The sequence below is a fragment of the Herbaspirillum chlorophenolicum genome (assembly GCF_001189955.1).
Taxonomy (GTDB): Bacteria; Pseudomonadota; Gammaproteobacteria; order Burkholderiales; family Burkholderiaceae_D; genus Herbaspirillum; species Herbaspirillum chlorophenolicum.
In genome coordinates, this window is the sequence record NZ_LFLT01000004.1 from 115,344 (window position 1) to 166,951 (window position 51,608).

Consider the following 51,608-nt stretch of genomic DNA (forward strand, 5'->3'; position numbering starts at 1 on the left):
GACACCAGCCGCATGTTTTACCTGGGCGAACCGTCCATCCTGGCGCGCCGCCTGACCGACATCACCTATGAATGCATGTGGCTGGGCATTTCCAAGATCAAGCCGGGCGCGCATCTGGGCGATATCGGCCACGTCATCCAGCAGCATGCCGAAAAGGCCGGCTACAGCGTGGTGCGCGAATTCTGCGGCCACGGCATCGGCAAGGTGTTCCATGAAGAGCCTCAAGTGCTGCACTATGGCCGCCCCGGTACGCTGGAAAAATTGCAGGCCGGCATGATTTTCACCGTCGAGCCGATGATCAACGCCGGCCGCCGCGAAATCCGCGAAATGGGTGATGGCTGGACCATCAAGACCAAGGATCGCAGCCTGTCGGCGCAGTGGGAACATACCGTGCTGGTCACCGAGACCGGTTTTGAAGTGCTGACTGTTTCGCCCGGCATGCCGGCGCCGCCTGCCTTCATCCAGAACCTGGCAACGGCTCCCGCCTGACCGCATCCCCAAGCTACCACCACCTCCGGCGGAAATGACGATGAGCGACAGTCCGGTCATCGTCATTTCCGCCGAAGCGTTTCAGGATCAACAGCGGCATTTCACACGTCCGCGGGGTATTCGGCATGAAACCTGCTAAGGAAAGCGAGCCGCCTGGGGACGCGGCCGACAGGCCGACAGCAAGCGGGCACCCCTTCGCCAACCACAAATTCAAGCCGATGCCGACACTAGCCGTCACGCTCAAAAAACAGCTCAAGGCCGCGCGCCAGCAAGCTATCGATGCATTCCAGTCCAATCACAAGACGGAACAACTGCTGACCCAGTTGCGCCGCAATGTCGACGAAGCGCTCACGCAGGCCTGGACGGAACTGGGGATGCCTTCCGATGCCGCCCTGGTGGCCGTCGGCGGCTACGGCCGCGGCGAACTGTTCCCGCATTCGGATGTGGACGTGCTGATCCTGCTCTCCAGAACGGCCGAAGGCGAAGAAAAAGAGAAACTGGAGTCGCTGGTCCAACTGTTCTGGGACATCGGCCTGGAAATCGGCCACAGCATCCGCACCATCGACCAATGCATGGACGAGTCGGCTGCCGACATCACGGTGCAGACCAGCCTGCTGGAAGCGCGCCTGGTCACCGGCAGCCGCAAGCTGTTCAAGCAACTGCAGGAGCGCTACCAGGCCGCGCTCGACCCGCTGGCCTTCTTCCAGGCCAAGACGCTGGAAATGCGCCAGCGCCACGTCAAATATGAAGATACCCCCTACAGCCTGGAACCCAATTGCAAGGAAAGCCCCGGCGGCTTGCGCGACCTGCAGGTGATCCTGTGGGTGGCCAAGGCGGCCGGACTGGGCGACTCCTGGGGCAAGCTGGCCGAACACGGCATGCTGACGCCCACCGAAGCGCGCCAACTGCGCCAGAAGGAGCGCGCCTTCAAGGACATCCGCATCCGCCTGCACATCTATACCAACCGCCGCGAAGACCGCCTGGTGTTCGACATCCAGACACCGATTGCCGAAAGTTTCGGCTTCAAGACCACCGACACCCGCCGCGCCAGCGAATACCTGATGCAGCGCTACTACTGGGCCGCCAAAGCGGTGACCCAGCTCAACACCATCCTGCTGCAAAACATCGAGGCCCACCTGTTCCCTCAGCAGGTCGTCCCCAAACGCATCAACGACCGCTTCAACGAGGTCAACGGCTTCGTCGATATTGCGCATGGAGACGTATTCGAAGAGACGCCCTCGGCCATGCTGGAAGTGTTCCTGGTGCTGGCCGAGCATCCGGAACTCAAGGACATGTCGGCGCGCACCATGCGCGCGCTGTGGCACGCCCGCTTCAAGATCGACAACGCCTTCCGCAGCAATCCGGAAAACCACCGGCTCTTCATGCAGATCATCCAGGGCAAGCGCGGCATCATGCACGCGCTGCGCCGCATGAACGCCACCAGCGTGCTGGGGCGTTATTTGCCGAACTTCCGCCACATCGTCGGCCAGATGCAGCACGACCTGTTCCACGTCTACACGGTGGACCAGCATATCCTGATGGTGGTGCGCAACGTGCGCCGCTTCACCATGAGCGAGCACGCCCACGAATACCCTTTCTGCAGCCAACTGATCGCCAACTTCGGCCAGCCCTGGGTACTGTACATAGCGGCGCTGTTCCATGACATCGCCAAGGGCCGCGGCGGCGACCACTCCAAGCTGGGTATGGCCGATGCGCGCCAGTTCTGCGAGCAGCACGGCATTTCCGAAGAAAACACCGAACTGATCGTGTTCCTGGTCGAACAGCACCTGGCCATGTCGCATGTGGCGCAGAAACAGGACCTGTCGGACCCCGACGTGATTTCGCAATTCGCCCAAATGGTCAAGGACGAGCGCCACCTGACTGCGCTCTACCTGCTGACCGTGGCCGACATCCGCGGCACCAGCCCCAAGGTATGGAATGCCTGGAAAGGCAAGCTGCTGGAAGACCTGTACCGCATGACGCTGCGCGTACTGGGCGGCGAAGCGCCATCGGCCGACCGCGAGCTGAAGAACACCCAGCAGGAAGCCATCAAGACGCTGCGCCTGTACGGCCTGCCGGCCGACGCCCATGAGAAGTTCTGGAAACAGCTGGACGTCGCCTACTTCCTGCGCCACGACGCCTCCGACATCGCCTGGCAAACCCGCTGCTTCTACGACAAGATCGACACCGACGTGCCCCTGGTGCGCTGCCGCCTGGCCCCCATCGGCGAAGGCGTGCAGGTCGCGGTCTATACCCCCGACCGCCCCGACCTGTTTGCGCGCATCTGCAGCTATTTCGACCAGAAGAACTTCAGCATCTTCGACGCCAAGATCCACACCACGCAAAGCAACTACGCGCTGGACGCCTTCCTGATCAATGCGCCGGTATTCGCCAAGAACTATCGCGACATCATCAACCTGATCGAGCATGAACTGAGCGAACTGCTGAAGTCGGATGCGCCGCTGCCGGCCCCATCGAAGGCGCGCTTGTCGCGGCTGTCGCGCACCTTCCCGATCAACCCGGCGGTCGACCTGCGCCCCGACGAGCGCGGCCAGTACTACCTGCTGTCGGTCTCGGCCAACGACCGGGCCGGGCTGCTGTATTCGATCTCCAACGTGCTGGCCAAGTACAAGATCAACCTTCACACCGCCAAGGTAATGACCTTGGGCGAGCGCGTCGAAGACGTGTTCCTGATCGACGGCCCGGGACTGAACCAGCCACGCAACCAGATCATGCTGGAAACCGACCTGCTCAAGACCCTGCGCATCTGACCCGCTCCACCATGATCATCGGCCGGCGCCCAGCCTTGGCGCGCCGGCCCCCAAGCCGTACAATCTCATCCTCGCCGCCTGCCGGCATCTTTACGTATTTGCAAGGCCCCTCATGACAGAACCCGTCCGCCTCTCCAAACGCATGTCCGAACTCGGCCTGTGCTCGCGCCGCGAAGCCGACGAGTGGATCGAAAAAGGCTGGGTGCGCGTGGACGGCGTAGTGGTGTCGGTACTCGGCAGCAAGGTGCTGCCGCACCAGAAAGTCACCGTGGAACGCCAGGCCAGTGCCGAACAGTCCCAGCGCGTGACCATCCTGATCAACAAACCCATGGGTTATGTCAGCGGCCAGGCCGAGGACGGCTACAAACCTGCGGTAGTGCTGGTCAACGCCGAGTCGCGCTGGGAAGAAGACACCGCCGAAATGCAGTTCCATCCGAAGCAATTGCGCAGCCTGGTGCCGGCGGGACGGTTGGACATCGATTCGGTAGGCCTGCTGGTGCTGACCCAGGACGGCCGCATTGCCAAACACCTGATCGGCGAGGATTCCGCCGTCGACAAGGAATATCTGGTGCGCGTGAAGTACACGCGCCCCGGCAAGCTGCCCGAGCATGACCTCAAACGGCTGAACCATGGCCTGATCATGGATGGCAAGCCGCTCAAGCCAGCCAAGGTGGAATGGCAAAACGAGGATCAGTTGCGCTTCGTCCTGAACGAAGGCAAGAAGCGCCAGATCCGCCGCATGTGCGACATGGTCGGCCTGAAGGTGATCGGCCTGAAGCGGGTGCGTATCGGCGGCGTCAAGCTGGGCGAACTGCCAACCGGGCAATGGCGTTATTTGCGGCCGGACGAGCAGTTCTGATTGCAACCGGCGTCACGCCGCGTCCCAACTTTCGCCTGGACGGCGGCGGCTAGAGGGTAGCTTAGAGGAAACGATCCAGTATCTTGCGGCTATGCTTGTCCAGCGCCTTCTGGTCGCGCACCAGGAACTGGATGCTGTGGCTGTCGGCAATCAGCAGGGCCGATTGCGGCAGGCGGCGGATATCTTCTTCGCCCTTCAGGGTAAAGGTCGTGATGCCGCGGCTGGTTTCCACCGTCCAATCGCTGGGCGTGGCATAGGTCGAGACGCCGACGATGCGCAGGATCTCCGGCATGAATTCGCGGCTGGCCAGCTCCTCTTCGATCAAGCCGCGCACTTCCGCACTCACCTGCTCCAGGCGTTCAATCCAAGCCAGTTCATGGCCGTCGCTGCTGACGATGGAGATGCCATGGTCCGGCGCGCCGATCGGAAACGCCCGCACCGGAATCACATTTTCGCTCTCGACGCCATCGGCGCCGATGAAGATCAGGCGGCCGAAGCTGTTGCGACGCAAGGCAATGGACGCCAGCGGCGTCGCTGCTGCTGTTGTTGGGATCATGGTCATGTTCACTCTCCTCCCTCGGCCTGGCTGACCGAAACTTCCGCTTCGCCGTCGGGATTGCGCGCCTGCGCCTGGTACAGCTTGTAGTAATGGCCTTCGCGCGCCATCAATTCTTCATGGTTGCCGACCTCCACTACCTGGCCGCGATCCAGCACCACCAGGCGATCGGCCTTGCGCAGCGTCGACAACCGGTGGGCAATGGCGATCGTGGTGCGGCCCTGCACCAGGTTGTCCAGCGCCTTCTGGATTTCCTTCTCGGTAGTGGTGTCGACCGACGAGGTCGCCTCATCCAGGATCAGGATACGCGGATCGATCAGCAATGCGCGCGCGATCGAGATGCGCTGGCGCTCGCCGCCCGACAATGCCTGGCCGCGCTCGCCCACCAGCGAATCGTAGCCTTGCGGCAGGCGCAGGATGAATTCATGCGCATGCGCCGCGCGCGCGGCGGCGACGATCTCTTCGCGCGTAGCCTCGGGCTTGCCGTAAGCGATGTTCTCGGCAATGGTGCCGAAGAACAGGAACGGCTCCTGCAGCACCAGGCCGATATTGCGGCGGTATTCGGAAATCGGCAGCGAGCGGATATCGACGCCATCAATGCGGATCGCCCCCTCCGAGACGTCATAGAAACGGCAGATCAGGTTGACCATCGTGCTCTTGCCGGAGCCGCTATGGCCGACCAGACCGATCATTTCGCCCGGCGCGATGGACAGGCTCATGTTGCGGATCACCGCACGATTGCCGTAGCGGAAACCGATGTTGCGCACCTCGATGGCGCCCTTCACGTTCTCCAGGTGCACCGGGTTGGCCGGCTCGGGCACGCTGGAAACGTGGTCGAGGATGTCGAAGATGCGCTTGGCGCCGGCAGCGGCCTTCTGCGTCACCGACACGATACGGCTCATCGAATCCAGCCGCGTATAGAAGCGGCTGATGTAAGCCAGGAAGGCGGTCAGCACACCCACCGTGATCTGGTTGTTCGATACCTGCCAGATGCCGAACACCCACACCACCAGCAAGCCGACTTCCGTCAGGAAGGTCACGGTCGGGGTAAACAGCGACCAGATCTTGTTGACGCGGTCGTTGACCACCAGGTTGTGGCGGTTGGCCTCGCGGAACCGCGCCACCTCGCGCTTTTCCTGCGCAAAGGCCTTGACCACGCGGATGCCGGGAATGGTATCGGCCAGCACGTTGGTCACCTCCGACCAGATGCGGTCGATCTTTTCGAAGCCGTGGCGCAGGCGGTCGCGCACCACATGGATCATCCAGGCAATGAACGGCAGCGGCAGCAAGGTAACCAGCGCCAGCCACGGGTTGATCGAAATCAGGATGGCCGCCGTCATGATGATCATCAGCACATCGATGGCAAAATCCAGCAGGTGCAGCGACAGGAACACGCAGATGCGGTCGGTCTCGGAGCCGATGCGCGCCATCAGGTCGCCGGTACGCTTGCCGCCGAAGTACTCTTGCGACAGGCGCAGCAGGTGCTCATAGGTGCTGGTGCGCAGGTCGGCGCCGATGCGCTCGGACACCAGCGCGAGGATATAAGTACGCGCCCAGCCCAGTCCCCAGGCCAGCAAAGCCGCGCCCAAAAGGCCGGAGAGATACAGCATGGCGAGATGGGTATTGATCGGCGCACCGTTCTGGAACGGAATCAGCACGTTGTCCATCAGCGGCATGGTCATGTACGGCGGCACCAGCGTGGCGGCCGTCGAGGCCAGCGTCAGCAGGAAGCCCAGCAGCAGCGCTCCCTTGTATGGCTTGGCAAAACGCGACAGGCGAAACAGCGCCCAGGTGGATGGCGGCGCTTCCTTTAACTCCGGGCAGATGGCACAGGTTTCCTGCCCTTCGGGAATCGGCGCCTTGCACTGCGGGCAGATGTCGCCGCCCTCTTCTTCCGGCGCCACGCCGGATGCCACCAGGTCGCGCTGCTGCTCGAACAGCTTGATCAGGCGCAGCGCCTGCGGATTCTGCGCCAGCGTATAGCGCCAGGCGGCCAGGCGGCCATGGTCATCGCACAGCTCCAGCGTGCCGACGCCGGCATGGTCGACATGCTTCAAGGAAAGTTCGGGACGGTAGGCCCACTCCTGCCAGACAGTGCCTTCCGGCGTATTGGCCAGCAGCCGGGTTTCGGTGGCAACCACCAGCGAAGACCGGAATTGCAATTGCGTATCGAGATCCAACTCCAGCCAGGCCACGATCTTTTCGTTGGCGGTCAGGCGGGCTGCGATTTCCGTTCCCCAGCGTTCGGGCAAGCTGGCGATGGCGGAAGGAAGAGAATCAGTAGTCATTTAACGGCAACGTTGGGCCCGATGCGAGCGATTGGCAATCTGCAAAGTACAAAGTCGGAGCGCGGCCGGAAGCGTTATCCGGCCATGAGCAGCGCGCGATTATAGCGCCCACTGGCGTTCATAACGCAAGACACCCCAAAACGGTGGACGCAAAGCGGGATCGCCGGGAACCCTTTCCCACAGGATGCGACAACGGCCGCGGCACGGCGAAATTCACGCCATGGACGGGAAACAGTCTGAGACAATACTCGCCGAGAAGCCCGCGCCACCAGCTTTTTGCCGCGACAGTAAACCAATTGTGCTCCGATGCGTTAGTGGGGGCATGGGTTATTCTGACGAAATACTGACCACAAATTACAAATAAGCAACAAAGCGCTAGCGCAACAGCAATAACAAACAACCGGCACATTACGCGGCACATCATCCAGACATGAAAAATATCGAATTCCTCCGTTTCCTGCCCTTGCAAGGTCCGAACATCTGGACCTACCGTTCGGCCCTCGAAGTATGGATCGACATCGGCGAACTGGAAGATTTTCCGTCCAATATCCTGCCCGGGTTCAACGAGCGCCTGACCACCTGGCTGCCGACCCTGATCGAACACCGCTGCAGCTATGAAGTCCGCGGCGGCTTCGTCAAGCGCCTGGAAGAAGGCACCTGGCCCGGCCACATCCTGGAACACGTCACGCTGGAACTGCAAAACCTGGCCGGCCTGCCGGGCGGCTTCGGCAAGGCGCGCGAAACCAACGTGCGCGGCGTCTACAAGGTAGTCGTGCGCGCCCGCCATGAAACCGTCACCCGCGCCGCCCTCTACGCCGCACGCGACCTGGTCATGGCCGCCATCGAAGACAAGCCCTACGATCTCGACGCCACACTGGCCAAGCTGCGCCGCATGGTCGACAAGCTCTGCCTGGGGCCCAGCACCGCCTGCATCGTGGATGCCGCCGACGAGCGCCGCATCCCCACCATCCGCCTGTCCGAAGGCAACCTGGTCCAGCTCGGCCACGGCTGCAAGCAGCGCCGCATCTGGACGGCCGAGTCCGACCAGACCGGCGCCATCGCCGAAAGCGTCTCGCGCGACAAGGACCTGACCAAGACCCTGCTGGAAAACTGCGGCGTACGGGTCCCAGAAGGCCGCCTGGTCAACAGCCCGGAAGATGCTTGGGACGCCGCCGAAGACATCGGCCTGCCGGTCGTGGTCAAGCCTTGCGACGCCAACCACGGGCGTGGCGTCTTCATCGACCTGAACACCCGCGAAGAAATCGAAACCGCCTACAAGGCCGCCCTGGAAGAAGGCAGCGGCGTGCTGGTCGAGCGCTATGTGCCGGGCCTGGAGCACCGCCTGCTGATCGTCGGCGGCAAGCTGGCCGCGGCTGCGCGCGGTGAACCGATCTTCATCATCGGCGACGGCAAGTCCACGGTGCAGGATCTGCTCGATGAGCTCAACCGCGACCCGCGTCGCGGCCTGCTGGAAGAACACCTGCTCGATCCCGTGCTGCTGGAACGCGAACCGGCCGCCGTACTGGAACTGCAGCGCCAGAACCTGACCACGGAATCGGTGCCGGCCGCCGGCCGCCGTATCCTGCTGCTGCGCAACGGCAACGTCTCGGCCGACGTCACCGACAAGGTTCATCCCAGCGTCGCCGCCGCTGCCTCGCTGGCCGCGCGCATCGTCGGCCTAGATATTGCCGGCGTGGATATCGTCGCCGAAGACATCTCGCGCCCCCTGGCCGACCAGGGCGCCGCCATCGTCGAAGTCAATGCCGGCCCCGGCCTCCTGATGCACTTGAAGCCATCCGAAGGCAAGCCGCGCCCGGTGGGCGAAGCCATCGTCAACAACCTGTTCGGTGAAGACGAAAACGGCCGCATCCCCATCGTCGGCGTCACCGGCACCCACGGCAAGACCACCATCTCGCGCCTGATCGCCCGCATCATCCACCTCTCCGGCAAGCACGTCGGCCTGGCCTGCGGCGATGGCCTGTATTTCGGCGAACGCGTGGTCGAACGCGGCAACCGCGCCAACTGGGGCGCCGCGCACCGCGTACTGCTGAACCGCGCGGTGGAAGCCGCCGTGTTCGAGAATGGCAGCGTCTCCATCCTCTCCGAAGGCCTGGCCTATGACCGCTGCCTGGTCGGCGTGGTCGCCAACATCGACCCCGACGACAGCCTGCCCGAGTACTACATCGAAAATGCCGAACAGATGGCCACCAAGGTCAAGCGTACCCAGGTCGACCTGGTGCTGCCCGACGGCGCGGCCGTGCTCAACGCCGACGATCCGCTGGTGGCCGACATGGCCCAGCTGTGTGACGGCGAAGTGATCTTCTTCGGCGTCCACCCCGAGTCCCCATTGCTGGCTGCCCACCTAAAGGACGGCGGCCGCGCGGTGTTCCTGCGCGGCGGCGACCTGATCCAGGCCGAAGGCGAGCGCGAGTTCAAGGTCAGTTCGGTGGATGCCATCCCGCTGACCGAGAACGGCGCCGTGGCCTACCAGGTCGAGAACGTCCTGGCTGCGGTAGGCGCCGCCTGGGCGCTGGGCATCGGCCCCGAAGTGATCCGTGCCGGCATCGAGCTGTTCGGCACCGAGCAGGCCGAACAGCAAGGGTTCAAGTTCAAGACGCAGGCCGCCTGAACCCGGGACTCCGCACGCAGCACGACACCCGCATAACCAGCAAGCACACCACTCAAGAGACACTCAGGAAAATTGTCCATGGACGTATCACGCATACGCGCACTGCGCGGCCCCAACCTCTGGAGCAGACACACCGCCATTGAAGCCATCGTCTCCTGTCCCGCTGCGGAACAGGTAGTGGACGACATGCCCGGCTTCGAAGTACGCCTGCGTGCGCGCTTCCCGCAGATCGGCTTCCTTGAGCCCGACGGCGGCAAGCAGGTCGTGTCGATGGCCCATGCGCTGGCCTCCGCCGCGCTGGCGCTGCAGTCCCAGGCCGGTTGCCCGGTCACCTTCAGCCGCACCGTCTCCACCATCGAGACCGGCGTCTATCAGGTGGTGGTGGAATACAGCGAAGAGGAAGTCGGCCGCCTGGCCTTCAACCTGGCGCTGGAGCTGTGCCGTGCCGCGCAAGCCGATACGCCGTTCGACCTGACCAACGCGCTGGCGCGCATCCGTGAGCTGGACGAGGACGTGCGCCTGGGCCCCAGCACCGGCTCCATCGTCAATGCCGCCATCAAGCGCGGCATCCCGTTCCGCCGCCTGACCCAGGGCAGCATGGTGCAGTTCGGCTGGGGCAGCCGCCAGAAGCGCATCCAGGCTGCGGAAACCAGCAATACCAGCGCCATCGCCGAATCGATCGCGCAGGACAAGGACCTGACCAAGATGCTGCTGCACGCGGCCGGCGTGCCAGTACCCAACGGCCGCGTAGTCACCACCGCCGAAGACGCCTGGAAGGCCACTGAAGAAATCGGCGCCGCCGTCGTGATCAAGCCGCTGGACGGCAACCAGGGCAAGGGCGTGGCGGTCAACATCAGCAGCCGCGCCGAGATCGAGCAGGCGTTCGCCAATGCCGCGCGCATCAGCGACGAGGTCATCGTCGAGCGCTACCTTCATGGCCATGACTACCGCCTGCTGGTGATCGGCAACAAACTGGTGGCCGCAGCGCGCCGCGACCCGCCCCAAGTCATCGGTGACGGCGTGCACACCATCCGCCAACTGATCGACCAGGTCAATGCCGACCCGCTGCGCGGCGACGGCCACGCTACCTCGCTGACCAAGATCCGCCTGGACGACATCGCCATTTCGGTGCTGGCCAGCCAGCATCTCGACCCTGAAGCCATTCCGGCCCAGGGCGTGCGCGTGGTCTTGCGCAACAACGCCAACCTCTCCACCGGCGGCACCGCCACCGACGTCACCGACGACGTCCACCCCGACATGGCCGCGCGCGCCATCGCTGCGGCACAGATGGTCGGCCTCGACATCTGCGGCGTCGACGTGGTGTGCAACTCGGTGCATGCATCAATGGAAGAACAAGGCGGCGGCATCGTCGAAGTCAACGCCGCGCCCGGCCTGCGCATGCACCTCTCGCCCTCCTACGGCAAGAGCCGCGATGTCGGCGAAGCGATCGTCTCGACCATGTATGAAGACGGCGACGACGGCCGTATCCCAGTAGTGGCCGTAGCCGGCACCAACGGCAAGACCACCACCGTGCGCCTGATCACCCACCTGCTGGCCGAAACCGGCCTGCGCGTGGGCATGACCAATACCGATGGCGTCTACATCGACAAACAGCGCATCGACACCGGCGACTGCAGCGGCCCGCGCAGCGCCCGCAACGTGCTGTTCCACCCGGATGTCGATGCCGCCGTGCTGGAAACCGCGCGTGGCGGCGTGCTGCGCGAAGGCCTGGGCTTCGACCGCTGCCATGTCGCCGTGGTCACCAACATCGGCATGGGCGACCACCTCGGCCTGTCCTACATCAGCACGGTGGAGGACCTGGCCGTGGTCAAGCGCGTCATCGTCGAGAACGTGGCGCCCACCGGCACTGCCGTACTCAACGCGGCCGACCCGATGGTGGCGAAGATGGCCTCGTCCTGCCCGGGTTCGGTCACCTTCTTCGCCCTAGATCCCCAGCATCCGATCATGGCCACGCACCGCGCCCAGGGACACCGCATCGTTTACCGCGACGGCGATGCCATCGTCGCCGCGCAAGGCAGCTTTGAGCAGCGCCTGAAGCTGTCCGGCATCCCGCTCACGCGTAACGGCGGCATCGGCTTCCAGGTCGAGAACGTGATGGCCTCGGTCGGCGCCGCCTGGGCACTGGGCCTGGACTGGGCACACATCGCCGCAGCCCTGAACAGCTTCATCAGCGACAGCGACACTGCCCCCGGCCGCTTCAACCTGTTCGACTACAAGGGCGCCACGCTGATTGCCGACTATGGCCACAACCCGGACGCCATCCAGGCGCTGATCAAGGCCGTCGACAGCATGCCCTCCAAACGCCGTTCGGTGGTCATCAGCGGCGCCGGCGACCGCCGCGACGCCGACATCACCCAGCAGACCGAAATGCTGGGCGATGCCTTCGACGAAGTGGTGCTGTACCAGGACCAGTGCCAGCGCGGCCGCGTCGACGGCGAAGTGATCGCGCTGCTGCGCCAGGGCCTGGAGAAAGCCACTCGCACCAGCGACATCAAGGAGATCTATGGCGAGTTCCTGGCCATCGATACCGCATTGGCATCGCTCAAGGATGGCGACCTGTGCCTGATCCTGATCGACCAGATCGATGAAGCGCTGGCGCACATCAACATGCGCGTAGCCGAAGCCTGAAACGGGTATCAGGTAAGGCCTGAACGGCCGGCAGCGAAGATTTCGCTGCCGGCCGTTGTCTATTCAGGTTTTGACTACGAAGAATTGATACAGGGAAAACGACGGCCGCCGGGATGGCGTGTAACGCGGAAGGCGCTCAGTCGTCCTGCTTGGGATCAAGTTCCGGAAACAGCACTTCGGTAAAGCCGAATTGCGAGAAATCGCGGATGCGCATCGGGTAAAGGATACCTTGCAGATGGTCGCACTCATGCTGCACCACACGCGCATGAAAACCATCGACGGTGCGGTCGATCACCTTGCCGTCCAGGTCGTAGCCCCGATAGCGCAGGCTGCTCCAGCGCGGCACAACTCCGCGCATGCCGGGCACCGACAGGCAGCCCTCCCAGCCGTCTTCGATTTCATCGGACAACGGGGTCAGCACCGGATTGATCAGCACCGTCTCCGGTACCGGCGGCGCATCGGGATAGCGCTGGTTGCTGCCGAAACCGAAGATCACCAGTTGCAGATCGACGCCGATCTGCGGCGCCGCCAAGCCAGCGCCGCTGACTGCACGCATGGTTTCGAACATATCGTCCACCAGTTGCGCCAGTTCTGGCGTGCCGAACTGAGTGACGGGCTGCGCCTGGCGCAGCAGGCTCGGGTCGCCCATTTTGAGGATGTCGCGGATGGCCATCTCTTTGCTGCTCCCAAAAGAATGACGCCCGGCAAAACCGGGCGCCTGCAAGCATTATCGCCGATCCCGCGGGCCGCTGCTTCAGCGGCCGCCGCAGACCTTATCCGGCTTTGCGGCCCAGTTCCTTGAGGTATTCGCTGAACTCGGGGCCGGTTTCCGGGTGCTTCATGCCCATGGCCACCATCGCCTTCAGGTAGCCCAGCTTGGAACCGCAGTCATAGCGCTGGCCCTGGTAGCGGTAAGCCAGCACCGACTCGGCCTGCATCAGCTTGGCGATGCCGTCGGTCAACTGGATCTCGCCGCCGGCGCCGCGGCCGATGTTTTCCAGGCAATGGAAAATGCGGTTGTTCAGCACATAACGGCCGACCACGGCCAGCGTCGAGGGCGCATCTTCCGGCGCCGGCTTTTCGACGATGGCATTGACGCGCTCAAGATCAGGCTGATAAGGCGTGGCGCTGACGATGCCGTACTGCTTGGTCTCGGCCTTGGGCACTTCCTGTACCGCCAGCATGCTCATGCCTTCGCGGGCGTAGATATCGGTCATCTGCGCCAGCACCGGCCTGACGCCGCTGTCGGTATCCATGAAGTCGTCGGCCAGCAGCACCGCGAACGGCTCTTCGCCCACCACCGGACGCGCGCACAGGACGGCATGGCCCAGGCCCAGCGGAGTCGATTGTCGGATGAAGATGCAATTGACGTTCTTGGGAACCACGTTCTGCACGATCTCCAGCAGTTTCTGCTTGCCCGCCGCTTCCAGTTCGCTTTCGAGCTCGTAGGCCTTGTCGAAATGGTCTTCGATGGCGCGCTTGTTGCGGCCGGTGATGAACACCATCTCCGTGATGCCGGCGGCCACTGCCTCTTCAACGGCGTAGTGGATCAGCGGCTTGTCGACGATAGGCAGCATTTCCTTGGGTTGCGCCTTGGTCGCCGGCAGAAAGCGGCTGCCCAGTCCGGCAACCGGGAAAACGGCTTTCTTGATCTTCTTGATCATTATTGCTCCCTGAGGATAGGTAATCTTTTTTCGAGCCCGATCTGCGTCGGTTGACGAGAGTCGGGCGGAGTGTAATACATCTTGAACAACAAATTATGTTCTTTTCATGACATCTCGGCACACAAGGCCTTGAGCTGGTCCTCATCCAGGATGGGAAGGCCCAGTTCCTCGGCCTTGGCCAACTTGCTGCCGGCCTCGGCGCCCGCCACCACATAGCTGGTCTTCTTCGATACCGAACCGGTCACCTTGCCCCCGGCCGCTTCGATCAATTGTGCAGCCTGGTCGCGCGACATGTTGGGCAAGGTGCCGGTCAGCACGAAGGTCTTGCCCTGCAAATGTTTGGAACCACTGTCGGTGCCTTCGGTTTCCGGCCAATGCACGCCCACGGCGCGCAACTGCTCCACCAGCTCGACATTGAGCGCATCGCTGAAGAAGGCGCGGATGGAGCTGGCCACCACCGGGCCGATATCGGCCACTTCCAGCAATTGCTCTTCGCTGGCCGCCAGCAGTTTATCCAGGCCGCCGAAATGGCGCGCCAGCTCCTTGGCCGTGGCCTCGCCCACATGGCGGATCCCCAGGGCATAGATGAAGCGGGCCAGCGTAGTAGCCTTTGACTTTTGCAATGCATCCAGCACGTTCTGCGCCGACTTTTCGGCCATGCGGTCTAACGTGGCCAGCGCCAGCAGCCCGAGACGGTACAAGTCGGCAGGTGTGGTGACAATATTGCTGTCCACCAGTTGCTCCACCAGTTGCTCCCCCAGGCCTTCGATATCCATGGCGCGGCGCGAAGCAAAATGCTGCAAACCTCCCTTGCGCTGCGCCGAGCACTTCAGCCAGCCGCCGGAACAGCGTGCGATGGCTTCGTCTTCCAGCCGCACGATAGGCGAACCGCAGACCGGGCATGCGGTAGGCATGACGAAGGCGCGCGCATCGGCCGGACGTTTTTCCGGCACGAACGCCACTACCTCGGGGATAACGTCGCCGGCGCGGCGCACGATGACGGTATCGCCGATCTGGATATCCTTGCGGCGCACCTCATCTTCATTGTGCAGCGTGGCGTTGGTGACGGTGACGCCGCCCACGAACACCGGATTCAGGCGCGCCACCGGAGTGATGGCGCCGGTGCGGCCGACCTGGACTTCGATCTCCAGCACCTGCGTCAGCGCCTCTTGCGCGGGGAATTTATGCGCCAGCGCAAAACGCGGCGCACGCGAGACGAAACCGAGGTGTTTTTGCTGGTCCAGGCGGTCCACTTTATAGACCACGCCATCGATCTCGTAAGGCAACTGTTCACGCTTTTCACCGATACCACGGAAGAAGGCCAGCAACCCGGCCGCACCGGTCACCACTGCGCGCTCCTTGCACACCGGCAAACCGAGTTCCTGGTACCAGTCCAGCAGCGCGGAATGCGAAGCCGGCATGTCCATGCCTTCCAGCACGCCAATGCCATAGGCGAAAAAGCGCAAGGTGCGCTGCGCCGTGATGCGGGAGTCGAGCTGGCGCAGACTGCCGGCGGCCGCATTGCGCGGGTTGGCGAACTCCTTCTGGCCGGCATCGCGCTGGCGCTGGTTCAGGCGCGCGAAGTCTTGCTTGTACATCAGCACTTCGCCGCGCACATCCAGCACCGCAGGAATCTTGGTCCCGTGCAAGCGCAGGGGAATGGCGCGCACCGTACGGATGTTGGCGGTGACATTCTCACCGGTGGTGCCGTCGCCGCGGGTAGCCGCCTGCACCAGCAGGCCATCGACGTAGCGCAGGCTGATCGCCAGACCGTCGAACTTCAGCTCTGCCGCATAGCGCACTTCCTGCAGCGTCTCCAGGCCGTCCATGACGCGCTTGTCGAAGGCCTCGATGTCCTCGTCGGAAAAACCGTTGCCCAGCGACAGCATCGGGATATCGTGGCGCACCGGGTCAAACTGCGGCAGGGGCGCGCCGCCTACGCGCTGGGTCGGTGAATCTGGCGTTGCCAGCTCCGGATGCGCCGTCTCCAGCGCTTGCAGCTCCTGGAACAGGCGATCGTATTCGGCATCGGGAATGCTGGGCTCATCCAGCACGTAATAAGCGTGGTTATGGCGGTTCAGTTCGTCGCGCAATGCATGCGCACGAACCAGCCAGTCCGCCGCCCCTGCGGGGGGGGGACCTGCGGAAAACAAATCTGGTTGCATCTTGAATTGCCTGGGGCACGGCCCCTTAGCTGAACAGGCGCAATGCGCGCGTTGATCCTGCGGGAATGTCGGCCGACTCCATGGCGCTGTAGAACGCCGCCACTTGCTCGGCAATATCGGCCAGCGCGGCATCGGACAGCATCTGGTCGCTGTCGTCGACCATGGTGCCGCCCAGGCGCACGGCCAGCGAACGGGCGCAGGCCACCAGCGCGCCGTAGCCGTCACGCGAAGGCGCCACACGCGGCACGTCCAGCAGCAAGGTCAGGCGGTCGGTAGTCTCGTCGGCCTGGGTAGCGTTGGTCGAAAGCGCAAAGAGAACCTCGCCCTCGCCATCCTGCATCACCAGGTAGCCTTCGGTGCGGCGGTCGAAGCCCTGGCGGGTCAGCGCCGCCAGCAACGTCGCCAAGCTCCACGGCGCGCCATTGGTGCGCACGTTCACGCTCAACTGGACATCGTGGTCGGCGATGAACTGGTGCAGGGCCTGGGCAGTCTTGATGATGTCCGGCATGTCAGGCAGCTCGGGTTCGCCGGACAGCGAATCGGTCAGGTCGCGCAGGCGCATGACCAATTCCGAATACTCGATTTCATTCATCGCATTGCTGCGGTTGGCCAACTGGGCGCCGGCCAGCAAAGCGGTATAGACGCCGCCGTGGCCGACGGCTTCCCATTCGCCTTCGGCGGTACGGCCGATGAAATGCACCGGCTTGTTGCCCACGTGGCGCAGGTTCTGCAGCGCCGGCAGCAGCTTGTCGCCGCGCAGCGGGTGTTCCAATGCGATCGGGATGTTGCAGTCGATCAGTTCGTCCACCGGCAATTCACGCTTGGGCTTGGACGCCACAGGGGCCTGCATTTGCTGCGGCGGCGCGAAGGCCGGCACCGACTCGATCTGCTCTTCAGCACCGGCGATGACTTGCGCCACCGTCGATTGCGGCGCATTGGCCAAGGTCTCGGCCAGTGCGGCGTCGGCCGCCGGCGACGCCTCGCCGATATAAGGTTCTCGCTGCTCGAATTCGGCCTGGTCCAGATAAGCCTTGACCGGCGCCGTCACCGGCTTGTTGCGCTCGGGCAGGTCGTACAAGGCGGGTTCCATGCGGTCGCCTGCCGCTTCCGGGGCTGGCGCAAAATCGGTCGCGTGCTCTGCTGCCGGCGACTGGGGCGAGTCCTGGTCTTGCGGCGACATCAGCACATCGTCGTGCGATGAAGAAAAGGCGCGCTCTACGGTCTTGCGCGCCTTGTGTTCCTGCCACTTGTTGTAGGAGATGACGCCGACGACGAAGACGCCGCCGATCACGATCAGGCTGGTCTGAAGATCCATCATGCTGCTTGCCCCTTCAGTGTGGCTGGCGGAAAAGCCGCGGCCCGGGTGGCTGCACGGCAAGACATGTTCGGCTCGATAAAGCTACTCATTGAAGGAATAAATGTTGTTATTTTTCATGGCCCGAAAGCCGTAAAAAGCACGTCAGATCCGGCAAATACAGCCTGGGAAAACGCTCCAGGCCGGGCTGTATGACAAGGTTCTCAGGGTAGTGTTCCACCCCCTGCCTTGTCAAGCCGACAAAGGCGCAAAGGGCCGTCCCCAAGGACGGCCTCAGGCGGCCTGCTCTGCGCTGGAGAAGTTGGCGGCCGAATCCATGTCCACCGCCACGATGCGCGATACGCCCTGCTCCTGCATGGTCACGCCGATCAGTTGCTGCGCCATCTCCATCGCGATCTTGTTGTGCGAGATGAAGAGGAACTGGGTGTGCTCGGACATGCGCTTGACCATATTGGCGAAACGCTCGGTGTTGGCGTCGTCCAGCGGCGCATCCACCTCATCCAGCAGGCAGAACGGCGCCGGGTTCAACTGGAACATCGAGAACACCAGTGCCGTCGCGGTCAGCGCCTTTTCACCGCCCGACAGCAGGTGGATGGTGGCGTTCTTCTTGCCGGGCGGCTGCGCCATGACCTGCACGCCGGAATCCAGGATCTCGTCGCCGGTCATGATCAGCTTGGCCTGGCCGCCGCCGAACAGCACCGGGAACAGTTCCGAGAAATGGTGGTTGACCTTGTCGAAGGTATCTTGCAGCAGGCCACGGGTTTCTATGTCGATCTTGTGGATCGCGTCCTGCAGCGTGGTGATGGCTTCGTTCAGGTCGGCATGCTGTGCGTCGAGGAAGTGCTTGCGCTCGGAGGCCGTCGCCAGTTCGTCCAGCGCGGCCAGGTTGACTGCACCCAGCGCGGCAATGGCATTGGTCAGGCGGGTCACCTCGCCTTGCAGATAGGACGGCCGCATGTCGGCGGTCAGCTTTTCGGACAGCGCGGCCTCGTCGGCCTGGGTTTGCGCCAGTGCTTCCGAGAACTGCTCCTGGTTCAGGCGCGCAGCCTGCTCCTTCAGCTGCAGCTCGGTGATGCGGTCGCGTTGCGGTTGCAGGCTGCGTTCGGCCTGCATGCGGTTTTCCTCATGCGTGCGCAACTGCTGCGACAACTGGTCCAGTTCGTGGCGGGCATCGGCCAGCGCACGCTCCTGCTCGCTGCGGCGATCCAGCAGTTCCTGCAAACCGGCCTGGGCCGCCTGGTCGTCCAGGCTTTCCAGTTCCAGGCTGCCCTGTTGCATGCTGGCGAACAGTTGTGCCGCCTGCTCCAGCGCGGTGGCGATGCTGCGCTTCAATTCTTCGATCTTGCTGCGCTGCGACTTCTCCGCAAATTCGGTTTCCTGCGCAGAGCGCTCCAGTTCGCGCAAGCGGGTGCGCGATTCGTTCAACTGCTGTTCCTTGCCCAGGTAATCGGTCTGGCCGTTCTCATGCTGCTCCTGCAGCTCTGCCAATTCGATATCGAGCTGCTCGAAACGCGCCTCGGACTCGGCCTGCACCTGCTGCTGTTCAGCTTCCTGCATGCCGATCTCTTCGAGGTCGGTGGCGATCTGCGTGCTGCGCTGGTTGAAGCGCTCCTGCACTTCGGCCAGTTTCATCACTTCGATCTGCAGGCTGTGTGCCGACTGGGTCAGGCTGCCCACGCGCTGGCGCAGCTCCTGCAGGCGCTGCGAGGCCGCGGACAAGGATGCCTCGGCACGTACCGCCCGGCCCTTGGCCTCTTCGGCCAGCATGTATTGCGCACGCTGCTGCTTGGTGATGTTCTCGATTTCCTGCTGGCGCGCCAGCATGCCGTCCTGCTCCGAATCCGATGCATAGAAACGCACGCTGGACTGGCTCACCACATGTCCCTGGCGGGTAACGAACACGCCGCCCAGCGGCAGGTTGCCTCGCTCGGCAAAAGCGATGGCGGTGTCGTCGGCCACATACACGTCCTTGAGCCAGTCGTTCATCAACGCGCGCTGGCCGGGGTCGCTCAGTTGCAGCAGGTTGATGAAAGGCTTGAGGCCGTTGGCCGCTTGCGGCGCCGGCTGGGCGATACCGGCATTGGGTGCGTACAGCGCCAGCTTGGCCGGCGGCGCGTCGGAAAAGAAGGCCTTGGCCCAGTCCAGGTTGGACATTTCCAGCGCCGACATGCGTTCACGCAGCACCGCTTCCAGTGCAGTTTCCCAGCCCGATTCAATATGCAGCTTCTGCCACAGGCGCGGCAGCTCGGCCAGGCCGTGCTTCTCCAGCCAAGGCTGGACCTTGCCCTGCGCCTGCACGCTTTCCTGCAGTTGCTTCAACGCGGAGAGGCGCGCTTCCAGCTGGGCGTTGGCCGAGGTTTCCTTGCTGACCAGTTCCTGCGCGGCGCGGCGCTCCTCTTCCAGGCGCGGCACCTGTTCCTGCGCTTCTTCCAGGTACATGCCGGCCTCTTCCAGCGAGGCTTGCTTTTCCTCCAGCTGCAACCTGAGGTTGGACAGGTGCACATCGTCCGGCATGCTCAAGCCGTTCTTTTCCTGCATCAGGCGTTCGCGGCGCGAGGCCAGGCCGGAGAGGATGTTGGAGGCGTTGCGCTGGTGCGTGGACTGCAACTCGATCTGCTGCTGCACCTGCATGATCTTGCCGCGCGATTCGGTGGTCTTCAGCTGCGACTCACGCCAGGCCTGTTCCAGCGCCGGCAGGCGCTCGTTGGCATCCTGCACCGCTTGCTGCGACTGTTCGACGCGCATGCCAAACTCTTCCAGCGCGATTTCGGCCTCGGCCAGCTCATCCTGCTGCTGCGAACCCTGGCGCTGCCACTGGTCGCGCTGGGCGGTCAGCGAATTCAACTGCGATTGCAGGCGGTTGCGCGATTCGATCACGAACTTGATCTGCGCCTCCAGGCTGCCGATCTCGGAGTTGGTCTGGTACAGGTGGCCCTGGGCCTGGTGCAGGCGGTCGCCGGCGCCATAGTGCGCCTGGCGCATATGCTCCAGTTCGGCCTCGACGTGGCGCAGCTTGGCAGTCTGCTCTTCCAGGTCGATCTGGGCGCGCTCGATTTCCTTGAAGAACTTTTCCTGTTCGCTCTTGGCTTCGTTCTTGCGCAGCAGCCACAACAGCTTCTGCTTCTCTTCCTGGTCGCCTTGCAGCTCGTGGAATTTCTTGGCCACGGCGGCCTGCGCTTCCAGCTTTTCGAGGTTGGCGTTCAACTCGCGCAGGATGTCTTCCAGGCGGGTCAGGTTTTCGGTGGTGTCGTGCAGGCGGTTCTCGGTTTCGCGGCGGCGTTCCTTGTACTTGGACACGCCGGCAGCCTCTTCCAGGAAGATGCGCAGCTCTTCGGGGCGCGCCTCGATGATGCGCGAGATCATGCCCTGGCCGATGATGGCGTAGGCGCGCGGCCCCAGGCCGGTGCCGAGGAAAATATCCTGGATGTCGCGGCGGCGCACCGCCTGGTTGTTGATGTAATAGGACGAGGTGCCGTCGCGGGTCAGCGTGCGCTTGACGGCGATCTCGGCGTATTGCCCCCACTGCCCAGCGGCCTTGCCGGCGGCGTTGTCGAACACCAGTTCGACCGAAGCGCGCCCGGCGGGCTTGCGGTGGGTGGAGCCGTTGAAGATGACGTCCTGCATGGATTCGCCGCGCAGCTCGGAGGCCTTGGATTCGCCCAGGACCCAGCGCACGGCATCGATGATATTGGATTTGCCGCAGCCGTTCGGCCCGACCACACCCACCAGCTGCCCCGGAACCTGGAAATGCGTAGGTTCGACGAAGGACTTGAATCCCGACAATTTAATGGAAGTTAGACGCACGTTATCGACAAAATAAACTGGTTGGAAGAAAGCGGAAAATTTGCTTCCGGAAAGGCCGGTATCATAACATCGCCAGCCCCCGACCCGGCCAAATAGCGGGGCATTTGCCTCATGGCGAACGCTGCAACGGTATCGGCCAGGCACCTGCTCAACGACAAAAAACATTGAACAGTTGAAATTCGGATTGATGCTACTATCGATGCAATACTTTCCGAAACGGAACTTTCCAACTCGTCATGCCAGGGGAGGCAGACAAATGAAGGAATCCGGGATGCGGCGGCGAATACCAGGGGACGCCGACGCGCAAGCCTTGCTCACACTTGTACCGACCACACACGCCGCCACGGCAGAGGAACAGGTCATCATCAAGCGACGCCATCTTCTGAAAACCGGCGCATTGGCATTGCTGGGCCCGCTGCCGCCCTGGGCACTGGCCGCCGATAACGAACAATCGATCGTGCTCGGCTTTGCCGGCGGGCTGGGCGCCAAGCTGCAAACCAACATCAGCTTCAGCTCGCGCGACGGGGCATTGCAGGCGATAGAGGAAGCCAACCAGCGCAACATCGTGATCGGCGGCAAGCCCACGCGCTTTTCCCTGCGGCTGGCGGACGACCAGTCGGAACCGAACTTCGCGCGCATCACCGCCAACTCCCTGGTCGCCGCCAAAGTGGCTGCGGTCATCGGCCACGACACGACCGATACCAGCGTCGCCGCCCTGCCCATTTATGCCGAGGCAGGCATTCCAATGATCACCCCTACGTCTACCGGACGCGTCATCACGGCATCCGGCTACACCAACGTATTCCAGATGCCCGGCCACACCGATATCACCACCGGGCACCTGGCCGAGGCCACCGCCAGCATCGTTCGCGCCCGCCGTATCGCCGTACTGGAGAATGGAACCCAACTCGGCGCGGCACTGGCAGATGGTTTCATCCAGAACCTCAAATCCCTGGGCGTCGAACTGGTGACGCGCGACTCCGTCACACCCAAGACCTCCGATTTCAACGCCCCGCTGTCGCGCCTGAAGAGCAGCGATCCCGAGCTCCTGTTTTTTACCGGCGTCGGTCCCCAGATAAGCGCCTTCCTGCAAAACTTCCAGCGCCTGGACCTGCGCTGCAAACTGCTTGTGACCGGCGGCGGCGTCAACGTCGAATTTCCGCGTGCCGGCCCTTATCCGGACGGCTCCTACCTGTTGATACACGGATTGCCGCCGGAGAAGCGGCCTGGTTATGCGGAGTTCGAGAAAGCCTATCGCAGCCGCTTCGAAACAGCCATCAGCGCCTACACCATGTTCGCCTACGATGCGGTCGGCATGACAATCGAAGCAATTCGGCGCCTGGACTCAGCCAATCCCAAGCTGCTCATTGCCGAACTGCACAAGATGAAATACAAAGGCATCTCGGGCAACATTTCCTTCACCTCCGACGGTAGCCAGGCCAATCCGCCCTATACGCTCTACCAAGTAAGCCAGCAGTACTGGAGGCCGATCAAGACTTATGGCGGTTGAAACGAGTATTTCCCTGGCAGCGCAAAAAAAAACGCCGCGGTTTTAACCGCGGCGTTTTTCTTTCTGCCTTTTCACCTTTTCCCGGGAAAAATCAGAAGGTCTCCCACTCATCATCGTTGATACTTGGCTTGGCCTTGGCAGGTGCGGGCTTCGGCGCCGGCAAAGGCGCCGCTGCAACTGCCGGCTTGGCTGCGACCTTAGGTGCAACAGGCTTGGCAACGGCCGCAGGACGGCTCATCGCAGGCGCCGGTGATTTCACGGGCGCCATCGGTACACCCTGATCGGCGCCATCTTCGACGCGGAAGGCGGCCACCGCCTGCTTGAGACGGCGTGCCTGCTCCTCCAGCGAACCGGCGGCGGCGGCGGCTTGCTCGACCAATGCCGCGTTCTGCTGCGTTACCTGGTCCATCTGGCCGATCGCATGGTTAACCTGTTCGATACCATTGCGCTGCTCTTCGGATGCCGCCGAAATCTCGCCGACGATGTCGGTAAGGCGCCGTACCGCAGACACCACTTCCCCCATGGTTTCGCCTGCACGTGCCACCTGGTCCGAACCGCTGCCCACACGCTGCACCGAATCCTCGATCAAGGCCTTGATCTCCTTGGCCGCCTGCGCGCTGCGCTGGGCCAGGCTGCGCACTTCGGAAGCCACCACCGCGAAACCGCGGCCCTGCTCACCGGCGCGCGCGGCTTCTACCGCAGCGTTGAGCGCCAGGATGTTGGTCTGGAAGGCGATACCGTCGATCACGCCGATGATGTCGGAAATCTTGCGCGAGCTTTCGGTGATGCCTTCCATGGTCTGCACCACCTGCCCCACCACCTCACCGCCGCGGCTGGCGATATCGGAAGCGCTGTTGGCCAGTTGGCCTGCCTGGCGCGCGTTGTCGGCGTTCTGCTTCACTGTTGAGGTGAGCGAATCCATGCTGGACGCGGTGGTTGCCAGCGATCCCGCCTGCTGTTCGGTGCGGGAAGACAGATCGAGGTTGCCCGCAGCGATTTCGCGCGCACCGATGTCGATGGCGTCGGTACCCTGGTGGATGCCCTTGATCACGGCGGCCAGGCGTTCGCGCATCGAGGCCATTTCATACAACAGGCTCTTGCTGTCGCCGGGACGCGTATCGACGCGCACGGTCAGGTCGCCGGCGGCGATGCGCGTGGCGATATTGACCGCATAGGCCGGCTCGCCGCCCAGGCTGCGCGTGATACGGCGGATGATGGCCAGCATCATGGCCGAGACCAGCACGCCCACCACCAGCAGGATGCCCAGCAGCTTGAACAGTTCGGAACGGAATTGCGCCTGCACGTCGCTCAGGAACACGCCGGTGACGATGTACCAGTCCCATTGCTCGTTGTGGACCAGATAGCTCATCTTGGGCGTGCGGTTGCTGTCATCGGTGCCGGGCAAGCGGCCCATGTATTCGACGAAGCCCTTCTTGTCCGCCTTGCCGACCTTCACCATCTCGGCATAGTAGGCCTTGCCGTTGGAATCCTTGCGGTCAGCCACGTTCTTGCCGACCATGGCCTTGTTGGACGGCAGCATCAGCACCACCGGCTCCGAATTGAAGATGAACAGGTAATTGTCGCCGTCGTAGCGCATGGCCCCGATGCGCTCCAGCGCCGACTTCTGGGCATCGGCCAAGGACAGGCGGCCGGCGGCGACGTCGGCCACGTAGCTGTTCACCACGCCGTTGGCGGCTTCCACGACACGGCGCAAACCGTCCTTGCGCTCTTCGATCATGTTGTTGCGGCCGCTGATGGCGGACCAGGCGACAAGTATCAGCAAACCGATCCACATCACGACCAGCGCGGACAGGAGTTGTGCTTTGAGGCTTTTCATTGTTTTTCTCCGGAACAGGCCACCGGCGCAAAAGAGCGCCGGAAATAGTTATTTTTGGCGAGATGCAACGATACGCCACAAGCAAGCCCGACAATCCCATGAATACATATCCATCGCCCCCGCGATTGTTGCGATTGAATAATTGACAACACACCTCCTCGATATTCCTTCCCCCGCCATTTCCATGCCGTTTTATCAATTCCTTGCGCAGCGGCGCCGATTCATCGGGCGTTGTTAATGACGGTATAATTCTCAGCTTTCCCCTGCACTTTGCCAAAGGCCGTCGGCGGCATACCGGCCCGGCCCACAGGATCTTTCCAGTTCAGCACCGTGAATCCCTTACTCGACCAGTTACAGCCCTACCCCTTTGAAAAGCTGAAGAAGCTGTTTGCCGACGTCACGCCCGATCCCGACTACCGCCCCATCAGCCTGGGCATCGGCGAGCCCAAGCATCCGACGCCGCCCTTCATCCAGAAGGCGCTGGCCGACAATCTCACGGGCTTGGCCACTTATCCTGCCACCTTGGGCAGCGAAGTCCTGCGCGGCACCATTGCCGATTGGCTGCAACGCCGCTACGGTATTGCGCGTCCCGATCCGGCGACCGAAGTGCTGCCGGTCAATGGCTCGCGCGAAGCGCTGTTCTCGCTCACGCAAACCGTGGTCGATCCGACCCGGCCCGGCGCGCTGGTGATGTGCCCCAATCCGTTCTACCAGATCTACGAAGGCGCGGCCTACCTGGCCGGCGCCCAGCCTTATTTCGTCAACTCCGATCCGGCGCGCAACTTCGCGCCCGATTTCAGCCAGGTGCCGGAAGAGGTATGGGCGCGCGTGCAACTGCTGTTCGTGTGCTCGCCGGGCAACCCGACCGGCGCCGTGCTGTCGCTGGAGGACTGGAAGGAGTTGTTCGCGCTGTCGGACCGCTACGGCTTCGTGATCGCCTCCGACGAGTGCTATTCGGAAATCTATTTCAAGAAAGAAGCGCCACTGGGCGGCATGGAAGCGGCGCACAAGCTGGGCCGTACCGGCTATCCGCGCCTGATCTCGTTCTCCAGCCTGTCCAAGCGCTCCAACGTGCCGGGCATGCGCTCGGGCTTCGTGGCAGGCGATGCCGCCATCCTGAAGAAATTCCTGCTCTACCGCACCTATCACGGCGGCGCCATGAGCCCATCGATCCAGGCGGCCTCGGTGGCGGCATGGAAGGATGAGACGCATGTACAGGACAACATCGCAAAATACGTCACCAAGTTTTCGCAAGTGACGCCGCTGTTGCGGGAAGTGCTGGACGTGGCTCTGCCGGACGCCAGCTTCTACCTGTGGGCGCGCGTGGGCAAGCTGGTCGACATCAGCGACGAGGAATTCGCCCGCCGCCTGTACGCCGAATATAATGTCACGGTCTTGCCGGGCAGCTACCTCGCACGCGAGGCGCACGGCATCAATCCGGGCGCCGGCCGCATCCGCATGGCCCTGGTGGCCGAAGTGGATGAATGCCTGGAGGCGGCGCAACGCATCGTCGCCTTCGTCAAGAAATTGACCGCCGGCAAATAAGCCCAACGCAATCTGCAATCCGTTTTTATTTTTCACCCAACCGTTCATCGACATCAACATGACACAGTCCATTCAGCAAATCATCGACCAGGCATGGGAAGACCGCGCCAGCCTCTCCCCCAAGACCGCTCCGGCAGACATCCGCAATGCGGTAGCTGAAGTGATCGCAGGCCTGAACGATGGCACCCTGCGCGTCGCCAACCGTCAAGGCGTCGGCCAGTGGGAAGTCAACCAATGGGTGAAGAAGGCCATCCTGCTGTCCTTCCGCCTGGAAGACAACGTGGTGGTGTCGTCCGGCGCGCCCGGCTACCCGCAGTTCTACGACAAGGTGCCGACCAAGTTCGCCAACTACACCGCTGAAGATTTCGCCAAGGGCGGCTTCCGCGTGGTGCCGCCGGCGGTTGCCCGCCACGGCTCCTTCATCGGCCGCAACGTGGTGCTGATGCCGTCCTACGTCAACATCGGCGCCTACGTCGATGAAGGCGCGATGGTCGACACCTGGGCCACCGTCGGCTCGGCCGCCCAGATCGGCAAGAACGTCCACCTGTCCGGCGGCGTCGGCATCGGCGGCGTGCTGGAACCGGTGCAGGCCGGCCCGGTCATCATCGAAGACAACTGCTTCATCGGCGCCCGTTCGGAAGTCGTCGAAGGCGTGATCATCGAAGAGAACTCGGTGCTGTCGATGGGCGTGTACATCGGCCAGTCGACCAAGATCTATGACCGCGAAACCGGCGAAGTGCACTACGGCCGCGTGCCGGCAGGCTCCGTCGTGGTGCCGGGCAACCTGCCGTCCAAGGATGGCAAGTACAGCCTGTACGCTGCGATCATCGTCAAGAAGGTCGATGCCCAGACCCGTTCGAAGACCTCGATCAACGAACTGCTGCGCGGCGAGTAATCACTGACGCAAAGTTGTACCCCTGCGCCGCGCCGGTTGTCACGCACACCGGCGCGGCGTCGTGTTCTGAAGCGCCCCGCATTGAACGAGTAAAAGAGCATGGCAAAAGACATCACGCTGTACGGCATCCCCAACTGCGACACGGTCAAGAAAGCCCGCGTGTGGCTGGACGAGCAAGGCATCGCCTACACCTTCCACGATTTCAAGAAGGCCGGGCTGGACGCCGCGCAGGCACAAGCCTGGCTGAAGGATGTCGAACGCGACGTGCTGGTCAACCGCAAGGGCACCACCTGGCGCGCACTGCCTGACGAGCGCAAGGCTGCGGTCACCAATGACGCCGCCGCAGTGGCGCTGATGGTCGAGAACCCGTCGGTGGTCAAGCGCCCGGTGCTGTTCGACGGCAAGCAATATCACGTCGGCTTCAAGGCCGACCAGTATCAACATATCTTCGACAAATAAATCATGAGCAAGACGCTGGCCCTGACCCAGGAACTGATTTCCCTCTCCTCCGTCACTCCCGACGACAAAGGCTGCCAGGCGCGGCTGGCGGAATTGCTCGCGCCGCTGGGCTTCACTTGCGAGACGATCCAATCCGGCGACGTCACCAACCTGTGGGCGCGCAAGGGTAGCGAACAGCCGCTGCTGGTGTTCGCCGGCCACACCGATGTGGTACCGACCGGCCCGGTCGAGAAATGGCAGTCGCATCCCTTCCAGCCGACGCTGAAAGACGGCCGCCTGTACGGCCGCGGCGCTTCCGACATGAAGACCTCGATCGCCGCCATGGTGGTGGCCTGCGAAGAGTTCATCGCGGCCAACCCGGGCCACAAGGGGTCGATCGGTTTCCTGATCACCAGCGATGAAGAAGGCCCGGCCGTCGATGGCACCGTCATCGTCTGCAATGCGCTGAAGGCCCGCGGCGAACAACTGGATTACTGCATCGTCGGCGAACCGACTTCGGCCAAGACCCTGGGCGACATGATCAAGAACGGCCGCCGCGGCACCATGTCCGGCAAACTGACCGTCAAGGGTATCCAAGGCCATATCGCCTACCCGCAACTGGCGCGCAACCCGATCCACCAGGCCGCGCCCGCGCTGGCCGAGCTGGTGGCCGAACAATGGGACGCCGGCAACGAGTACTACCTGCCGACCTCTTGGCAGATTTCCAACATCCACGGCGGCACCGGCGCTTCCAACGTGATCCCGGGCGACGTAGTGATCGACTTCAACTTCCGTTTTTCCACCGCCAGCACCGTGGAAGGCCTGCAGCAACGCGTGCACGCCATCCTCGACAAGCACGGCCTGGAATACGACCTGAAGTGGACCGTCGGCGGCCTGCCCTTCCTGACGCCGCGCGGCGACTTGAGCGCCGCGCTGTCGGCAGCGATCAAGGACGAGACTGGGCTTGACACTGAATTGTCGACCACCGGCGGTACCTCGGACGGCCGCTTCATCGCGCAGATCTGCCCGCAGGTGATCGAGTTCGGCCCGCCCAACGACAGCATTCACAAGATCGACGAGCACATCGAGGTGCGCTATATCGATCCGCTGAAGAACATTTACCGCAAGACGCTGGAAAACCTGCTGGGCTAAGTCCCAGGGCGCCAAGCCCGGAAGCGCCTTGCACTTCTCCGCCATCCTCGCGAGGGCGGCGATCCAGTGACGTTTTTCGATATTTCGATATGCAACGAACGCCACTGGGTCCCGGCTTCTGTCGGGACGACAAGCATGTGCGTCATTCGAGTGATCAGGACTATCGGGCTCAACAAGAGATCAACATCATGACATCCAACAATTTCTCCACCGTGCGCGACCTGCTGCGCTACGCCGTGACCCGCTTCAACACCGAGCAGCTATTCTTCGGCCACGGCAGCAGCAACGCCTTCGACGAGGCCGCCTACCTGATCCTGCATACGCTGAAACTGCCGCTGGACCAGCTCGATCCCTTCCTCGACGCGCGCCTGCTGCCCGACGAGATCGCAACCGTCATGCGCGTCATCGAACGCCGCAGCAAGGATCGCGTGCCGGCCGCCTACCTCACCAACGAAGCCTGGCTGGGCGCTTACCGCTTCTATGTGGACGAACGCGTGATCGTGCCGCGCTCCTTCATCGCCGAACTGATCCCGCACCATTTCTCGCCGTGGATCCAGGATCCGGAAACCATCGAAAACGTGCTGGACCTGTGCACCGGTTCGGGCTGCCTGCCCATCCTGCTGGCCGACGCCTTCCCCGGCGCCCAGGTCGATGCCGTCGACATCTCGGCCGATGCGCTGGAAGTGGCGCACAGGAACGTCGCCGACTACCACCTGCAAGACCGCATCACGCTAGTAGAGTCCGACCTCTACACCCAGCTGGCCCCGCGCAAGTACGACCTGATCATCAGCAACCCGCCATATGTGAATTCCGGTTCGATGGCCAAGCTGCCGCAGGAATACCTGCGCGAACCGCAACTGGCGCTGGCCGGCGGTGAGGACGGCATGGACCTGGTGCGCAAGATCGTGGCCGGCACCGCCGAGCGCCTGACCGAGAACGGCGTGCTGGTGGTCGAGATCGGCAACGAGCGCGAATTCGCCGAAGCCGCCTTCCCCGACCTCGAACTGACCTGGCTCACCACCAGCGCCGGCGATGACATGGTGTTCCTGCTGACGGCCGAACAGCTGCAACTGGGCTGATCCGCCTCGCTTTTTTCCGATTTGACTGACCAATGATCCGTTTCCAGCAAGTTTCCCTCGCGCGTGGCATCAAGCCGCTGTTCGAGAACGTCGACCTGACCCTCAACCCCGGCGACAAGATCGGCCTGATCGGCGCCAACGGCGCCGGCAAATCCAGCCTGTTCGCCATGCTGCGCGGCGAGCTGCACGCCGACCAGGGCGATATCGGCTTCCCGGCCAAGTGGCGCATGGCCTATGTAGCCCAGGAAACGCCCGCGCTCGACCGCTCCGCCATCGAATATGCCATCGATGGCGACGTCCACCTGCGCGAACTGGAAGCGGCCCTGGCCGATGCAGAGGCGCAGCCCGAAAGCGCAGCCAATGGCACACACATCGCCGAACTGCACACGGCGCTGGCCGATGCCGATGCCTATACCGTGCGCTCGCGCGGCGAGCAGTTGCTGCTGGGGCTGGGCTTTTCGCTGGAACAGATGGAGCGCCCGGTGGCCAGTTTCTCGGGCGGCTGGCGCATGCGCCTGAACCTGGCACAAGCACTGATGTGCCCGTCCGACCTGCTGCTGCTGGATGAACCGACCAACCACCTGGACCTGGATGCCATCATCTGGCTGGAAGACTGGCTGAAGCGCTACCAGGGCACGCTGATCATCATCTCCCACGACCGCGACTTCCTCGACGGCGTGGTCAACGTGATCGTCCACATCGACGACCGCAAGTTGAAGCGCTACTCCGGCAACTACTCCTCCTTCGAGCGCCAGCGCTCGGCGCAGCTGGAGCTGATGGCGGGCATGATCGAAAAGCAGCAGCGCCAGCGCGCCCACCTGCAGTCCTTCATCGACCGCTTCAAGGCCAAGGCCTCCAAGGCGCGCCAGGCGCAAAGCCGCATGAAGGCGCTGTCCAAGATGGAAGAACTGGCGCCGCTGCGCGCGGCGGCCGAGTTCTCGTTCGAATTCCGCGAACCCTTGTCGGCGCCCAATCCGCTCCTGGTGATGGAGAAGGTCAATGCGGGTTACCGCATTGAAGGCAAAGGTAGCGAACCAGACGAAGAAAAAGTGATCGTGCGCGGCATCGACTTCTCGCTGCAAAGCGGCCAGCGCATTGGCCTGCTGGGCGTAAACGGCGCCGGCAAGTCGACGCTGATCAAGACCGTGGCGGGCGAAATCGACCCGCTGTCGGGAACCGCACGACTGGGCAAAGGACTGGTGATCGGCTACTTCGCCCAGCACCAGGTCGAGATGCTGCGCCACGACGAGTCGCCGCTGTGGCACATGACCCGGCTGGCGCCGGATGTGCGCGAGCAGGAACTGCGCAACTTCCTCGGCAGTTTCAACTTCAACGGCACCATGGCCTCCTCGTCGATCGCACCGTTCTCCGGCGGCGAGAAGGCGCGCCTGGCGCTGGCGCTGATCGTCTGGCAGCGCCCCAACCTGCTGCTGCTGGATGAGCCGACCAACCACCTCGACCTCGAAACCCGCGAAGCGCTGACCATGGCGCTGGCGCAGTTCGAAGGCACGCTGGTTTTGGTTTCCCACGATCGCCACCTGCTGCGCGCCACCACCGACCAGTTCCTGATCGTGGCGGAAGGCAAGTTGCAGCCCTTCGACGGCGACCTGGACGACTACAAGGATTGGCTGTTCAAGACCAAGCTGGCTGCGCGCAACGACAGCACCGCCGCTGCGCCGTCGGCGCCCTTTCCGGGCAAGGCTGCGACCGAGCCCGAGCCGGTCGTATCGCTGGCCGACCGCAAGGAACAGAAACGACTGGAAGCCGAGCAGCGGCAAAAGATATCCGCGCTGAAAAAGCCGATCGAGCAGCGCATCAAGCGGCTCGACGAGCAGATCGCCAAGCTCAACGCCCGCAAGGCCGAGATCGACGCACGCCTGGCCCACCCGGACATCTACGACGCCGCCAACAAGGAAGAACTGAAGACGCTGATCACCGACCAGGCCTATTGCATCAAGGAACTCGACCAGATGGAGAACGAATGGCTGGAACAGCAGGACGCGCTGGAGCAGCTGCAAGCCTGACGCTACATGGCGGCGGTGTCCCCCGGTTCGCGACCGATTAAATGCGATAACTTGGCCACCTTCCGGCATCAGCAGCCCGGTACATAAGCTTTCTACATCAATGTATGAAGCGAGCCCTTGTACTTTGGCAAAACGAAGGCATCATTGCGACCTGGCTGCTTTTTCCGCAGCATTCATTCAGAAAGGAAGCATGCGATGAACAAGAACTTCAAGAAATGGCTGCTGGCCGCTGCTGGCGCAACCCTGCTGGCATCCAGCCTGTCGGCCTCCGCCGCTGACCTGCTGCAGACGGTCAAAAGCCGCGGCACGCTGAAAGTCGCGCTGGAAGGCAACTATCCCCCGTTCAATTTCAAGGATCCGAAGACTGGCCAACTGACCGGTTTCGAGGTCGATGTCGCCAACCTGCTGGCGGCCAAGCTGGGCGTCAAGCCCGAATTCACCACCACCGAGTGGAGCGGCATCCTGGCAGGCCTGGGCGCCGGCAAGTATGACGTGATCATCAACCAGGTCGGCATCACCGACGAGCGCCAGAAAGCCTTCGATTTCTCCGATCCGTACACCCTGTCGAGCGCACAGTTGATCGTGCGCAAGGATGAGACGCGCCAGTTCAACAGCCTGGAAGACCTGAAGGGCAAGAAGCTTGGCCTGGGCCAGGGCACCAACTTCGAGCAGAAGGCCAAGAGCGTGCCGGGTATCGATGTACGTACCTATCCGGGTTCGCCCGAATACCTGGCGGACCTGGCTGCAGGCCGCATCGACGCGGCCTTGAACGACAGCCTGCTGGTGAGCTATATCCTGAAGTCGACCAAGCTGCCGCTCAAGGGTGGCAACCCGGTAGGCGCGGTCGACAAGATCGGCATTCCGTTCCGCAAGGATAATCCTGAGTTCAAGGCGGCGCTGAACAAGGCCCTGGCCGACATCAAGGCTGACGGCAGCTTCAAGCAAGCGTCCGAGAAGTGGTTCGGCATTGACGTGAGCCAGCCGCCGAAAGCACAATAAGGCGCGCTTGGCCGTCGGCGGTTGCGCAACGCAATTGCGGCGGCCGCGGGCCCCGACCTTCCTTTGTCTCTCCCTTGGACAAAGGAAGCAAACTATCCCCGCATCGCGGGGATAATTTTTTATATCGAACGCTTATGGAAATCGTAGAACTGCTGCAGCAAGCCGCTCCCACGCTGATGAAGGGCGTCGGCTATACCTTGCTGTTCGCGTTGTCGTCGATGATCGGCGGGCTGGCCCTGGGGTTCGTGCTCGCGGTGGCGCGCATCGTTCCGTGGCGCCCGGTGCATTGGCCCGCAGCGCTCTACGTGAGCCTGATGCGCGGCACGCCGCTGCTGGTTCAGATCTTCGTCGTGTATTACGGCCTGCCCAGCGTGGGCATCGAGTTTTCGCCGCTGACGGCCGGTGTGCTGACCTTGAGCCTCAATGCCGGCGCTTATCTGTCTGAAAGCCTGCGCGGCGCCATCCTGGGCGTGACGCATGGCCAGTGGAATGCCGCCTACAGTATCGGTCTGACCTATTTCCAGACGCTGCGCTTCATCATCGTCCCACAGGCGGTGCGCATCGCCGTCCCGGCCATGAGCAACACCCTCATCAGCCTGATCAAAGACACCTCGCTGGTGTCGGTGATTACCGTTACCGAACTGATGCTGGCGACCAAGGAAGTCATCGCGGTCACCTTCCGCCCGCTGCCTTTGTACATCGCCACCGCCTGTATCTATTGGGCCTTGAGCCTGTGCTTCGAAGCGCTGCAGCATCGTCTGGAGAAGAAGCTTGGAAAGGCTCATCAGACCTAAGGTGCTTCGCCTATGCGCAGCGCAAAAACAAAAAGCCCGGACGAGGTTTTCGTCCGGGCTTTTCTTTTCATAAAATTACCGCTTGACTGCGATCTGCTGTATTCGATCCGCCACAGTTTGATCGCGGCATGAAGAGAGCGCAGCGATTTTTGTTTCCACCCATCAACGTTTGCCGCGATAAATGTCCTGTCCGACTTCATTGATCTGGCGCCGCAATTCGCGCCGTTCATCCGGGCTCAGCTTTCCACTGCGGCGTTGTTCCTGCTCATTGTCCATCTGATTGCGACGATCCTGCGGACCAAATTCCATGCTGCGCTGCCTGAAGTCGCCCTGCGGTCCCGGCATCGGCCGACCGCCTTGCGGAGGGGCTGCCATCGAGGCAGACACCAATCCCAGCGCCAGCACCGCGGCCAGACAGAGCTTGTTGACTACTGCAATCTTCATAACGCGTTTTTCCACAAATTCGGAGAATCAAAACCGAATACCTTCGGCGCGATTCCAGTGTAGGGCGCAGGCCGCGATGGTATAAGATGATTAAGGTAAGGGATGTAACACTTTGTAATGAATACTCGGCCACGACTTGCTCAAAATCGCGGAGACGCTACCATAGGCACCATGAACTCTACCAACGGCAACAATACTAATACGACAACATCCGCCAATCAATTCAAAGTGTTGGTGGTGGATGACGACATTCGCTTGCGCGATCTGCTGCGCCGCTATCTGACCGAGCAAGGCTTCAACGTCGTGACTGCGGAAAACGCACAGGCCATGAACAAGCTGTGGATTCGCGAGCGTTACGACCTGCTGGTGCTCGACCTGATGCTGCCGGGCGAAGACGGCCTCGCCATCTGCCGCCGCTTACGCGGCGCCGGCGACCAGACGCCCATCATCATGCTGACCGCCAAAGGCGAAGACGTGGACCGCATCATCGGCCTCGAGATGGGCGCCGACGACTATCTTCCCAAGCCATTCAATCCGCGCGAACTGGTGGCACGCATCAACGCCGTCCTGCGCCGTAAAGGTCCCGACGAGCTGCCCGGCGCGCCGTCGGAAACGCCAGAGACTTTCGAGTTCGGCGATTTCGTGCTGGACCTCGGCACCCGCACGCTGAAGAAAAACGGCGAGACCATCTCGCTGACCACTGGCGAATTCTCTGTGCTGAAAGTGTTCGCCCGCAATGCGCGCCAGCCGCTGTCGCGCGAGAAGCTGATGGAAATGGCGCGCGGCCGCGAATACGAAGTATTCGACCGCAGCCTTGACGTGCAGATCTCGCGCCTGCGCAAGTTGATCGAACCCGATCCGGCCAACCCGCTCTACATTCAGACCGTCTGGGGCCTGGGCTACGTGTTCATTCCGGAAGGAAAACCGCGCTGATCCCCCGCTTCACCTTCACTGCTGCTCAGGCCGTTCGCCGATGAAAGCCCGTACCCAATCAGGATGGTTTAGCAACGGCCTGTTCTGGCGCACCTTCTTCCTCCTGACTTTCCTGATCACCGCCAGCATGGTGGCGTGGGTGGCCAGTTTCCGCATGGTCGAACGCGGCCCGCGCGCAGAGCAGCTGGCCGCGCAGATCGTGTCGGTGGTGACCATCACCCGTGCGGCACTGACGCACTCGGCGCCCGAGATGCGGCGTGAACTGCTGTTCGACCTGGCCAGTAACGAAGGCATCCGCATCTATCCGCTGGAAAAGACCGACAAGATCGTCCCGCCGGAAGACTCGCCCATCGTCCCCGAACTCGAATACTACGTACGCGAGACGCTGGACGAAAATACCTTGTTTGCCTCCAGCGTCAACGATGTCGAAGGCTTCTGGATCAGTTTCAACATCGATGGCGACAAGTACTGGCTGATGCTCGACCGCGGCCGGCTCGACCGCACCTCCAGCTTGCAATGGCTGGGCTGGGGCTCGATCGCGCTGTTCCTGTCGCTGATCGGCGCGGTGTTCATCTCCACTCTCATCAACCAGCCACTGGCGCGCCTGACCGCCGCTGCACGCGCCATCGGCAAGGGCCGGCAACCCGACCCTCTGCCGGAATCGGGGCCGACGGAAATCGAAGAGGCCAACCGCAGCTTCAACCAGATGGTGGCCGACATCAACCGCGTCGAATCGGACCGCGCGCTGATCCTCGCCGGCATTTCGCATGACCTGCGCACGCCGCTGGCGCGCATGCAGCTGGAAGTCGAAATGGCAAACCTGTCCGACGAGTCGCGCGACGGCATGCATTCCGACCTGGCGCAGATGGACAGCATCATCGGCCAGTTCCTCGACTACGCGAAACCTTTCGACGCCAACAGCCTGGATGCCATTGACATCTCCGGCCTGCTGCAGGACGTGGCCGCCAACGCCACTCGCCTTACCGACGTGAAGATCAGCACATCGATCGTCCCCAGCGCCGAGATCGCAGGCGACAGCACCGAACTGGCGCGGGTATTCAACAACCTGGTGGAAAACGCGCGCCGCTACGGCAAGACGCCCGGCACCGACTGCGCCGAGATCGATCTGCGCAGCCGCATCGAGGCCCACAATGTGGTGGTCGAAATCGCCGACCATGGCCCGGGCGTGCCCGACAGCGAATGCGAACGCCTGCTGCGTCCCTTCACGCGCCTCGACACAGCGCGCGGCCAGGCCAATGGTTCAGGCCTCGGGCTGGCGATCGTCAACCGTATCGTGCTGCGCCATAACGGCAAACTGGTTCTGAAAGGCCACGACGAAACGCACGGCGGACTGGTGATCCAGATTACGCTGCCGCTGCTGCACCACCGCCGCCATGGCTGAACGCAGCCGGCCATTGCACCACATTGCACGGCACGCCAGGCCGTCGTTATGGCCGGCAGCTTTACTGGGCATTGCATGCACAGCCGGTGCACAGAGCTATGTCGACCGCAATCTCAGCATCCCGTCTTCCACGGGCGACACCACGAGACCGGTGGTCATCATCGCCCCGGCGCAACCGGCGCCGCCCCCTGCGCCAATCCCCGTCCTCCCGAAATCCGGGCCGATCGGTTCCTATGCATCGGACGCCCCCGGCCCTGACATCCGCGCCAAGAACGCCGATTACGCTACCCAGTTCCGGGTGGTCGAGAAAATCCCTGCCGGCGCCACCATCAACAAGGTGGCATGGCGCTATGGCGTGGACAGGAAACCGCCGGGATTCGAAGCCATCCTGTGCTGGCAGGATGCCGGAACGTGTTGGACCGTCACAGACGCCAACACCGGCAACACAGACTTTTTCAATGGGAAGGATGCCACCCGGCCGTTCATGCTCTATTACCGGGTCAAAGGCGGCGGGTACCTGCCGGGAGGACCGGTCAAGGGCGACATGAACCAGATCATTGTCACTTACGACGTACCGGGCTGACTGCCGCCTCTCTCTTCCGAAGAATCAAAGGCGTTTCAATCGCCGTAACTGTCAATCTCGCGCGACTTCTGCAAGGCATCGTCGATGCGTTCCACTGAGATCACCTTCAGGCCCTCGATCGGCTGCTTGGGCGCATTGGCCTTGGGAATCACGGCAATCGAGAAACCCAGTTTGGCCGCCTCGCGCAAACGTTCCTGCCCGCGTGGCGCGGGACGGATTTCGCCAGCCAGGCCGACTTCCCCGAAGACCACCAGGCCGCGCGGTAGCGGCTTGTTGCGCATTGATGAGTTGATCGCCATCAGCACCGCCAAGTCGGCCGCCGGTTCGGTTATCTTGACGCCGCCCACGGCATTGATGAACACGTCCTGGTCGAACGCGGCGATGCCTGCATGGCGGTGCAACACCGCCAGCAGCATCGCCAGCCGGTTCTGCTCCAGCCCCACCGACAGGCGACGGGCATTGGGCACATGGGAAGTATCGACCAGCGCCTGGATCTCCACCAGCAGCGGACGCGTCCCCTCCTGGGTGACCATCACGCATGAACCCGGCACCTGGGTGTCATGCTGCGAAAGAAACAAAGCCGAGGGATTGGACACACCTTTCAAGCCCTTTTCGGTCATGGCAAACACACCCAGCTCGTTGACCGCACCGAAACGGTTCTTGAAGGCGCGTACCAGGCGGAAACTCGAATGGGTATCGCCTTCGAAATACAGCACGGTATCGACGATATGCTCCAGCACGCGCGGGCCGGCCAGCGCGCCCTCCTTGGTGACATGGCCGACCATGATGATGGTGGTGCCTGAGGTCTTGGCCGCGCGCGTCAATTGCGCCGCGCATTCGCGCACCTGCGCCACCGAACCGGGAGCGGAAGTCAGCGCATCGGAATAGATGGTCTGGATGGAGTCGATCACGGCCACTTCCGGTTTGTGCTCGGCCAGTGTCGCCAGGATTTTTTCGAGCTGGATTTCAGCCTGCAACTGCAGATCGCGCGCATCGACCGCCAGCCGCTTGGCGCGCAAGGCGATTTGCGCACCGGATTCCTCGCCGCTCACATACAGCGTCTTCTTCAGCTTGGAGATATTGGCCAGCGCCTGCAGCAGCAGCGTCGACTTGCCGATGCCGGGATCGCCGCCGATCAGCGCCACGCCGCCCGGCACCAGGCCGCCACCCAGCACACGGTCGAATTCCTCGATGCCGGTACTAAAACGCGGCACATCGATTGCCTCGATATCGGCCAGGCTCAGCACCGGTGCGGTCTGGGCCAGGCCTTGCGGCTGCGCGGAATAGCGGTTCACGCCGGCCGTCTCGATCACGGTTTCGACCAGGGTATTCCACTGCCCGCACGCCGGGCACTGGCCCGCCCACTTGTTGCTGATGCCGCCGCACTCGGTGCAGGTGTAATTGGTCTTCGCCTTCGCCATCTTGTCTGATCCTTGTTATTCGATAAGAAGATGGTGGCGTTACTGTGCCAGTTCTACTACATCATCGTCGTGCATGACGGACTTGTCGGTTTGCCCCATTACCTGGCTGGTGATGGTGCCAGCGGTCATGGAGCCGCTGACGTTCAGGGCGGTGCGCCCCATGTCGATCAACGGTTCCACTGAAATCAGCAGCGCGACCAGCGTTACAGGCAGCCCCATCGCCGGCAGCACGATCAGTGCGGCGAACGTGGCGCCGCCGCCGACACCTGCCACACCGGCCGAACTGACGGTCACCACCAGCGCCAGGGTGGCGATCCACATCGGGTCCAATGGATTCATGCCTACGGTCGGCGCGACCATCACCGCCAGCATGGCCGGATACAGCCCCGCGCACCCGTTTTGGCCGATAGTGGCGCCAAATGATGCCGAGAAACCGGCGATGGACGCCGGCACGCCCAGGCGGCGGGTTTGCGCCTCCACGTTCAGCGGAATGGTGGCCGCGCTGGAACGGCTGGTAAAGGCGAAGGTGAGCACCGGCCAGATCTTGCGGAAAAAACGCAGCGGATTGACGCCGAATACCGACAGCAGCACCCCATGCACCACGAACATAATCGCCAGGCCGAGATAGGAAGCGACCACGAAACCGCCCAACTGGACGATATCCTGGAGATTGGAACTGGCCACCACTTTGGTCATCAGCGCCATCACGCCATACGGCGTGAGCTTCATGACCAGGCGCACCAGCTTCATGACCCAGGCTTGCAACAGGTCGATACCTGCCAGCAGGCGCCGGCCTTTTTCCTCATCGTCCTTGAGCAGTTGCAGCGCAGCCACGCCAAGGAAGGCCGCGAAGATCACCAAGCTGATGATCGACGTCGGGCTGGCGCCGCTCAGGTCGGCAAACGGATTTTTCGGAATGAACGACAGCACCAGTTGGGGCATGTTCAGGTCGGCAACCTTGCCCGCATAGCTGCTCTCGATAGTCGACAGGCGGGCGGCCTCCCGCGCGCCATGTATCAGCCCTTCGGCCGTCAGGCCAAACAGATTGGCCATCAGCACCCCGACCAGTGCGGAGACGAGCGTGGTCAGCAGCAGCGTGCCAATGACCAGCACGCTGATACGGCCCAGCGAAGAGGCCGAGTGCAGCCTGGCAATCGCACTCAGGATGGACGCGAATACCAGGGGCATGACAATCATCTGCAGCAATTGCACATAGCCGTTGCCGACGATATTGAACCAGGGAATGGACGCGCGCACGATGTCACTGCCTTCGCCATAGGCCAATTGCAAGCCCAGGCCGAACAATACGCCCAGCGCCAAGCCGGCCAGCACCTTCTGCGCCAGGCTCCAGCCCCGGTGGCGGGTTTGCGTCAGCAGCAGCAAGAGGACGGCAAATACCGCCACGTTGAGAACAAGCGCCTGATTCATTCCTGATTTCCCTTGCGAATATGATCTTGATATGAACGCCTCCCGTGCGAACGCGTCCATTGATAAAACTTTCGTGCGGATGAATCCGCGTGTTCCGCGCTTCCCCGTTACGCTACTTCGCGCACAGCCACGCGCGGCGCCAGCGCGCACATCAGTTCATAGCCGATGGTGCCGGCCGCGAATGCGACCTCGTCGATCGGCAAGCCTTCGCCCCACAGCAGCACGCGGCTGCCGATACCCGCGCCCGGCACGCCGGTGAGGTCGACTGCCATCATGTCCATCGACACCCGGCCGATCGTGCCGGTCTTGACGCCATCAACCACCACCGGCGTGCCATTGGGCGCATGGCGCGGATAACCGTCGGCATAACCGCAGGCGACCACCCCCACCTTCATTGGCTTGTCAGCCACGAAGCGGCTGCCGTAACCGACCGCCTCGCCGGGCGCGATGTCCTGCACGCCGATGATCTTGCTCTCCAGCGTCATGGCCGGGCGCAAGCCGAAGTCGGCCGCGCTGCCGCCGCCGGGCGTGCCGCCGTACAGCATGATGCCGGGGCGCACCCAGTCGAAGGCCAGTTCGCCGTGCAGCAGGTCGGCCGCCGAATTGCACAGGCTCTTCGGCCCCACCAGACCTTGCGTGCCGACATTGAAGCGCTTGACCTGCTCCTGCAGCGACAAGTCCGGATTGCCGGCGTCATCGGCATTGGCAAAATGCGTCATCATCGTGACACTGCGCACCGAAGCAATCTGCTTGAGCCGCTCGTAGGCGGCGCGGTAGACATCGGGCTTGAAACCAAGGCGGTTCATGCCGCTGTTCATCTTGAGATGAGCATGCAGTCCGACCTCAGTGGCGAAAGCCTCCAGCATGGCAATCTGTTCGTTGCAGTGCACCGCGAACTGGATGTCGTGCCGGGCCAATAGCGGCAAGTCATCGGCATCGAAGAATCCCTCCAGCAGCAGAATGGGCTTCTTCCAGCCCAGTTCGCGCAGCCGCACCGCATAGTCCACTTCGATCAGCGCCAGGCCATCGGCCTGGGCGAAGCCGCGCATGGCGCGTTCCAGCCCGTGTCCGTAGGCATTGGCCTTGACCACGCCCCAGGCCTTGGCACCAGGTGCATGGGCGCGGGCAACGGCCAGATTATGTTGAAGGGCAGAAATGCTGATGGAGGCGACGATCGGTCTTGGCATGATGAACGATGGGCGAATTAAGCGATGGACAAAGGCGGGGCAATGCGAGAAATACCGCGAACCGGGCCGGAAACCGGCTGCTGCGCCGCAAATCGCCCGGAAGTTTGCCCTGCCGGGGAACAAGCGGGCATTTTACCGGACGAATATCTTTCAGGTCAGACTTATCATTGGCACGCCATGGTTTCATGGTATAAAGCTAGCCGGAGCTAATTTGTTACATTTTGGACAGGGATGAATCGCGGTTTCTACACCATCATGGCGGCGCAATTTTTTTCGTCGCTCGCCGATAACGCGCTGCTGATCGCCGCTATCGCTCTCCTTGCCGAAATGCACTCCCCGCCGTGGATGACTCCACTGCTCAAGCTTTTTTTCGTCCTCTCCTACGTGTTGCTGGCCGCCTTCGTCGGCGCGTTCGCCGATGCCTTCCCCAAGGGGCGGGTGATGCTGATCACCAACATGATCAAGATCGTCGGCTGTGGCATGATGTTTTTCACCGTCCACCCCCTGCTGGCCTACGCGGTGGTCGGATTCGGGGCGGCGGCCTACTCCCCGGCGAAATACGGGATACTCACCGAACTGCTGCCACCGGAAAAACTGGTAGCCGCCAACGGATGGATCGAAGGCCTGACGGTCGGCTCCATCATCATGGGAACGGTACTGGGCGGCGCGCTGGTCAATCCGCATGTTTCCTCGGTCATCCTCAGCTTCGATTTCCCCCTCATCGACCTCCCCATCGATACGCCCACCGAAGCGGCACTCTGCATCATCTCCGTCATCTACATCATCGCCGCGCTGTTCAACCTCAGCATCCCCGATACCGGCGCCCGCTACGAACACCAGCAACGCAACCCGATCCGCCTGATCATCGATTTCGCCGGCTGCTTCACCACACTCTGGAAAGACAAGCTGGGCCAGATCTCGCTGGCGGTGACCACCCTGTTCTGGGGCGCCGGCGCCACGCTGCAGTTCATCGTGCTGAAATGGGCCGAGAAGTCGCTGCACATGCCGCTGGACAAGGCCGCTATCCTGCAAGGCATCGTGGCCGTGGGTGTGGCGCTGGGCGCGATGGCCGCCGCCCGTTTCGTGCCGTTGAAGAAATCGCTGTCCGTGATGCCGCTGGGCATCATCATGGGTATCGTGGTGATGCTGATGACCACCACCTCCTCGATCTGGATTGCCTATCCGTTGCTGGTGATCATCGGCGCATTGTCCGGTTACTTCGTGGTACCGATGAACGCGCTGCTGCAACACCGCGGTCACGTGCTGATGAGCGCCGGCCACTCGATCGCGGTGCAGAATTTCAATGAGAACCTCTCGGTGCTGACCATGCTGGTGCTGTACGCCTTCATGGTGCGCATGAACCTGGATGTGAACACCGTGATCATCATCTTCGGCTCCTTCGTGGCCGGGATCATGTACCTGATCATGCGCCGCCACGCGGCCAACCAGCGCGAACACGATTCGCTCGCGCTGATCGGCGAAGACAAGCACCACCATTGAGGCTTCGGCACGCGTGGCGTGCCATCCTCTCCTTACCCCTTCTCAAATCCGTATTACTGCATGCCTGACATGCTCGGCCGCTCGCTGCTGCCAGCCGTCAGGTACGATAAAGCCACGCCCGATTTCGAAGACATCGCTCCCTTCGCCCTCCTCTGGACCTCTGCATACCGCCAGCATGACCGGCGCTGGCTCCGCATTAAAGCGCTCAGCCAACTGCTCCTGCAAAGCATCCATTCCCAGCGTGCGGCCGATATCGGCGCGCGCCGGCGCCAGCCATTCCAGCCGGGGCAGTAACAGGAAGTGCAATTGGCCTGACTGCTCTGCATAGCGCTCCCGCAAAGCCGCCGCGTCGCTCCAGAAGCCATGGCAATGATCGGCCGAAATCCCCATCACGGGCGGCAACGACGACAACGGCTCGCGATAGAACAACCATCCCTTGACCAGCGCCTGCGCGGACACAACGGGCTCCGGCAACACACCAGCGGCTGCGGGATGGCGCGACAGCATCAACTGCTGCTGCATGATCTTGCGCATCTTGCGGCCCAGCGAATCAGCCAGGTTGGGGCCAACGAAGGCATCGGGCGGCAGCTCGCCTGATGGATCGGATTGAGGAGAAACCTGTTCGAGCAGGTAGAACTTGGTGGCGAATTCCCAATGCTCGAGCCCGTTGCCGGAATCGATATGAGGGCGCCGCACCAGAAAATCGAATTCGCCCAGGGTCTCGCGGGTAGCGCCATGGTTGCGCACCTGCAGGTTGGCGGCAACCAGTTGCCTGCGCTGCTGCAAATAGAAACCGAGCAGTTTCTCGGCATAGCGGCCCAGCCGCGCGGAAGGCTGGCGCGCCATGTAGTCGTGCAATTGCCGGTTTAGCTGCGGATCCTGCTCCAGCGCACGCAACCATGCGGCGACCTCTTCGCCGACCGGCCCCAGGGTTGCGATACGTCCTTCCCAGCACGGCGCATCGGCGGCCATCAGATCCGGCGCATCCAGCAGCCAGGCCAGCGCGCGCGCATGCGGATCGCGCAGCGCCGGCCAGCGCTCATGGAACCGCGCCTGGCAGTTCACTGAAGCAGGACACTCCCGGGCGTCGGCCATCATGCAGGCTTATTCAAATGGGATTTCGCAGGATTGATATGCAAAGTTTTGCCAACCATGGTTCGTCTTTACCCAAACCGAACAAAATTTCGCTGCGTAATTGAAATGCAACTCTTTGTTTGTCCCGATGGCTCGCCAACGGCCAAAAGCCACTCCGCTATCTCCGGAAACCTTGACCGTTAATTGATCCACTTCCGCTAAAGTCCAATGTCTTTCCCCACTGCCATAAGAGGCTAGAACATCGGTCTTGTTTTCGAAAGTTCCATCGGGTTGAGCAATAATAAAATCAGGATGATAAAGCCTGTTTAGCACGTCCAAATCGAGCGATAAGTGAGCAGCCGCTATGTCTTTTTCGCCTTGGACAATCATTTGAATATCGTCGCCCATTGTCATTGCACCGACTGGCGTTCGCAGGTCGTCATCGCCAGGCACAGGTCAGCCCAGGATTTGCTCTTGTCGCCCAGCGTACGCAGCAGATACGCGGGGTGGTAGGTCACCACCAGCGGCAGATCCTGATACCGATGCACGGTACCGCGCAGCTTGGATACCGGTGTCGATGGATCCAGGCCCAGCAGCGAGATCGCGGCGGTCTTGCCCAGCGCCACCAGCACCGTCGGCTGGATCAACGCGATCTGGCGTTGCAGGTAAGGCAGGCAGGCCGCCACTTCCTGCGGCGACGGCGGGCGGTCGCGTCCGTTGTCATCGGTCGGGCGGCATTTGACGATGTTGGCGATGTAGGCATTGTCGCCACGCTTCAAGCCCATCGCCACCAGCATGTTGTCGAGCAGCTTGCCGGCCGGTCCGACGAATGGCTCGCCTTGGATATCCTCATTGCGTCCCGGCCCTTCACCGATGAACAGCCATTTGGCCTTTTCGTCGCCGACGCCGAAGACGGTGTTCTTGCGGCCATTGCATAAGCCGCAGCGGCGGCAGTCGGCCACGATTTCCTTGAGCTGAGGCCACTCCATGGCGGCAATCCTGGCGATCATCGGATCGACTGCCGCAGGCGCGCTGTCTTCCTCATCGTCATGGGGCACCAGAAGCGGCTCCATCGATGCTGCGAAATCCATCTCGTCCAGCCATGGAGGCGGCCCGCCATCGTCTTCGGGGGGCGCGCCGCGACGCTCGGGCGTACGCGGCAACGACGGCGCAGCCGGCATGGGGCGTGCAACCGGTGGCGATGCAGGAGCGGTTGCCGGAGACGCGGCAAAGGCATTCTCCAGATGGCCGACTGCCGGCGCCTGAATGGCAGGACGCGGGGCAGGAGCCTCCGGCACCGGCGCTTCCTGACGCAACTCGGCAATTGCGGCCGCTGCGCCTTCTGCAGTCACGGCCTCTTCTACAGCCAGATCGCGCCGCACCCACACCGGACCGATGCCCAATGCATCCAGCAATGCCAGCGAGGAACCGTATTGTTCCTCGTTCTTCAATTCTTCACTCATAGCGCGAGACTCATGACGATAGCCCCTTCGCGGGTATTGTTCTCAGCCGGATAGTAGTTCTTGCGCCGACCGATTTCGGAAAAGCCATAGCGTTTATATACCTTGATCGCATGCGTATTCGACTCTCGTACTTCCAGCAGCATGGTGCGCATCTCATTGCTGCGCGCAAGCGCGGTGGCCTGATTGAGCAGCAATTGGCCGAACCCCTGGTGCTGGTGCGCGGCAGCCACACTGATGTTGAGCAGATGAGCTTCTTCCACCGCCAGCATGACCAGAAAATAGCCCAGCAAGACATGTGCGCCATCGCGCAGGGTCTGCGCCTGGTAACCGCTGTACAGCGAATCGAGGAAATTGCCGCGGGTCCACGGATGCGAATAGACGGCATTTTCAATCTCGACCACCGCATCCACGTCGTCTGTCGTCATCGGCGCGAACTGCAGCGGCCCGAACCGTGCCTCCAATCCGGGCAACAGCCCTGCACTGCTCTCGACCGACGCGGTCATGCCGCACCCTTCAAGGCATCGCGCTCCTCGCGTTCGGCAGTAGTCAGTGCGACCTTGTTGCGCAGGTAGAGCGGTTGCGCCTCCTGCGCAGGCAAGGCGCGTCCCTGAGCAAAATGGAACAGGCCCAGGCTCGCCACATGGCGGGCATGCGGCATGAACTGCGCATAAGCGGCCGCGAATTCGTTGGCGCAGAAATCCGGTGTGAAGTGCGCCGCATAGACGGCAAGGCCGTTACCGCACGCCACCGGCTTGCCCGCGGTGCCAACCTGCCCGGCCGCCGACAATGCCGGTTCGGCCAGCATTTCCCAGCCGCCATGATCGCCTGCACGATAGCGCGCCCAATACACCTCTCCCATACGGGCGTCGAGGATGGGCAAGACTTCACGAACATCGGGATGCGCTGCCCGGCAAGCCTGGGCCGCCGCTTCCAGCGTGACGATCGGCACCACCGGCCGGTCGATGCCGAAGGCCAGCCCCTGCACTACGCCGCAGGCCGTGCGTACGCCGGTAAAAGACCCCGGCCCCACGCCGAAGGCCAGCGCATCGCACTGGGAGAGGGCGATGCCTGCTTCGGCCAGCAATTGCTGGATCATGGGGAGAATCGAATCGGAATGCGTCTGCGCACCGGCAGATTCGCGCGCGATCAGCTCGCCTTGATGCAGCAGCGCTGCCGATGCGAGCTCGGTGGATGTTTCAATGGCTAAAATCGTGGACATCCCGCTATTTTACCGTGAGGCTGGCTTTTCCCCGCGCTGTTCGCAAGCGCCGGCGCCCGGTTTGTTCCTGGGCAAAACCACGGCTGCCGAAGCGGGTAGAATAGCGACGCCATGTCCTACCAGAAATTAGACCAGACCAACCGCCGCCAATTGGCAGACGCCCTGCGCAACGACACCTGGGTCGTCGCCTGCCTGTGCGCGGCCTGGTGCGGCAGTTGCCGTGAGTACGACATTGCCTTCAACGCTTGGGCGGCGCGTTATCCGCAACATCATTTCGTCTGGATCGATATCGAAGACCAGGCCGACCTGGTCGGCGATCTCGACATCGACAACTTCCCCACCTTGCTCATCGAACGCGGCGCCACCGTCGCCTTCTTCGGCCCGATGGAGCCCGACACCCGGCTGGCGGAACGCATCCTGCTCTCGCAATTGGAAAAAAGCGATGCCGATCTGCAACGCGAGGCCATCAGCACCGAAGAGCGCCGCACCTGGCAGGAGGAGTGCAACCTGCTGGCCAAACTGGCCGACGTCATCTGACCCATTGCCGGCTCAGGCCAGCCAAGGATCGCTCTCCGGATGCGGATAAAGCGCGCTGACATGCTCCACGAAACTGCGTACCTTGGCCGACAACAGGCGGCGGCTGGGATAGGCCATCGAAATACCTACCTGGCCGATATCGAAGTCCGACAATACCCGCACCAGCCTGCCGCTGCGTAAATCGTCGCCCAGCGAAAAGGACGGCCGCAGCACGATACCCATGCCTGTCAATGCGAACTCCCGCAGCAATACGCCGCTGTTGGACACCACTTTGCTCACGATGGGCACATCCAGCACACCGTTGATCGTGTTGACATGCCAATGGTGGCGCAGATACTCATGCGAAAAATTCAGGCAGCAATGGCGCGACAGGTCTTCCGGATTCTGCGGGGCGCCATGCTTGTCCAGATAGCCAGGGGAGGCGCACAGCACCACCTTGGCGATACCCAGCTGGCGTACGATCATGCTGGCATCGACCTTCTGCATGCTGCTGAAAAAACCAATGTCGATCCCTTCTTCCACCAAATCGATGGCGCGGTCGGACAGGGTCACGTCCAGCACCACTTCCGGGTAGGCCTGGGAGTATCCGGACAGCAGCCCGCCCAGTTGCGACTGCCCGAACCCCGCATGCGAATAGACAGCCAGGGTTCCGCCCGGCGTCTTGGTATCGAGCGAGACCAGCGCTTCGGCATCATCAATCTCGGCCAGGATCAGCCGCACACGTTCCAGATAGGCCTGCCCGGACTCGGTCAGCGAGAGGCGGCGCGTCGAACGGTTCAGCAGACGCGTCCCCAGGTGCGCCTCCAGGTCGGCGATAAACCGCGTAGCCACGGCGTTGGAAATCTCCAGGATTTCCGCTGCGCGCACGAAACTCCCTTGCTCCACCACCTTGGAAAACACCCGCATTGATTGCAGCCGATCCATATTTCAAGCCCCCGATTGTTCCAGATAGAGAAATAGTCAATTCCGATTAAACCCATTTTTCTTTGGATAGGCAACATTTAGACTGGGTTCATCGGTTGGACGAATGCAACAGACAACGTTTCCAGCCGACTCCGAAGGAACTGCGCATGTTGGCTGGAGCCGCTTACCGGCTAAGGTGCCTGCGGATTTTTATCAATTTACCAACACAAGAAGGACAAGATCATGAACATCAAGAACATTACCGTTGCCGCCGCTCTCCTGGTCGCCGCTGGCGCCGCCCTGGCAGAAGCACCATATCCACCTGAAACCGCTTTCGTGTCGACCCAGACTCGCGCCGACGTCAAGGCTGAACTGCAACGCGCCCGTGCCAACGGCGAACTCGCCGTTCGCAATGAATACCCTATCGTTCGCCAGGCCAGCTCTCACCTGAGCCGCCAGCAAGTGGAAAACGAAGTGCAGCAAGCCAGCAGCAGCAAGGCCGACAGCCTGTACAACGGCGCCTGATAGACGTTTTCGCACGACCGCCATTCAGCCTCACGGCAGCGTTCCGCCACCGCGCGTCCGAACCACCGGTACCGGGCTGAAAAACGGGTAACAGGAAGTACGCAGTACCGAAGCCTCACATCAGTACGGCAGCACCAACTGCCATGCCGCCTGCGAGACCTGCAACGCATGACAGCTGGTGCCCCCTCCTCTTCAACTCCCCTCGCCTCCCTCTTTGTATCGCGCTTTTGCACGCAATTTGCATTGCCTGAGGCCAATCCCACCAAATTGCGCATCCCGGACCTTGCCCACGGGATGTTTTGCTGCATCGCAACATACAAAACCTCATCAGAAAGCCTTGTCAGGCAAGCTTTTCCTTGAGATTTTGACGCACCAGATGTAAAGTCAAGGGTTTGTTCCCTCCGGCCTAGCTAGCGGTTGTTCGTCAAAGTCGGGCCACCTATTTTTATCCCTATGGCTTTATACGTTCACAAATACGGCGGCACTTCGATGGGCTCGACAGAGCGCATCAAGAATGTCGCAAAGCGCGTTGCCAAATGGCACGACGCAGGCCACCAGATCGTCGTCGTCCCCTCGGCGATGTCTGGTGAAACCAACCGTCTGCTGGGCTTGGCCAAAGAAATCATGGCCCAGCCCGACGGCCGCGAACTGGACATGCTGGCCTCCACCGGCGAACAGGCTTCCGTGGCGCTGCTGGCCATTGCGCTGCAAGCGCTGGGCAAGGAAGCCGTTTCCTACGCCGGCTGGCAAGTGCCGATCAAGACCGACTCCGCCTTCACCAAGGCGCGCATCCGCTCGATCGACGACGCCAAGGTGCGCCGCGACCTGAACGCCGGCAAGATTGTCATCGTCACCGGCTTCCAGGGCGTTGACGCCGACGGCAACATCACCACGCTGGGCCGCGGCGGTTCCGACACCTCGGCCGTGGCAGTCGCCGCCGCCATCAAGGCCGCCGAATGCCTGATCTACACCGACGTCGACGGCGTCTACACCACCGACCCGCGCGTGGTCAGCGAAGCGCGCCGCCTGAACACCGTCACGTTCGAGGAAATGCTGGAAATGGCATCGCTGGGTTCCAAGGTGCTGCAGATCCGCTCCGTGGAATTCGCCGGCAACTACAAGATGCCAACCCGCGTGCTGTCGTCGCTGACCGACCCGCTCATGCCGCTCGCCGAAGAGACCGTCTCCGGCACCCTGATTTCGTTTGAGGAAGACACCAACATGGAACAAGCAACCATCACCGGCATCGCATTTTCCCGCGACGAAGCCAAGATCACCGTGCTCGGCGTACCTGACCGTCCGGGCATCGCCTACCAGATCCTGGGTCCGGTCGCCGACGCCAACATCGAAGTCGACATGATCATCCAGAACCAATCTGTCGAAGGCAAGACCGACTTCACCTTCACCGTGCCGCGCGCCGAATACGCCAAGGCAGTGGAAGTACTCGACAGCAGCGTCAAGGCCCACATCGGCGCCGCAGCCATCAACGGCGACACCAAGGTATCGAAGGTCTCGGTGGTGGGCGTAGGCATGCGCAGCCACGTCGGCATCGCATCGCAGATGTTCCGCACGCTGTCGGAAGAAGGCGTCAACATCCAGATGATCTCCACCTCGGAAATCAAGATCTCGGTGCTGATCGACGAGAAGTACATGGAGCTGGCCGTGCGCGCCCTGCACAAGGCGTTCGACCTGGACAGCGCCAAGTAACCGCAACACGGAAAGTCCGGCGGACAAATCGGCGATTTTTTGCAAACCGTCGATTGACCAAACGCAGTTGAGAAGCTATTATGCGTGACTTCGCTGAGGCAACGTAGTAACTGCCTGCAGTGTGGAGACGTGGCCGAGTGGTCGAAGGCACTTCCCTGCTAAGGAAGCATATGGGCTTAAACCTGTATCGAGGGTTCGAATCCCTCCGTCTCCGCCAACAGTATGTTTTGAGAAGTTCGTAGTTGTTCGCAAAAGCCGCTCTGTCCCAGTGACTCAGCGGCTTTTTTGTTTCCGGACGTGTTTTAACATCCGTTGAAATCCAGCATCTTTAGCAGTGTCCCCACATACCGCCAAAATCGATGCCCAAGCTCGCCATCCCGGCCTGGTGGCTCGCAAGCTGGTCGACCAAGGCATCGCCCCAACCAACACAAAAAAGAAAACCAGCGCCAGCAGAACGAGGCCGACGCCAATACCGTTAAAAGCTGGCGCGCTCACGGGTGCATTGTTCGGCGGCGCTGTCGGCGAAGCCATCGACAACAACGCACTCAACAATCATGGATGCCAGGACTGCGGCCATACCTTCAACAAGCCGTAGTTTTCTCCCGTCCTATCCGTTTTCCCCATGAATGCCCAGTCTGTACACACTAGGCATTTTTATATCTCGGACTCCTCTGCCATGCAGACACGTACGTGTCCTGATCATTATTCTTTTCGGATTGCAGGCAATATTTTTCTTCCCCTTCATGGATCGCTTTCAGGGATTTGGCAACTTCTGTTTGAAACAATGCGCTGTCCACATCCCGGATCGGCTCACTGTCAAACAGAATCTGTTGCGCATGACGATTGTTAGGTGCCCATACATGATGATTGACAGGGATTGTCCTGTCTGGCGCTGCTTTTGTGATGTACTTTTTATCCTGAAAATAATCTTCAAGTTTACTATTCAACAAAAACATCTCATGAGAACGCACGACTTTAATATCTGTACTTACCGGTGCGACAGGCACCGTATCGATATAAAAAGCTATCGTGTTTTTTTGATGGCAAGTTGCCATATGCACAATCGCGGTATCTACCGTTACCACGATATCTGACAGTTCAATCAGTGGTATGACATCCAGTACACTTTGCGAATCAAAAAGAAAGACATGATCCAATGCCTCCAAGTGTTGAATACTGTCTTTTTCTCCAATCAGCACAATGTGGTATTCAGTGCTTAGTAACTGGCACACAATACCAATCTGCTCATCCGACAAAAACCGTGCTGCAACGCTACCAAAAGGATTGAACACGGCAATCTTTTTCCCCCCGGCATCGTCCAGAGACTGCAGGAAAGACAAGGCCTTCTGCCTGATGTCGTCACTGACAAACAGCTCATAGTGCAGGTCATCCGCTGTCACGTGAAGCTGGTCCAGTAATGTGCGTAACTGCGCAGTCACGTGACTTTCAGGGGAATAGTAGGGAATAGGAAAATTAAACGTCGCCAGATTACTTTTATTAAAGCCTGCCAGGATCGGTGTTTTTATATATGAACAAAACACAATATTCCTGATATCAACATACCGGTTACATCTGACATCAACTGCCAGATCAAATTTGTCTTTCCTGACCGCCCTGATTGTGTTGAGCCATGCCCCCAAGCTACTGTCGTCATACACAAATGTGCCGCTGACATGAGGGTTATATTGAATGATGTCTAAAGAAGACTTCCTGGAAGATACGTAGACCGCATAACCACACCTGGACAGATTCCTGATTAACGCTGTAGTGGCAATCATGTCGCCAATACGATCGTTTCTGACAATCAGGATTTTTTTGAC

The 51,608-nt window shown here is 61.8% G+C and carries 41 protein-coding genes and 1 tRNA gene (1 of these 42 only partly in view); 23 read left to right on the top strand and 19 right to left on the bottom strand.

Features of this window, described 5'->3' with window-relative positions; genetic code table 11:
• From map to AKL28_RS04685, 3 genes are all read left to right on the top strand, one after another.
• Window positions 1–489 carry the 3' portion of a type I methionyl aminopeptidase gene (gene map / locus AKL28_RS04675; RefSeq protein WP_050466896.1) on the top strand. The gene continues 336 nt to the left of window position 1, outside the view, so the window shows 489 of its 825 coding nt (coding positions 337–825); the start codon falls outside the window, past its left edge; its stop codon occupies window positions 487–489.
• Window positions 490–707: 218 nt separating this feature from the next.
• The gene (locus tag AKL28_RS04680) at window positions 708–3,260 is read left to right on the top strand and encodes a [protein-PII] uridylyltransferase (protein WP_050466897.1); all 2,553 of its coding nucleotides are present in this window, start codon (window positions 708–710) and stop codon (window positions 3,258–3,260) included.
• Window positions 3,261–3,372: 112 nt separating this feature from the next.
• Window positions 3,373–4,119 carry a pseudouridine synthase gene (locus AKL28_RS04685; protein WP_050466898.1) on the top strand — a complete coding sequence of 249 codons (747 nt, stop codon included), beginning with the start codon at window positions 3,373–3,375 and terminating at the stop codon, window positions 4,117–4,119.
• 61 nt (window positions 4,120–4,180) lie between these two features.
• Here the strand turns inward: AKL28_RS04685 and AKL28_RS04690 are convergent, their stop codons facing one another.
• Together AKL28_RS04690 and AKL28_RS04695 are read right to left on the bottom strand one after the other, a co-directional pair.
• On the bottom strand, window positions 4,181–4,681 hold the full coding sequence (locus tag AKL28_RS04690; protein ID WP_414735687.1) for a cyanophycin metabolism-associated DUF1854 family protein: 501 nt from the start codon (window positions 4,679–4,681) through the stop codon (window positions 4,181–4,183).
• 2 nt (window positions 4,682–4,683) lie between these two features.
• Window positions 4,684–6,963: a cyanophycin metabolism-associated ABC transporter gene (locus tag AKL28_RS04695; RefSeq protein ID WP_050466899.1), complete on the bottom strand. Its 2,280-nt coding sequence runs from the start codon at window positions 6,961–6,963 to the stop codon at window positions 4,684–4,686.
• Window positions 6,964–7,393: 430 nt separating this feature from the next.
• Between AKL28_RS04695 and AKL28_RS04700 the strand changes: the two genes are divergently transcribed.
• Both AKL28_RS04700 and cphA read left to right on the top strand, forming a co-directional pair.
• Complete coding sequence (locus AKL28_RS04700; RefSeq protein ID WP_050466900.1) at window positions 7,394–9,592, top strand: cyanophycin synthetase; 2,199 nt, start codon at window positions 7,394–7,396, stop codon at window positions 9,590–9,592.
• A 78-nt stretch (window positions 9,593–9,670) separates the two neighbouring features.
• The gene (gene cphA, locus AKL28_RS04705) at window positions 9,671–12,241 is read left to right on the top strand and encodes a cyanophycin synthetase (RefSeq protein ID WP_050466901.1); all 2,571 of its coding nucleotides are present in this window, start codon (window positions 9,671–9,673) and stop codon (window positions 12,239–12,241) included.
• A 136-nt stretch (window positions 12,242–12,377) separates the two neighbouring features.
• Here cphA and def read toward each other — a convergent pair whose 3' ends face one another.
• The 5 genes from def to smc form a co-directional block, all read right to left on the bottom strand.
• The gene (gene def / locus AKL28_RS04710) at window positions 12,378–12,914 is read right to left on the bottom strand and encodes a peptide deformylase (protein ID WP_050466902.1); all 537 of its coding nucleotides are present in this window, start codon (window positions 12,912–12,914) and stop codon (window positions 12,378–12,380) included.
• A 100-nt stretch (window positions 12,915–13,014) separates the two neighbouring features.
• The gene (gene galU, locus AKL28_RS04715) at window positions 13,015–13,905 is read right to left on the bottom strand and encodes a UTP--glucose-1-phosphate uridylyltransferase GalU (protein WP_050466903.1); all 891 of its coding nucleotides are present in this window, start codon (window positions 13,903–13,905) and stop codon (window positions 13,015–13,017) included.
• Window positions 13,906–14,009: 104 nt separating this feature from the next.
• A complete protein-coding gene (gene ligA / locus AKL28_RS04720) occupies window positions 14,010–16,070 on the bottom strand; it encodes an NAD-dependent DNA ligase LigA (protein WP_050466904.1) in 2,061 nt (686 codons plus the stop codon).
• Window positions 16,071–16,095: 25 nt separating this feature from the next.
• On the bottom strand, window positions 16,096–17,388 hold the full coding sequence (locus tag AKL28_RS04725; protein ID WP_050466905.1) for a cell division protein ZipA C-terminal FtsZ-binding domain-containing protein: 1,293 nt from the start codon (window positions 17,386–17,388) through the stop codon (window positions 16,096–16,098).
• Window positions 17,389–17,658: 270 nt separating this feature from the next.
• Entirely contained in the window at window positions 17,659–21,189 is a 3,531-nt protein-coding gene (smc, locus tag AKL28_RS04730; RefSeq protein ID WP_050466906.1) for a chromosome segregation protein SMC, read from the bottom strand.
• Between the two features lie 310 nt (window positions 21,190–21,499).
• On the opposite strand from smc, the gene AKL28_RS04735 reads away from it, so the two are divergent.
• A complete protein-coding gene (locus AKL28_RS04735) occupies window positions 21,500–22,699 on the top strand; it encodes a branched-chain amino acid ABC transporter substrate-binding protein (RefSeq protein ID WP_197091042.1) in 1,200 nt (399 codons plus the stop codon).
• Between the two features lie 91 nt (window positions 22,700–22,790).
• Here AKL28_RS04735 and AKL28_RS04740 read toward each other — a convergent pair whose 3' ends face one another.
• Window positions 22,791–24,536 (bottom strand): methyl-accepting chemotaxis protein, encoded by a 1,746-nt coding sequence (locus tag AKL28_RS04740; protein ID WP_050466908.1) that lies wholly within the window; start codon window positions 24,534–24,536, stop codon window positions 22,791–22,793.
• Window positions 24,537–24,866: 330 nt separating this feature from the next.
• On the opposite strand from AKL28_RS04740, the gene dapC reads away from it, so the two are divergent.
• From dapC to AKL28_RS04780, 8 genes are all read left to right on the top strand, one after another.
• Window positions 24,867–26,081: a succinyldiaminopimelate transaminase gene (dapC, locus tag AKL28_RS04745; RefSeq protein ID WP_050466909.1), complete on the top strand. Its 1,215-nt coding sequence runs from the start codon at window positions 24,867–24,869 to the stop codon at window positions 26,079–26,081.
• A gap of 58 nt (window positions 26,082–26,139) precedes the next feature.
• Complete coding sequence (dapD, locus tag AKL28_RS04750) at window positions 26,140–26,976, top strand: 2,3,4,5-tetrahydropyridine-2,6-dicarboxylate N-succinyltransferase (RefSeq protein ID WP_050466910.1); 837 nt, start codon at window positions 26,140–26,142, stop codon at window positions 26,974–26,976.
• A gap of 99 nt (window positions 26,977–27,075) precedes the next feature.
• Complete coding sequence (locus AKL28_RS04755) at window positions 27,076–27,435, top strand: ArsC family reductase (RefSeq protein WP_050466911.1); 360 nt, start codon at window positions 27,076–27,078, stop codon at window positions 27,433–27,435.
• Window positions 27,436–27,438: 3 nt separating this feature from the next.
• A complete protein-coding gene (gene dapE, locus AKL28_RS04760; protein WP_050466912.1) occupies window positions 27,439–28,566 on the top strand; it encodes a succinyl-diaminopimelate desuccinylase in 1,128 nt (375 codons plus the stop codon).
• Between the two features lie 188 nt (window positions 28,567–28,754).
• Entirely contained in the window at window positions 28,755–29,645 is an 891-nt protein-coding gene (gene prmB / locus AKL28_RS04765; RefSeq protein WP_050466913.1) for a 50S ribosomal protein L3 N(5)-glutamine methyltransferase, read from the top strand.
• Between the two features lie 32 nt (window positions 29,646–29,677).
• Entirely contained in the window at window positions 29,678–31,669 is a 1,992-nt protein-coding gene (locus tag AKL28_RS04770) for an ATP-binding cassette domain-containing protein (protein WP_050466914.1), read from the top strand.
• 195 nt (window positions 31,670–31,864) lie between these two features.
• Window positions 31,865–32,668, top strand: a complete 804-nt coding sequence (locus tag AKL28_RS04775) for a cystine ABC transporter substrate-binding protein (protein ID WP_050466915.1) — start codon at window positions 31,865–31,867, stop codon at window positions 32,666–32,668.
• A gap of 134 nt (window positions 32,669–32,802) precedes the next feature.
• Window positions 32,803–33,462, top strand: a complete 660-nt coding sequence (locus tag AKL28_RS04780) for an amino acid ABC transporter permease (RefSeq protein WP_050466916.1) — start codon at window positions 32,803–32,805, stop codon at window positions 33,460–33,462.
• 162 nt (window positions 33,463–33,624) lie between these two features.
• Here the strand turns inward: AKL28_RS04780 and AKL28_RS04785 are convergent, their stop codons facing one another.
• On the bottom strand, window positions 33,625–33,906 hold the full coding sequence (locus AKL28_RS04785; protein WP_050466917.1) for a hypothetical protein: 282 nt from the start codon (window positions 33,904–33,906) through the stop codon (window positions 33,625–33,627).
• 171 nt (window positions 33,907–34,077) lie between these two features.
• Here AKL28_RS04785 and ompR point away from each other — a divergent pair, with 171 nt between their 5' ends.
• Genes ompR through AKL28_RS04800 form a run of 3 tightly spaced genes read left to right on the top strand, consistent with a single transcriptional unit; the run spans window position 34,078 to window position 36,824 of the window.
• The gene (ompR, locus tag AKL28_RS04790) at window positions 34,078–34,839 is read left to right on the top strand and encodes an osmolarity response regulator transcription factor OmpR (RefSeq protein ID WP_050466918.1); all 762 of its coding nucleotides are present in this window, start codon (window positions 34,078–34,080) and stop codon (window positions 34,837–34,839) included.
• Window positions 34,840–34,879: 40 nt separating this feature from the next.
• Window positions 34,880–36,241 carry a sensor histidine kinase gene (locus AKL28_RS04795; protein ID WP_050466919.1) on the top strand — a complete coding sequence of 454 codons (1,362 nt, stop codon included), beginning with the start codon at window positions 34,880–34,882 and terminating at the stop codon, window positions 36,239–36,241.
• The gene (locus tag AKL28_RS04800; protein ID WP_082221359.1) at window positions 36,234–36,824 is read left to right on the top strand and encodes a flagellar protein FlhE; all 591 of its coding nucleotides are present in this window, start codon (window positions 36,234–36,236) and stop codon (window positions 36,822–36,824) included. The genes AKL28_RS04795 and AKL28_RS04800 overlap by 8 nt, the downstream gene beginning before the upstream one ends.
• Window positions 36,825–36,859: 35 nt before the next feature.
• On the opposite strand, the gene radA is transcribed toward AKL28_RS04800, so the two are convergent.
• From radA to alr, 3 genes are all read right to left on the bottom strand, one after another.
• Window positions 36,860–38,245, bottom strand: coding sequence for a DNA repair protein RadA (gene radA / locus AKL28_RS04805; protein WP_050466920.1), 1,386 nt, complete (start codon window positions 38,243–38,245; stop codon window positions 36,860–36,862).
• Between the two features lie 39 nt (window positions 38,246–38,284).
• Window positions 38,285–39,673: an L-cystine transporter gene (locus AKL28_RS04810; RefSeq protein ID WP_050466921.1), complete on the bottom strand. Its 1,389-nt coding sequence runs from the start codon at window positions 39,671–39,673 to the stop codon at window positions 38,285–38,287.
• Between the two features lie 107 nt (window positions 39,674–39,780).
• Complete coding sequence (gene alr, locus AKL28_RS04815) at window positions 39,781–40,860, bottom strand: alanine racemase (protein ID WP_050466922.1); 1,080 nt, start codon at window positions 40,858–40,860, stop codon at window positions 39,781–39,783.
• A gap of 231 nt (window positions 40,861–41,091) precedes the next feature.
• On the opposite strand from alr, the gene lplT reads away from it, so the two are divergent.
• Entirely contained in the window at window positions 41,092–42,360 is a 1,269-nt protein-coding gene (gene lplT, locus AKL28_RS04825; protein ID WP_050466924.1) for a lysophospholipid transporter LplT, read from the top strand.
• Window positions 42,361–42,402: 42 nt separating this feature from the next.
• Here lplT and AKL28_RS04830 read toward each other — a convergent pair whose 3' ends face one another.
• The 5 genes from AKL28_RS04830 to tsaB all read right to left on the bottom strand — a co-directional run bounded on the left by AKL28_RS04830 (window position 42,403) and on the right by tsaB (window position 46,116).
• Window positions 42,403–43,458 (bottom strand): DUF1853 family protein, encoded by a 1,056-nt coding sequence (locus AKL28_RS04830; RefSeq protein WP_050466925.1) that lies wholly within the window; start codon window positions 43,456–43,458, stop codon window positions 42,403–42,405.
• Window positions 43,459–43,464: 6 nt separating this feature from the next.
• Window positions 43,465–43,842, bottom strand: coding sequence for a nuclear transport factor 2 family protein (locus tag AKL28_RS04835; RefSeq protein WP_050466926.1), 378 nt, complete (start codon window positions 43,840–43,842; stop codon window positions 43,465–43,467).
• Window positions 43,843–43,844: 2 nt separating this feature from the next.
• Complete coding sequence (locus AKL28_RS04840) at window positions 43,845–44,897, bottom strand: uracil-DNA glycosylase (protein WP_050466927.1); 1,053 nt, start codon at window positions 44,895–44,897, stop codon at window positions 43,845–43,847.
• Window positions 44,894–45,322: a ribosomal protein S18-alanine N-acetyltransferase gene (rimI, locus tag AKL28_RS04845; protein WP_231602338.1), complete on the bottom strand. Its 429-nt coding sequence runs from the start codon at window positions 45,320–45,322 to the stop codon at window positions 44,894–44,896. Before rimI ends, AKL28_RS04840 begins: the two co-directional genes overlap by 4 nt.
• Before the next feature lie 74 nt (window positions 45,323–45,396).
• Window positions 45,397–46,116, bottom strand: coding sequence for a tRNA (adenosine(37)-N6)-threonylcarbamoyltransferase complex dimerization subunit type 1 TsaB (tsaB, locus tag AKL28_RS04850; RefSeq protein WP_050466929.1), 720 nt, complete (start codon window positions 46,114–46,116; stop codon window positions 45,397–45,399).
• A gap of 111 nt (window positions 46,117–46,227) precedes the next feature.
• Here tsaB and AKL28_RS04855 point away from each other — a divergent pair, with 111 nt between their 5' ends.
• Window positions 46,228–46,653, top strand: coding sequence for a thioredoxin family protein (locus tag AKL28_RS04855; protein WP_050466930.1), 426 nt, complete (start codon window positions 46,228–46,230; stop codon window positions 46,651–46,653).
• Between the two features lie 12 nt (window positions 46,654–46,665).
• Here the strand turns inward: AKL28_RS04855 and AKL28_RS04860 are convergent, their stop codons facing one another.
• Complete coding sequence (locus AKL28_RS04860) at window positions 46,666–47,577, bottom strand: LysR family transcriptional regulator (RefSeq protein ID WP_050466931.1); 912 nt, start codon at window positions 47,575–47,577, stop codon at window positions 46,666–46,668.
• A gap of 222 nt (window positions 47,578–47,799) precedes the next feature.
• Between AKL28_RS04860 and AKL28_RS04865 the strand changes: the two genes are divergently transcribed.
• From AKL28_RS04865 to AKL28_RS24340, 4 genes are all read left to right on the top strand, one after another.
• Window positions 47,800–48,081 (top strand): DUF4148 domain-containing protein, encoded by a 282-nt coding sequence (locus AKL28_RS04865; RefSeq protein ID WP_050466932.1) that lies wholly within the window; start codon window positions 47,800–47,802, stop codon window positions 48,079–48,081.
• Window positions 48,082–48,534: 453 nt separating this feature from the next.
• Window positions 48,535–49,788 (top strand): aspartate kinase, encoded by a 1,254-nt coding sequence (locus tag AKL28_RS04870; protein WP_050466933.1) that lies wholly within the window; start codon window positions 48,535–48,537, stop codon window positions 49,786–49,788.
• Between the two features lie 123 nt (window positions 49,789–49,911).
• Window positions 49,912–50,005: transfer RNA gene (locus AKL28_RS04875), tRNA-Ser, on the top strand.
• Between the two features lie 117 nt (window positions 50,006–50,122).
• Window positions 50,123–50,383 carry a hypothetical protein gene (locus AKL28_RS24340; protein ID WP_156226232.1) on the top strand — a complete coding sequence of 87 codons (261 nt, stop codon included), beginning with the start codon at window positions 50,123–50,125 and terminating at the stop codon, window positions 50,381–50,383.
• Window positions 50,384–50,432: 49 nt separating this feature from the next.
• Here AKL28_RS24340 and AKL28_RS04880 read toward each other — a convergent pair.
• The coding region (locus AKL28_RS04880; protein ID WP_156226233.1) for a glycosyltransferase family 9 protein at window positions 50,433–51,608 on the bottom strand (1,176 nt) is incomplete at its 5' end.

Coding starts and splice junctions, on each gene's coding strand:
- AKL28_RS04680 (WP_050466897.1), top strand. CDS start 708: ATGCCGACACTAGCCGTCACGCTCAAAAAACAGCTCAAGGCCGCGCGC.
- AKL28_RS04685 (WP_050466898.1), top strand. CDS start 3,373: ATGACAGAACCCGTCCGCCTCTCCAAACGCATGTCCGAACTCGGCCTG.
- AKL28_RS04690 (WP_414735687.1), bottom strand. CDS start 4,681: ATGACCATGATCCCAACAACAGCAGCAGCGACGCCGCTGGCGTCCATT.
- AKL28_RS04695 (WP_050466899.1), bottom strand. CDS start 6,963: ATGACTACTGATTCTCTTCCTTCCGCCATCGCCAGCTTGCCCGAACGC.
- AKL28_RS04700 (WP_050466900.1), top strand. CDS start 7,394: ATGAAAAATATCGAATTCCTCCGTTTCCTGCCCTTGCAAGGTCCGAAC.
- cphA (WP_050466901.1), top strand. CDS start 9,671: ATGGACGTATCACGCATACGCGCACTGCGCGGCCCCAACCTCTGGAGC.
- def (WP_050466902.1), bottom strand. CDS start 12,914: ATGGCCATCCGCGACATCCTCAAAATGGGCGACCCGAGCCTGCTGCGC.
- galU (WP_050466903.1), bottom strand. CDS start 13,905: ATGATCAAGAAGATCAAGAAAGCCGTTTTCCCGGTTGCCGGACTGGGC.
- ligA (WP_050466904.1), bottom strand. CDS start 16,070: ATGCAACCAGATTTGTTTTCCGCAGGTCCCCCCCCCGCAGGGGCGGCG.
- AKL28_RS04725 (WP_050466905.1), bottom strand. CDS start 17,388: ATGATGGATCTTCAGACCAGCCTGATCGTGATCGGCGGCGTCTTCGTC.
- AKL28_RS04740 (WP_050466908.1), bottom strand. CDS start 24,536: ATGAAAAGCCTCAAAGCACAACTCCTGTCCGCGCTGGTCGTGATGTGG.
- dapD (WP_050466910.1), top strand. CDS start 26,140: ATGACACAGTCCATTCAGCAAATCATCGACCAGGCATGGGAAGACCGC.
- AKL28_RS04755 (WP_050466911.1), top strand. CDS start 27,076: ATGGCAAAAGACATCACGCTGTACGGCATCCCCAACTGCGACACGGTC.
- dapE (WP_050466912.1), top strand. CDS start 27,439: ATGAGCAAGACGCTGGCCCTGACCCAGGAACTGATTTCCCTCTCCTCC.
- prmB (WP_050466913.1), top strand. CDS start 28,755: ATGACATCCAACAATTTCTCCACCGTGCGCGACCTGCTGCGCTACGCC.
- AKL28_RS04770 (WP_050466914.1), top strand. CDS start 29,678: ATGATCCGTTTCCAGCAAGTTTCCCTCGCGCGTGGCATCAAGCCGCTG.
- AKL28_RS04775 (WP_050466915.1), top strand. CDS start 31,865: ATGAACAAGAACTTCAAGAAATGGCTGCTGGCCGCTGCTGGCGCAACC.
- AKL28_RS04780 (WP_050466916.1), top strand. CDS start 32,803: ATGGAAATCGTAGAACTGCTGCAGCAAGCCGCTCCCACGCTGATGAAG.
- AKL28_RS04785 (WP_050466917.1), bottom strand. CDS start 33,906: ATGAAGATTGCAGTAGTCAACAAGCTCTGTCTGGCCGCGGTGCTGGCG.
- ompR (WP_050466918.1), top strand. CDS start 34,078: ATGAACTCTACCAACGGCAACAATACTAATACGACAACATCCGCCAAT.
- AKL28_RS04795 (WP_050466919.1), top strand. CDS start 34,880: ATGAAAGCCCGTACCCAATCAGGATGGTTTAGCAACGGCCTGTTCTGG.
- AKL28_RS04800 (WP_082221359.1), top strand. CDS start 36,234: ATGGCTGAACGCAGCCGGCCATTGCACCACATTGCACGGCACGCCAGG.
- radA (WP_050466920.1), bottom strand. CDS start 38,245: ATGGCGAAGGCGAAGACCAATTACACCTGCACCGAGTGCGGCGGCATC.
- AKL28_RS04810 (WP_050466921.1), bottom strand. CDS start 39,673: ATGAATCAGGCGCTTGTTCTCAACGTGGCGGTATTTGCCGTCCTCTTG.
- alr (WP_050466922.1), bottom strand. CDS start 40,860: ATGCCAAGACCGATCGTCGCCTCCATCAGCATTTCTGCCCTTCAACAT.
- lplT (WP_050466924.1), top strand. CDS start 41,092: ATGAATCGCGGTTTCTACACCATCATGGCGGCGCAATTTTTTTCGTCG.
- AKL28_RS04830 (WP_050466925.1), bottom strand. CDS start 43,458: ATGATGGCCGACGCCCGGGAGTGTCCTGCTTCAGTGAACTGCCAGGCG.
- AKL28_RS04835 (WP_050466926.1), bottom strand. CDS start 43,842: ATGGGCGACGATATTCAAATGATTGTCCAAGGCGAAAAAGACATAGCG.
- AKL28_RS04840 (WP_050466927.1), bottom strand. CDS start 44,897: ATGAGTGAAGAATTGAAGAACGAGGAACAATACGGTTCCTCGCTGGCA.
- rimI (WP_231602338.1), bottom strand. CDS start 45,322: ATGACGACAGACGACGTGGATGCGGTGGTCGAGATTGAAAATGCCGTC.
- tsaB (WP_050466929.1), bottom strand. CDS start 46,116: ATGTCCACGATTTTAGCCATTGAAACATCCACCGAGCTCGCATCGGCA.
- AKL28_RS04855 (WP_050466930.1), top strand. CDS start 46,228: ATGTCCTACCAGAAATTAGACCAGACCAACCGCCGCCAATTGGCAGAC.
- AKL28_RS04860 (WP_050466931.1), bottom strand. CDS start 47,577: ATGGATCGGCTGCAATCAATGCGGGTGTTTTCCAAGGTGGTGGAGCAA.
- AKL28_RS04865 (WP_050466932.1), top strand. CDS start 47,800: ATGAACATCAAGAACATTACCGTTGCCGCCGCTCTCCTGGTCGCCGCT.
- AKL28_RS04870 (WP_050466933.1), top strand. CDS start 48,535: ATGGCTTTATACGTTCACAAATACGGCGGCACTTCGATGGGCTCGACA.